Source organism: Candidatus Solirubrobacter pratensis (genome assembly GCF_000425945.1).
GTDB classification, from domain to species: domain Bacteria; phylum Actinomycetota; class Thermoleophilia; order Solirubrobacterales; family Solirubrobacteraceae; genus Solirubrobacter; species Solirubrobacter pratensis.
In genome coordinates this window covers 443045-499120 of record NZ_AUEK01000007.1, presented here as the reverse complement: position 1 = coordinate 499120, position 56076 = coordinate 443045, and the positions used below count along the sequence as shown (strand labels likewise).

Annotated in this window: 62 protein-coding genes (2 of these 62 only partly in view); 37 read left to right on the top strand and 25 right to left on the bottom strand. The window is 73.3% G+C overall.

Annotated features, from left to right (window positions below):
* Positions 1-526 carry the 3' end of a methyl-accepting chemotaxis protein gene (locus tag H958_RS0109805; RefSeq protein ID WP_028058545.1) on the top strand. It extends 1295 nt beyond the left edge of the window, so the window shows 526 of its 1821 coding nt (coding positions 1296-1821); its start codon lies off the left edge, out of view; it ends in the stop codon at positions 524-526.
* 198 nt (positions 527-724) lie between these two features.
* On the opposite strand, the gene H958_RS0109800 is transcribed toward H958_RS0109805, so the two are convergent.
* Entirely contained in the window at positions 725-1501 is a 777-nt protein-coding gene (locus tag H958_RS0109800) for a putative RNA methyltransferase (protein WP_028058544.1), read from the bottom strand.
* A 46-nt stretch (positions 1502-1547) separates the two neighbouring features.
* Here H958_RS0109800 and H958_RS36135 point away from each other — a divergent pair, with 46 nt between their 5' ends.
* Positions 1548-2582: a radical SAM protein gene (locus tag H958_RS36135; protein WP_051324030.1), complete on the top strand. Its 1035-nt coding sequence runs from the start codon at positions 1548-1550 to the stop codon at positions 2580-2582.
* A 121-nt stretch (positions 2583-2703) separates the two neighbouring features.
* Positions 2704-3558 carry a mechanosensitive ion channel family protein gene (locus H958_RS43075; protein ID WP_051324029.1) on the top strand — a complete coding sequence of 285 codons (855 nt, stop codon included), beginning with the start codon at positions 2704-2706 and terminating at the stop codon, positions 3556-3558.
* Between the two features lie 21 nt (positions 3559-3579).
* Here the strand turns inward: H958_RS43075 and H958_RS0109785 are convergent, their stop codons facing one another.
* Both H958_RS0109785 and H958_RS0109780 read right to left on the bottom strand, forming a co-directional pair.
* Positions 3580-4371, bottom strand: a complete 792-nt coding sequence (locus tag H958_RS0109785; protein ID WP_028058543.1) for an SDR family NAD(P)-dependent oxidoreductase — start codon at positions 4369-4371, stop codon at positions 3580-3582.
* A gap of 82 nt (positions 4372-4453) precedes the next feature.
* Positions 4454-5614, bottom strand: a complete 1161-nt coding sequence (locus H958_RS0109780) for an FIST signal transduction protein (protein ID WP_037409853.1) — start codon at positions 5612-5614, stop codon at positions 4454-4456.
* A 216-nt stretch (positions 5615-5830) separates the two neighbouring features.
* On the opposite strand from H958_RS0109780, the gene miaA reads away from it, so the two are divergent.
* From miaA to dapD, 4 genes are read left to right on the top strand one after another with little or no spacing between them, the layout of a single operon-like run.
* Positions 5831-6715: a tRNA (adenosine(37)-N6)-dimethylallyltransferase MiaA gene (miaA, locus tag H958_RS0109775; RefSeq protein ID WP_028058541.1), complete on the top strand. Its 885-nt coding sequence runs from the start codon at positions 5831-5833 to the stop codon at positions 6713-6715.
* 5 nt (positions 6716-6720) lie between these two features.
* A complete protein-coding gene (gene dapF, locus H958_RS0109770; RefSeq protein ID WP_028058540.1) occupies positions 6721-7554 on the top strand; it encodes a diaminopimelate epimerase in 834 nt (277 codons plus the stop codon).
* Positions 7555-8409 (top strand): SDR family oxidoreductase, encoded by an 855-nt coding sequence (locus H958_RS0109765; protein ID WP_028058539.1) that lies wholly within the window; start codon positions 7555-7557, stop codon positions 8407-8409.
* Entirely contained in the window at positions 8406-9335 is a 930-nt protein-coding gene (dapD, locus tag H958_RS0109760; RefSeq protein WP_028058538.1) for a 2,3,4,5-tetrahydropyridine-2,6-dicarboxylate N-succinyltransferase, read from the top strand. Before H958_RS0109765 ends, dapD begins: the two co-directional genes overlap by 4 nt.
* Here the strand turns inward: dapD and H958_RS36125 are convergent.
* Positions 9288-10412, bottom strand: coding sequence for a pyridoxal phosphate-dependent aminotransferase (locus H958_RS36125; RefSeq protein ID WP_051324027.1), 1125 nt, complete (start codon positions 10410-10412; stop codon positions 9288-9290). The genes dapD and H958_RS36125 overlap by 48 nt on opposite strands.
* Positions 10409-11467 (bottom strand): succinyl-diaminopimelate desuccinylase, encoded by a 1059-nt coding sequence (gene dapE / locus H958_RS0109750; RefSeq protein WP_028058537.1) that lies wholly within the window; start codon positions 11465-11467, stop codon positions 10409-10411. The genes H958_RS36125 and dapE overlap by 4 nt, the downstream gene beginning before the upstream one ends.
* 174 nt (positions 11468-11641) lie before the next feature.
* Between dapE and hflX the strand changes: the two genes are divergently transcribed.
* Positions 11642-12850 (top strand): GTPase HflX, encoded by a 1209-nt coding sequence (gene hflX, locus H958_RS0109745; protein WP_231379204.1) that lies wholly within the window; start codon positions 11642-11644, stop codon positions 12848-12850.
* Positions 12851-12856: 6 nt separating this feature from the next.
* Here the strand turns inward: hflX and dut are convergent, their stop codons facing one another.
* From dut to H958_RS0109695, 10 genes are all read right to left on the bottom strand, one after another.
* Positions 12857-13306, bottom strand: a complete 450-nt coding sequence (gene dut, locus H958_RS0109740) for a dUTP diphosphatase (protein WP_028058535.1) — start codon at positions 13304-13306, stop codon at positions 12857-12859.
* 110 nt (positions 13307-13416) lie between these two features.
* Positions 13417-14058: a PAQR family membrane homeostasis protein TrhA gene (gene trhA / locus H958_RS0109735; RefSeq protein ID WP_196807297.1), complete on the bottom strand. Its 642-nt coding sequence runs from the start codon at positions 14056-14058 to the stop codon at positions 13417-13419.
* Between the two features lie 82 nt (positions 14059-14140).
* Positions 14141-15118 carry a glycine betaine ABC transporter substrate-binding protein gene (locus H958_RS36120; protein ID WP_051324026.1) on the bottom strand — a complete coding sequence of 326 codons (978 nt, stop codon included), beginning with the start codon at positions 15116-15118 and terminating at the stop codon, positions 14141-14143.
* A complete protein-coding gene (locus tag H958_RS36115) occupies positions 15115-15888 on the bottom strand; it encodes an ABC transporter permease (RefSeq protein WP_196807296.1) in 774 nt (257 codons plus the stop codon). Before H958_RS36115 ends, H958_RS36120 begins: the two co-directional genes overlap by 4 nt.
* A complete protein-coding gene (locus H958_RS0109720) occupies positions 15864-16565 on the bottom strand; it encodes an ABC transporter permease (RefSeq protein ID WP_028058533.1) in 702 nt (233 codons plus the stop codon). Before H958_RS0109720 ends, H958_RS36115 begins: the two co-directional genes overlap by 25 nt.
* Positions 16562-17725 carry an ABC transporter ATP-binding protein gene (locus H958_RS36110; RefSeq protein ID WP_037409750.1) on the bottom strand — a complete coding sequence of 388 codons (1164 nt, stop codon included), beginning with the start codon at positions 17723-17725 and terminating at the stop codon, positions 16562-16564. The genes H958_RS0109720 and H958_RS36110 overlap by 4 nt, the downstream gene beginning before the upstream one ends.
* A 50-nt stretch (positions 17726-17775) precedes the next feature.
* Positions 17776-18501, bottom strand: a complete 726-nt coding sequence (locus H958_RS0109710) for a type 1 glutamine amidotransferase (protein ID WP_028058532.1) — start codon at positions 18499-18501, stop codon at positions 17776-17778.
* A complete protein-coding gene (locus tag H958_RS43070; protein ID WP_051324025.1) occupies positions 18494-19204 on the bottom strand; it encodes a class I SAM-dependent methyltransferase in 711 nt (236 codons plus the stop codon). Before H958_RS43070 ends, H958_RS0109710 begins: the two co-directional genes overlap by 8 nt.
* Positions 19201-20664, bottom strand: a complete 1464-nt coding sequence (locus tag H958_RS0109700; RefSeq protein WP_051324024.1) for a MurT ligase domain-containing protein — start codon at positions 20662-20664, stop codon at positions 19201-19203. Before H958_RS0109700 ends, H958_RS43070 begins: the two co-directional genes overlap by 4 nt.
* Positions 20661-21536, bottom strand: a complete 876-nt coding sequence (locus tag H958_RS0109695; protein WP_028058530.1) for a diacylglycerol/lipid kinase family protein — start codon at positions 21534-21536, stop codon at positions 20661-20663. Before H958_RS0109695 ends, H958_RS0109700 begins: the two co-directional genes overlap by 4 nt.
* A 78-nt stretch (positions 21537-21614) precedes the next feature.
* On the opposite strand from H958_RS0109695, the gene H958_RS0109690 reads away from it, so the two are divergent.
* Positions 21615-22682: an aminotransferase class V-fold PLP-dependent enzyme gene (locus H958_RS0109690; RefSeq protein WP_028058529.1), complete on the top strand. Its 1068-nt coding sequence runs from the start codon at positions 21615-21617 to the stop codon at positions 22680-22682.
* Between the two features lie 4 nt (positions 22683-22686).
* Here H958_RS0109690 and H958_RS0109685 read toward each other — a convergent pair whose 3' ends face one another.
* The gene (locus H958_RS0109685) at positions 22687-23484 is read right to left on the bottom strand and encodes an HAD-IIA family hydrolase (RefSeq protein WP_028058528.1); all 798 of its coding nucleotides are present in this window, start codon (positions 23482-23484) and stop codon (positions 22687-22689) included.
* A gap of 25 nt (positions 23485-23509) precedes the next feature.
* Here H958_RS0109685 and H958_RS0109680 point away from each other — a divergent pair, with 25 nt between their 5' ends.
* The gene (locus tag H958_RS0109680; RefSeq protein ID WP_028058527.1) at positions 23510-24202 is read left to right on the top strand and encodes a peptidylprolyl isomerase; all 693 of its coding nucleotides are present in this window, start codon (positions 23510-23512) and stop codon (positions 24200-24202) included.
* Here the strand turns inward: H958_RS0109680 and H958_RS0109675 are convergent.
* The 4 genes from H958_RS0109675 to H958_RS0109660 all read right to left on the bottom strand — a co-directional run bounded on the left by H958_RS0109675 (position 24183) and on the right by H958_RS0109660 (position 27050).
* Positions 24183-24773 (bottom strand): methylated-DNA--[protein]-cysteine S-methyltransferase, encoded by a 591-nt coding sequence (locus tag H958_RS0109675; protein ID WP_028058526.1) that lies wholly within the window; start codon positions 24771-24773, stop codon positions 24183-24185. The two genes, H958_RS0109680 and H958_RS0109675, sit on opposite strands and share 20 nt — an antisense overlap.
* The gene (locus H958_RS0109670; protein ID WP_196807295.1) at positions 24770-25225 is read right to left on the bottom strand and encodes an RNA polymerase sigma factor; all 456 of its coding nucleotides are present in this window, start codon (positions 25223-25225) and stop codon (positions 24770-24772) included. The genes H958_RS0109675 and H958_RS0109670 overlap by 4 nt, the downstream gene beginning before the upstream one ends.
* Positions 25226-25350: 125 nt before the next feature.
* A complete protein-coding gene (locus H958_RS0109665) occupies positions 25351-25980 on the bottom strand; it encodes a hypothetical protein (RefSeq protein ID WP_037409748.1) in 630 nt (209 codons plus the stop codon).
* Positions 25981-25988: 8 nt separating this feature from the next.
* Positions 25989-27050, bottom strand: coding sequence for an enolase-like domain-containing protein (locus H958_RS0109660; protein ID WP_028058523.1), 1062 nt, complete (start codon positions 27048-27050; stop codon positions 25989-25991).
* Between the two features lie 64 nt (positions 27051-27114).
* On the opposite strand from H958_RS0109660, the gene H958_RS0109655 reads away from it, so the two are divergent.
* Positions 27115-29328, top strand: coding sequence for a DUF2298 domain-containing protein (locus H958_RS0109655; RefSeq protein ID WP_028058522.1), 2214 nt, complete (start codon positions 27115-27117; stop codon positions 29326-29328).
* A 333-nt stretch (positions 29329-29661) separates the two neighbouring features.
* Here the strand turns inward: H958_RS0109655 and H958_RS0109650 are convergent, their stop codons facing one another.
* Positions 29662-31254 carry a flippase activity-associated protein Agl23 gene (locus H958_RS0109650; RefSeq protein ID WP_028058521.1) on the bottom strand — a complete coding sequence of 531 codons (1593 nt, stop codon included), beginning with the start codon at positions 31252-31254 and terminating at the stop codon, positions 29662-29664.
* Positions 31251-32159 carry a lysylphosphatidylglycerol synthase transmembrane domain-containing protein gene (locus tag H958_RS0109645; RefSeq protein ID WP_028058520.1) on the bottom strand — a complete coding sequence of 303 codons (909 nt, stop codon included), beginning with the start codon at positions 32157-32159 and terminating at the stop codon, positions 31251-31253. The genes H958_RS0109650 and H958_RS0109645 overlap by 4 nt, the downstream gene beginning before the upstream one ends.
* A 182-nt stretch (positions 32160-32341) precedes the next feature.
* On the opposite strand from H958_RS0109645, the gene H958_RS48685 reads away from it, so the two are divergent.
* From H958_RS48685 to H958_RS43065, 20 genes are all read left to right on the top strand, one after another.
* A complete protein-coding gene (locus H958_RS48685) occupies positions 32342-32467 on the top strand; it encodes a hypothetical protein (RefSeq protein ID WP_255325415.1) in 126 nt (41 codons plus the stop codon).
* Positions 32468-32518: 51 nt separating this feature from the next.
* Complete coding sequence (locus H958_RS0109635; protein ID WP_028058519.1) at positions 32519-33550, top strand: hypothetical protein; 1032 nt, start codon at positions 32519-32521, stop codon at positions 33548-33550.
* A 142-nt stretch (positions 33551-33692) separates the two neighbouring features.
* On the top strand, positions 33693-34301 hold the full coding sequence (locus tag H958_RS0109630; protein ID WP_028058518.1) for an NADPH-dependent F420 reductase: 609 nt from the start codon (positions 33693-33695) through the stop codon (positions 34299-34301).
* A complete protein-coding gene (locus tag H958_RS0109625) occupies positions 34298-35203 on the top strand; it encodes a TIGR03620 family F420-dependent LLM class oxidoreductase (RefSeq protein ID WP_028058517.1) in 906 nt (301 codons plus the stop codon). Before H958_RS0109630 ends, H958_RS0109625 begins: the two co-directional genes overlap by 4 nt.
* Positions 35204-35252: 49 nt before the next feature.
* Entirely contained in the window at positions 35253-35852 is a 600-nt protein-coding gene (locus H958_RS0109620; protein WP_081685737.1) for a PilZ domain-containing protein, read from the top strand.
* A gap of 75 nt (positions 35853-35927) precedes the next feature.
* Positions 35928-36482: a (2Fe-2S)-binding protein gene (locus tag H958_RS0109615; protein ID WP_028058515.1), complete on the top strand. Its 555-nt coding sequence runs from the start codon at positions 35928-35930 to the stop codon at positions 36480-36482.
* The gene (locus tag H958_RS0109610; protein ID WP_028058514.1) at positions 36479-38848 is read left to right on the top strand and encodes a xanthine dehydrogenase family protein molybdopterin-binding subunit; all 2370 of its coding nucleotides are present in this window, start codon (positions 36479-36481) and stop codon (positions 38846-38848) included. The genes H958_RS0109615 and H958_RS0109610 overlap by 4 nt, the downstream gene beginning before the upstream one ends.
* On the top strand, positions 38845-39684 hold the full coding sequence (locus H958_RS0109605) for an FAD binding domain-containing protein (RefSeq protein ID WP_028058513.1): 840 nt from the start codon (positions 38845-38847) through the stop codon (positions 39682-39684). The genes H958_RS0109610 and H958_RS0109605 overlap by 4 nt, the downstream gene beginning before the upstream one ends.
* 30 nt (positions 39685-39714) lie before the next feature.
* The gene (locus H958_RS0109600) at positions 39715-40530 is read left to right on the top strand and encodes an AAA family ATPase (protein WP_231379203.1); all 816 of its coding nucleotides are present in this window, start codon (positions 39715-39717) and stop codon (positions 40528-40530) included.
* Positions 40523-41770: a vWA domain-containing protein gene (locus tag H958_RS0109595; protein WP_051324022.1), complete on the top strand. Its 1248-nt coding sequence runs from the start codon at positions 40523-40525 to the stop codon at positions 41768-41770. Before H958_RS0109600 ends, H958_RS0109595 begins: the two co-directional genes overlap by 8 nt.
* Entirely contained in the window at positions 41767-42081 is a 315-nt protein-coding gene (locus H958_RS0109590) for an XdhC family protein (protein ID WP_028058510.1), read from the top strand. The genes H958_RS0109595 and H958_RS0109590 overlap by 4 nt, the downstream gene beginning before the upstream one ends.
* Positions 42078-42842 (top strand): XdhC family protein, encoded by a 765-nt coding sequence (locus H958_RS0109585; RefSeq protein WP_028058509.1) that lies wholly within the window; start codon positions 42078-42080, stop codon positions 42840-42842. Before H958_RS0109590 ends, H958_RS0109585 begins: the two co-directional genes overlap by 4 nt.
* Positions 42839-43417, top strand: a complete 579-nt coding sequence (locus H958_RS0109580; protein WP_028058508.1) for a nucleotidyltransferase family protein — start codon at positions 42839-42841, stop codon at positions 43415-43417. Before H958_RS0109585 ends, H958_RS0109580 begins: the two co-directional genes overlap by 4 nt.
* The gene (locus H958_RS36100) at positions 43414-44328 is read left to right on the top strand and encodes an SRPBCC family protein (RefSeq protein WP_051324020.1); all 915 of its coding nucleotides are present in this window, start codon (positions 43414-43416) and stop codon (positions 44326-44328) included. The genes H958_RS0109580 and H958_RS36100 overlap by 4 nt, the downstream gene beginning before the upstream one ends.
* Positions 44325-44501 carry a hypothetical protein gene (locus H958_RS46140; protein ID WP_156027853.1) on the top strand — a complete coding sequence of 59 codons (177 nt, stop codon included), beginning with the start codon at positions 44325-44327 and terminating at the stop codon, positions 44499-44501. The genes H958_RS36100 and H958_RS46140 overlap by 4 nt, the downstream gene beginning before the upstream one ends.
* Before the next feature lie 108 nt (positions 44502-44609).
* Entirely contained in the window at positions 44610-46040 is a 1431-nt protein-coding gene (locus tag H958_RS0109565; RefSeq protein WP_028058507.1) for a purine-cytosine permease family protein, read from the top strand.
* Positions 46037-47071: an alcohol dehydrogenase catalytic domain-containing protein gene (locus H958_RS0109560; RefSeq protein ID WP_028058506.1), complete on the top strand. Its 1035-nt coding sequence runs from the start codon at positions 46037-46039 to the stop codon at positions 47069-47071. The genes H958_RS0109565 and H958_RS0109560 overlap by 4 nt, the downstream gene beginning before the upstream one ends.
* Positions 47064-47633 (top strand): helix-turn-helix domain-containing protein, encoded by a 570-nt coding sequence (locus H958_RS0109555; RefSeq protein WP_028058505.1) that lies wholly within the window; start codon positions 47064-47066, stop codon positions 47631-47633. The genes H958_RS0109560 and H958_RS0109555 overlap by 8 nt, the downstream gene beginning before the upstream one ends.
* Positions 47630-48577 carry an agmatinase gene (gene speB, locus H958_RS0109550; RefSeq protein WP_028058504.1) on the top strand — a complete coding sequence of 316 codons (948 nt, stop codon included), beginning with the start codon at positions 47630-47632 and terminating at the stop codon, positions 48575-48577. Before H958_RS0109555 ends, speB begins: the two co-directional genes overlap by 4 nt.
* 399 nt (positions 48578-48976) lie before the next feature.
* Positions 48977-49546: a TetR/AcrR family transcriptional regulator gene (locus H958_RS43065; protein ID WP_051324019.1), complete on the top strand. Its 570-nt coding sequence runs from the start codon at positions 48977-48979 to the stop codon at positions 49544-49546.
* On the opposite strand, the gene H958_RS0109535 is transcribed toward H958_RS43065, so the two are convergent.
* Genes H958_RS0109535 through moaC form a run of 3 tightly spaced genes read right to left on the bottom strand, consistent with a single transcriptional unit; the run spans position 49532 to position 52193 of the window.
* On the bottom strand, positions 49532-50728 hold the full coding sequence (locus tag H958_RS0109535) for a molybdopterin molybdotransferase MoeA (RefSeq protein ID WP_028058502.1): 1197 nt from the start codon (positions 50726-50728) through the stop codon (positions 49532-49534). The genes H958_RS43065 and H958_RS0109535 overlap by 15 nt on opposite strands.
* Positions 50725-51720: a GTP 3',8-cyclase MoaA gene (gene moaA / locus H958_RS0109530; RefSeq protein WP_028058501.1), complete on the bottom strand. Its 996-nt coding sequence runs from the start codon at positions 51718-51720 to the stop codon at positions 50725-50727. Before moaA ends, H958_RS0109535 begins: the two co-directional genes overlap by 4 nt.
* Entirely contained in the window at positions 51717-52193 is a 477-nt protein-coding gene (gene moaC, locus H958_RS0109525; RefSeq protein ID WP_081685733.1) for a cyclic pyranopterin monophosphate synthase MoaC, read from the bottom strand. Before moaC ends, moaA begins: the two co-directional genes overlap by 4 nt.
* A gap of 128 nt (positions 52194-52321) precedes the next feature.
* Here moaC and H958_RS0109520 point away from each other — a divergent pair, with 128 nt between their 5' ends.
* From H958_RS0109520 to H958_RS0109495, 6 genes are all read left to right on the top strand, one after another.
* Complete coding sequence (locus H958_RS0109520) at positions 52322-52999, top strand: molybdenum cofactor biosynthesis protein (RefSeq protein ID WP_028058499.1); 678 nt, start codon at positions 52322-52324, stop codon at positions 52997-52999.
* Entirely contained in the window at positions 52987-53376 is a 390-nt protein-coding gene (locus tag H958_RS0109515) for a TOBE domain-containing protein (RefSeq protein ID WP_028058498.1), read from the top strand. The genes H958_RS0109520 and H958_RS0109515 overlap by 13 nt, the downstream gene beginning before the upstream one ends.
* Before the next feature lie 36 nt (positions 53377-53412).
* Positions 53413-54309 carry an amidohydrolase family protein gene (locus tag H958_RS36090; protein ID WP_051324018.1) on the top strand — a complete coding sequence of 299 codons (897 nt, stop codon included), beginning with the start codon at positions 53413-53415 and terminating at the stop codon, positions 54307-54309.
* The gene (locus tag H958_RS36085) at positions 54297-54797 is read left to right on the top strand and encodes a cupin domain-containing protein (RefSeq protein WP_037409746.1); all 501 of its coding nucleotides are present in this window, start codon (positions 54297-54299) and stop codon (positions 54795-54797) included. The genes H958_RS36090 and H958_RS36085 overlap by 13 nt, the downstream gene beginning before the upstream one ends.
* A 208-nt stretch (positions 54798-55005) precedes the next feature.
* Positions 55006-55479, top strand: a complete 474-nt coding sequence (locus H958_RS0109500) for a sugar transferase (RefSeq protein ID WP_028058497.1) — start codon at positions 55006-55008, stop codon at positions 55477-55479.
* Positions 55476-56076 carry the 5' portion of a hypothetical protein gene (locus tag H958_RS0109495; RefSeq protein WP_028058496.1) on the top strand. The gene runs 338 nt beyond the window's last position, so 601 of the gene's 939 nt are visible here — the first part of the coding sequence; the start codon lies at positions 55476-55478; its stop codon lies beyond the right edge, outside the window. Before H958_RS0109500 ends, H958_RS0109495 begins: the two co-directional genes overlap by 4 nt.

Sequence of the window (56076 nt, the reverse complement as noted above, 5' to 3'; positions counted from 1 at the left end):
GCAGACGAACCTGCTCGCGCTCAACGCGGCGATCGAGGCGGCGCGGGCCGGCGAGCAGGGCCGCGGGTTCGCGGTCGTGGCCGAGGAGGTCCGCAAGCTGGCCGAGGAGTCCCAGACCGCGGCGGCCGAGATCGCCGGGCTGATCGGCGAGATCCAGTCCGAGACCGGCCGCGTCGTCACCGTGGTCGACGACAGCGCCCGCCGCACGCACGACGGCGTCGGGACGGTCGAGCAGACCCGCGCGGCGTTCGAGGCGATCGACGCGGCCGTCGCCGACATCGCGGAGCGGATCTCCGGCATCGCCGGCGCGGCACAGGGCATCGCCCAGGAGGCGGGCCAGATGCAGTCGCACATCGTCGAGGTCGCCTCGGTCGCCGAGCAGTCCTCCGCCTCCGCCCAGCAGGTCTCGGCCTCGACGGAGCAGACCAGCGCCTCCACGCAGGAGATCGCGTCCAGCGCCTCCGACCTGGCGCGCACGGCCGAGCAGCTCGAGCAGCTCGTCGGCCGCTTCAGGATCACGGTCTGATCGCGGGAACCCAGGCCGGCCGGTGACCATCCGGGCGGCGGCACCCGCCGGCGTGGGCCTCGCCGGCGGGGTGCGTCCCGCGGTCGTCGCCGCCCAGCGCCGTGCCCGGTCACACCCGAGGCGCCGTCAGCCGCCGCGCTCGGTCACGCCCCGGCCCCGCCCGCCGCCGGTGCGCGGTCACCGCCGCGCGCGACGCTCTCAGCGGCCGTACACGGCGACGCGCACCGAGAGCGTCGTCTCCGCCGCGCGCGCGACGGCGTCCGCGTCCACATGCCGCGCGCTGGGACCCATCGCGATCAGCGCGCGCACGTCCTCCCGCGACAGCTCCAGCCGCTCCTCCACGAGCTGCTCCCGGTCCGGCTCCCCGAGTGCCCGCGCCAGGCGCTGCGGCTTGCGGGCATCGACCGTCACGAGCTCGAGCGAGCTCACCAGCTCCGCCAGGTGACGCGGCGTCGGCGTCACGACGACGAGCCGGCCGCCGGGCGCCAGGATCCGCCGCAGCTCGTCCGCGTGGCGCGGCGCGAACACGCACAGCACCGCGCTCGCCACACCGTCCCGCACGGGCAGCGCCCGCCACGCGTCGCAGCCGACCGCCGCCAGACCGGCCCTCGCCGCTCGCCGCAGCGCGTAGCGCGAGGTGTCCAGCGCGATCGCCACCCGGCCCGCGGCGGCGCGCTCCACGTAGTGGCCCGTCCCGGCGCCGACCTCCACGACGCACCCGTCGCCGCCGGCCGCCTCCGCGGCCACGGCCTCCGCGATCGCCTCGTAGTGTCCGGCGCCGAGGAACGCCGCGCGGGCCGCCACCATCTCCGCCGTATCGCCCGCAGGCCGCCGCCCGGGCGGCATCAGGTCGACGTAGCCCTGACGCGCGACGTCGAAGCTGTGGCCCGCCTCGCACCGGATCGCGGAACCCGCGGCGTGCAGCGCCGCCCCGCAGTGCGGGCAGCGCAGATAGGGAAGCGCACCGGCGAGCACGGCGGCGATGCTAGTCCGTCCGCTCTGTATGCGAACATGCGTTCGTATGCGGTGGTCGACACAGGAGGTCAAGCACCAGGACGAGGCCCGGCTCCCGGGAGTGGGGGACGCGGTCATCCGCCGCTTCGATGCGCCCGAGGCGCTTGACATCCGCTTCCACGAGGTTCGCACCAAGTCCGCGCTCAACCGCGTCCCAGGCGCCGCCCGCCTTCCGTTCTCCTGGACCGTCAACCCGTACCGGGGCTGCACCCATGCCTGCGTCTACTGCTTCGCACGGCCCACGCACGAGTACCTCGACATGAACGCGGGGCGGGACTTCGAGCGCGAGATCATCGTCAAGGTCAACGTGCCGGAGGTCCTGCGTGCGGAGCTGGCGCGGCCGTCGTGGAAGGGGGAGAGCGTCGCCCTCGGCACGAACACCGACCCGTACCAATGGGTCGAAGGCCGCTACAAGCTGATGCGCGGCATCTGGGAAGCGCTGCGCGACTTCGCGAACCCGTGCTCGATCCTGACCAAGTCGCCGCTCGTCCTGCGCGATATCGACCTGCTGAAGGAGATCGCCGAGGTCACCGAGGTGAGCGCGTGCCTGTCGGTCCCGACGCTCGAGGAGAAGGCCTGGCGGGCGACCGAGCCGCACACGCCGCACCCGCAGGCGCGGCTGGAGGCGGTCGCGGAGCTCAACCGCCAGGGCATCCCGACCGGGGTGCTGATCGCGCCGCTGATGCCGGGCGTCAACGACGCGCCTGAGGACGTCGCGAAGATCACCGAGGCTGCGACCGAGGCGGGGGCGACGTACATCGGCGGCAACACGCTGTTCCTGCGCGGCTCGGTGCGCGACCAGATGTTCGAATGGCTGCGCGAGCACCGGCCCGACCTGATCGGGCGCTACGAGCAGCTGTACGCCAGGGGCGCGTACGTCCCGCCCGCGGAGAAGCGGCGGATCGAGGCCGCCGCGGGCGCGCCCTGGGCGAGCCGGCGCTATCCGGCCGACCGGTTCCGCCACCGCGGCTCGCGCACGCCCCCGCCCGCGCCGCCGGCCGCGGCGCCCGCCCGGACGCCGAAGCAGGAGCGGCTCTTCTAAGCCTGGATACAGGCTGAAGCTGTGAGCGCGCGCACACAACGGAAACCGAGCGAGCGCGGCCGTGTTGCCTACTGAGATGCCACGCATACACCGGCCGCATGTCGCGTCCAGCGCGCGCACCTTGACCCTGCAGACCGCCCAGGCCGCCCGCCGGGCGAAGTGGGAGCTCGTCGCCATCGTCCCCATGATGCTGGCGACGATCGTCGCCTACGTCGAGCGCGAGCGGATCTTCGGCGTCGACACGCCGATCCGGATCAGCGCGGCCATCGTCATGGTCGCGCTCGGCTGGGCCCTGGCGCGAGATCTCGGGCGCTTCTCCGCGCCGGCGCTGTTCCGCCGCATGGACCCCGCGACGGCGGGCACGATGGGGTTCCTGATCCGTCTCGCCTTCCTGGTCGTGGCCGCGATCGCGGCGCTGCGCGTCGCCGGGCTCGACCCGCGCACGCTGGCCGTCGGCGGTGCCATCACGGCGGTCGTCATCGGCCTCGCAGCCCAGCAGACGCTCGGGAACCTGATCGCCGGCGTGGTGTTGATCTCGGTGCGCCCGTTCAAGGTCGGCGACCGCGTGCGCCTGCAGGCCGGCGGTCTCGCGGGGCAGATCGAGGGCGTCGTGGCGTCGCTGGGCCTGCTGTACACCACGTTCGCGGCGGGGCAGGACTCGATCATGGTGCCGAACAACGTCGTCCTCTCGGCGGCCGTCGTCCCGCTCCGCGAGCCGGCGTCGGTCGACCTGCGCGCGCGTGTGCGGCCGGATGTGAAGACGAGCGACGTGCAGGCCCTGCTCGAGGAGGCGATCGCCACACCGGTGCGCGGCGAGCCGACGATCGCGCTCGAGGAGATCCAGGCCGACGAGGTCGTCCTGCGCATCCGGGCGACGCCGCTGGCGGACTCCGACGGGCCCAAGCTCGCCGACGAGGTCCTCGCCGCCGTCGCCGCGGTCACGCACGAGGCCGAGGCCGAGCGCCAAGCGGCCTGAGCCGTGGCGCCGCCGCGGCCACTAGCGCTTGTGGCGCTGGCCCGCTCCGATCTGCGACGCCGTCCCCGCGGCGCCGAGGCGGCGCTGGATCGCGCCGATCGGGCCGGGGGCGAGCGCGGCCAGCGTGGCGCCGGCGCGCAGCACGACCGGCGCGACCTCGATCTCGGCGCGGTCGTGCTCGATCGCCTTCACGACCGCGCGCGCGACGTCCTCCGGGCGCTTGGTCCCGACGTACGGCGGCAGCTTGGCGCCCGACTCGGCGAACATCCCCGCCTCTGAGATGAAGCCCGGCAGGATCACGGAGACGCCGACGCCCTTGGGCGCGAGGTCCTCGCGCAGCGCGAGCGCGAATCCGCGCAGGCCGAACTTCGTCGCCGCATAGACCGAGTTCCCGGGTGCGCCCGCCTTGCCCGCGAGTGACGACATGAAGAGCAGGTGCCCACCGCCGCGCTCGACCATCCGGTCGGCGAGGGTCTTCGCGAGCAGCATCGGCGCGCGCAGGTTGACCGCGAGCGCGCGATCGAGCTCCTCGTCGGTGAACGAGCCGAGACGCCCCGAGCCGGGAAGCCCGGCATTCGCGACCAGCACGTCCACGTCGCCCGCCTCCTCGAGCAGCCGCGCGGGCGCGTCCGGGGCGGAGAGATCGGAGGCGAGCGCCCGTCCCGCGACCTCGGCGGCCAGCGGCTCGAGCACATCGACACGTCGCCCCGTGAGCGTCAGCGACGCCCCGCGCGCCGCGAGTGCGCGCGCGATCGCCTGCCCGAGGCCCCCGGTCGCGCCGGTGAGGAGGACGCTTGCGCCAGCGAGATTCATGCCCCGCACCCTACGGCGGACGCCCCGGAGACGCGGCGGTCACCCGGGTGGGCGCAGTGAAAGCCGGCGCCCGCGGCCGCGCTCAAGCGAAGACGGCGACCGTGGCGGTGAACGAGTGCACGAAGTAGCCGCCGCCGACAGGCCCGATCTCGCCCGCCGCGAAGAACCCCGCGGCCGGTACCCCCAGCGCGTCGGCGAGCGCCTCGGCGTCGTGGTCCGCGCGCCCGAACATCCCGCGCCCGCGGCCGTTGCAGGCGAACACCAGCGCCCCCGCCGGAGGGCGGTTGCCGAGCGCGGCCATCCGCACCGACAGCGCCTCGCGGAGGTCCCGGTCGGCGCTCTCGGCGTCGCGCGCGTGCAGGCGCACGACCTGGCCCGGATGCACGTCGGCGGCGACCGCGACCTGGCCGGTGGCAGGATCGGCGCCGACGAGCCCGCGCACGAGGAAGTCGCCCTGCACGTAGTCGGGCTTGTTCGTGTCGACCACGATCCCCATCAGCAGCCCGCCCTGCACCAGCCGGAGATCCTCGGGCGTGAGCCCCTCGATCGTCTCGCGCAGCTTCTCGAGCGCCGGCTTGCCCGCCAGCTCGCCGATCACGTGCCCCTCCGCCGCGGTGATCGTCAGCTCCGGGCCGATCGGCGACGCGCCCTGCGAGACCATCGGGAGGATCTCGACGCCGTCGAGCCGCACGCCTACGGCGCCGTCGGAGACCACTTCCTCGCCGGCGAAGAGCACCGCGTCGTCATGGATCGTCCGCCCCGAGGCCAGTCCCCCGAGCAGCGGCATCAGCGGCGCCGCCTCCGACAGGAACCGCAGGACGGCGTCGGTCGGGAACGAGACGGGATCGGTGAGCAGGAGCACGCCGTCCGCGCCCGACAGCTCCGGCATGCCGGTCAGCGCGCCGGTGCCCTCCTCGAGCTCCTCGACCTGCGCGTGGAACGTCGTCGCCGAGCCCTCGCCGAGGCTCGCGGCCCAGATCGAGACCGCGGTGCCCGCCTCGATCTCCCGGCCGCGGCCGATGACACCACCGGCGCCGCAGCCGATCAGGCCCTCGGGAGCGAGGCCCTCGTGGATCGCGGCGAGCGTCGCCTCGGGGGTGGACAGATGCGCGCCGGACGCGAAGACGATCGCGAGATCGCAAGGCGCGCCGTCCAGCAGGTTGGCCGCCGCCTTGGCCGCCTCGAGCGCGCCGGTGCGAGGGTCGGGGACCAGCGAGAGCCCGGTACCGATCCGGACGGGCATGATGGACTTGACGATACTGCGCAGCCGGAGCCGGACCGCCACCACGGACGCGCACGCGCCGAATGACGCCCGCACGGGCGGCGGCGTAACCCGCGCGGTGGGGGCGGCAGAGAGCCGCGCGCGGCGGCGGCGCAGACCCGCGCGCGGCGGCGGCGGGAACGCGCCGTGAGGCGGGGCGGTGGCGGACAGGCCCGCCCACCCCGCGATACTGGCCGCGTGCGCGTCATCGCAGTGTTCGGGCCGACCGGCATCGGCAAGACGGCGGTCGCGATCGCGCTCGCCGAGCGCCTGCGCGCACGCGGCGAGGACCCCGTGGCGGTCTCGGCCGACGCGATCCAGGTCTACCGGGGCCTCGAGATCCTCAGCGGCGCAGCGACCGCCGAGGAGCAGACCCGCCTCGAACACCGCCTGATCGGCTTCCTGCCCGTCACCGAGACGTCCTCGGCCGGCGCCTACGCCACCCTCGCGCACAGCGAGATCGACGCCCTGATCGAGCAGGGCCGCCGCCCGATCGTCGTCGGCGGCACCGGCCTCTACCTGCGCGCCGCGCTCGCCGAGCTGGACCTCCGCCCGCCCGTCGACCCGGAGATCCGCAGCCACTGGCAGCGCGAGCTCGAGCGCCACGGCCTGGCGGCGCTCCACGCCCGGCTTCCCTCGGGCACCGGCATCGCACCGACCGATACCCAGCGCATCCTCCGCGCGCTCGAGCTCCAGGACGCCGGCCATGCGCCCCCGCCCGCCCCCGGCGACCCCTCGCAGCTGTGGACGAGCGACACCCGTCACCCGACCCTGCTCGCCGCGCTCGTGATGGACCGTGACGCCCTCTATGAGCGGATCGAGCGCCGCATCGACGCGATGCTCGAGGCCGGAGCACAGCGCGAGGCAGAGCAGGCCGCGGCACGCGGAGCCTCCCGGACCGCACGCGCCGCGCTCGGCTTCGAGGAGATCCTGCACGGCGACGTGCAGGCCATGCGCACGCGCACCCGCCGCTACGCCAAGCGCCAGCTCACATGGCTGCGCAAGCTGCCCGGCGCGCACCTGATCGACACCACCGGACGCACGCCTGAGGACGTCGCAGCCGACATCCACGGCATGATCTGACCCTCGTGCGCTTCGAGAAATGGCAGGCCCTCGGCAACGACTACCTCATCTTCGAGGGGTCCGAGCTGACCCCGAACCAGGTCCGCCGCCTGTGCGACCCGCACTTCGGCCCCGGCGGCGACGGCGTGCTCCTGCTCGCCCCGCCCGACGAGCCCGGGTACGTCGCGCGGCTGCGGATCTTCAACCCCGACGGCTCCGAGGCGGAGCTGTCGGGCAACGGCGCCCGCGAGGCGATCCTGTACCTCCGCCGCGCGGGCTGGACGGACAGCGACACGTTCAGCATCCAGACGCTGGCGGGCGAGATCCGGCCGACGATCACGGGTCCGACCACCTGCCGCGTCGACATGGGCCGCGCCCTGCTTCAGAGCGAGCACTTCCCGGGCGGACCGCCGGACGGCAGGGGCGAGATCGGTCCCTGGCGCTTCCAGCACGTCGCGATCGGCAACCCGCAGTGCTCGATCCGGATCGACGACCTCGAGCTGCTCGAGACGCTCGACCTGCCCGCGATCGCCCCCCAGATCGAGAGCGCGCCGATCTTCCCCAACCGCACGAACGTGAGCTTCTGGACGGAGCTCGACGCCCGCACGATCCGCGCCCGCATCTTCGAGCGCGGCGTGGGCGAGACGCTCTCGTCGGGTACGGGAGCCTCGGGCGCGGCCGTCGCCCACGTCGTGCGCGGCGGGGACTCGCCGGTCACGGTCAAGCTCGACGGCGGCGAGCTGGAGGTCGAGGTCGACGAATCCCTGCACGTGGATCTCACCGGCTGGGCCGTGCCGATCTACCGCGGAGAGCTGAGCGAGGAGCTGGTGAGCGAGCTGAACGAATACGGAGGCGTCTGAATGCTGCTGGTGACCGGAGCGACGGGCACGACCGGGATGGAGGTCCTGCGCGCACTCAAGGCCCGCGGCGCGGAGGCCCGCGCGCTGGTGCGCGACGAGACCAAGGCCCATCACCTGCGCGACCTCGGCTTCACCCCGGTGACCGGCGATCTGGGCGACCCGCGCACGCTCGGGCCCGCGCTGGAGGGCGTCGAGCGCGCATACCTGGTGGCGCCCGCCAGCCCGATGCAGTCCGAGCTCGAGCAGGCGTTCCTGGAGACCGCCAGGACGGCGGGCGTCAAGCACATCGTCAAGCTGTCGGTGATCGGCGCGTCCGAGGAGGCGCCCGGCCGCTTCGCGCGCTCGCACGGCAAGGTCGAGCGCGCGCTGAAGGAGTCCGGCATGGCGTGGACGCTGCTGCGCGCGGCCGGATTCATGCAGAACACGCTCGGGTGGGGCGAGCGAGTCCAGGACGGGACGTTCTACACGCCGGTCCCCGACGCGGCGTTCAGCATCGTCGACGCGCGCGACGTCGCGGAGGTCGCGGCGCTCGCGCTCACCGACGAGGGTCACCAGGGCAAGGCGTACGGCCTGTCCGGACCGGAGGCGATCTCCTACCGCGATCAGGCGAAACGGCTGTTCGCGGCCGCGGGGCGCGAGGTCGAGGTCGCAGAAGTGCCGGTCGAGGCCGTCAAGCGCGAGCTGGTCCGCGCCGGCGTGCCACCCTGGAACGCGGAGGGCCTGTGCGAGCTGTTCGAGGTCTATGCCGCCGGCGGCGCGACGATGGTCACCTCCGGGGTGCAGGACGCGCTCGGCCGGCCGCCGCGCGACCTGGACACGTTCGCGAAGGATCACGTGGAGGCGTTCAAAGGATGAGCTTCATCGAGGGCGGCGCGTGGGGCGCCGGGCTGGCCACGCTGTCGGGCGACCGCGTGCTCGAGGTCTTCTATTTCCAGCCGCGGCTGGGCGATCCGGGCGCCGCCGCGCCCAATGCCGTCCCGCCGGAGTTCGAGGACCCGCGCCGCGGGGTCCGTCAGGCGTCGCTGTTGACCGTGATCGCCGATCTCTCCCAGCCGCCCGCCGACACCGCGGACGCCTACCTGCGCCTGCACCTGCTCAGCCACCGGCTCGTCAAGCCGCGCGAAGTCAACATGGAGGGCATCTTCGCCGTGCTGCCGAACGTCGCCTGGACGAACTACGGCCCGGTCGATCCCGCGAGCATCCCCGCCGTCCAACTCGCGTTCCGCACGGAGAACCTCCACCTGGAGGTCCACTCGCTGGACAAGTTCCCGCGCATGACGGACTACGTCGCGCCCTCCGGCGTGCGCGTCGCCGACGGCGACCGGGTACGGCTCGGGGCGTACCTCGCCGAGGGCACGACGGTGATGCACGAGGGCTTCGTGAACTACAACGCCGGCACGCTCGGGCACTCGATGATCGAGGGGCGGATCAGCGCGGGGGTCGTCGTCGGCGACGGCTCGGACGTCGGCGGCGGCGCGAGCATCATGGGCACGCTCTCGGGCGGCGGCACCGAGGTGATCTCGATCGGCGAGCGCTGCCTGCTCGGCGCCAACGCCGGCATCGGGATCTCGCTCGGGGACGACTGCACGGTCGAGGCGGGGCTCTACGTCACGGCCGGCACGCTCGTCACGCTGCCCGACGGCGAGGTCGTCAAGGCGCGCGCGCTGAGCGGCGCGAACGGGCTCCTGTTCCGGCGCAACTCGCGCACCGGGGCGGTCGAGGCGCTGCCGCGCTCAGGCAGCTGGGCCGGCCTGAACGCCGCCCTGCACGCCAATGAGTGACGCCGCCTTGGCGCAGCTCTCGAGCGTCGGTACGAGCGCGAGCCTGACGTAGCCCGGGGCGCCGAAGAACGAGCCGGGCGCGACGACGACGCCCTGCTCGAGCCAGCGCGCCGCCAGCTCGTCGTCGCCTTCGAGCCAGAGGAAGAACGACGCGTCGCCGCCGGCGTTGCGCAGCGGCAGGGCCTCGAGCAGCAGCTCGCGCTTGGCGCGGTAGCGCTCGCGCACGTCGTCCACGTGGCGCTCGTCGCTCCAGGCCGCGACGGCGGCGCGCTGGATGAACTCCTGCGGCGCGACCCCGACGTTCGGCCGGAAGCGCTTGAGCGCGGCGATCAGCTGCGGGTCGCCGGCGACGAAGCCGGAGCGGTAGCCCGGCATGGACGAGCGCTTGGAGAGCGTGTTGAAGGCGAGCACGTTCGTGCGGTCGGCGAGCTGGAGCGCGGACTGCGGGGGCGCGCCGAAGTAGATCTCCGAGTAGGCCTCGTCGGAGGCGAGCACGAACCCGTGGTGGCGAGCCAGCTCGGCCGCGGCCTCGTAGAACTCGAGCGGCGCGGTCGCGCCGGTCGGGTTGTTGGGGTAATTGAGCCAGAGCAGCGCGACGCGGTCCCAATCGACGCCCGTGAGATCGGGCAGCCAGCCGTTGGACTCGGTCAGCGGCAGCTCGATGATCTTCTTGCCGGCGAACAGGCCGCCGCGCTCATAGACGGGATACGACGGCACGGGAACGGCGACGTACTCGCGCTCCAGGACGCTCGCGAGGCTGTAGATCGCCTCCTTGGACCCGAGCGTGGGGATGACCTCGGTGTCGGGGTCCAGCGCGGCGCCGAACCTCGTCGAGACCCAGGCCGCGACGGCGGCGCGCAGCTCGGGCAGCCCGACGGCGGCGGGATAGGTGGAGAGCGGGGTCACCGCCGCCGTGAGCGCCCGGCGGATGAACGCGGGCGTCTCCTCGCGCGGCTCGCCCATCCCGAAGTCGAGGATCTCGACGCCGCGGGCGGCGATACGGCGGCGCGCCTCCTCGAGCCGCACGAACGGATATGTCGCGAGGCCCTCGAGGACGGGGGAGACGCGCACGGTCACGTGGCGAGCGCCTCCAGCACCCGATGGGCGTGCAGGAGCCGGGCGATCTCGACCGACTCGTCGCGGCGATGGGCCTGCGCCGGCGCTCCGGGGCCGAAGTTCACGGCCGGATAGCCGAACTGGGCGAACTCGGCGACCGGCGTCCAGGCCTGCTTGGGCGCGACGGCCAGCTCCCCGGCGTCGATCAGTCGCTGCGCGAGCGGGTGCTCGAGCGCGACCGGCGCGGACGCCGCGTTGCCGGTGATCTCGAGCTCGCCGAGGCCGCCGCACAGCTCGCGCAGGCGCGCCTCCGCCGCATCGGGCGTGCGGCCGGGGGCGTAGCGGAAGTTGACCTGGGCGGTGCAGGTCTCCGGGATCACGTTGGCCGCGATCCCGCCGTTGATGCGGGTGACGGACGCCACCTCGTGGAACGTGAGGCCGTGGAACTGGACGGGGAGCACCGGGGCGCTCGCGAGCGTGGCGATGCCGAGGGCGGCCCGCGTGATCGCGTTCTCGGCCGCCCACGGGCGCGCGGAGTGGCCCGAGCGGCCGCGGAACGTCCACGTCGCGTTGATGTTGCCGACGCAGCCCGCATGGAGCTCGCCGTCGGTCGGCTCCATCACGATGACGAGCTCCGCCTCGACCGGCGAGCGCTGCAGCAGCGGCACCAGCGCGCTCTCGGTCGACGGCAGCTCCTCGCGTGGGAAGAACAGCGCCGAGTACGGCGCGCCGGCCAGCACGAGCTCGATCATCACGGCCAGGGCGCCCTTCATGTCGCTCGCCCCGAGGCCGCGCACGCGCTCCGCGTCGATCGAGCCGGGGATGTTGTCCTGCGCCGGGACGGTGTCGAGATGGCCGGCGAGCATGACGCCGGGCGACGTTCCGGGCGGCCTGGCGAGGATGCAGGAGTCCCCGAGCTCGGTCACCTCCGCGCCGCCGTCGCGCAGCACGCGCGCGACGTGCGCCGCAAGTCGGGCCTCCGAGCGCGACTCCGAGGCGACGTCCACGAGCTCCAGCGTGCGCCCGGCGAGGCGCGCCGCGACGTCGGTGTCGCTGGGGGCGGGGCTGACCGGCACGAGCGGGACGATAGCCAGAGCGGCGCGCCGCGGTGTCGCGTCGTGAGATTCCCGGCCGGTCGCCGGGTAGAATCCTCATTCTTGGAGCGCTCTCGCAACGGCCGTACATCCCAGTCCCGCTACTCCGCACCGCCGCAGCCCGGCCGGGCCAGGCAGCGGGCGTACACCATCGCGGTGACGCCGGATGAGCCGGATCTCGCCGAGCTGAAGGAGCTCCTGCGGACCGCCGGTGTCGCGGTCGTCGGCGAGATGACGCAGAAGCGCGAGCGGCCGCATCCGAACACGTATCTCGGTCCCGGCAAGGTCGACGAGCTCGTGCCGCTGCTCAAGCAGGCGGACGCGAACCTTGTCGTCACCGACGATGAGCTGACACCGCGTCAGCAGCGGAGCCTCGAAGGCCAGCTGGGGATGCCGGTCCTGGATCGGACCGCCGTGATCCTCGACATCTTCGCCGGCCACGCCCACACCGCGGAGGGCAAGCTGCAGGTCGAGCTGGCGCAGCTCGAGTACAACATGGCCCGCATGCGGGGCCTGTGGACGCATCTCGAGCGTCTCGGCGGCGGCATCGGTACGCGCGGCCCGGGCGAGTCGCAGATCGAGACGGACCGCCGCCTCGCGCGCGATCGCATCTCCGCGCTCAAGCGGCGCCTCCAGCACGTGAGCTCGACGCGCGCCGTGATGCGGCAGGAGCGCGAGCGCGCCCATCTGCCGAACATCGCGCTCGCGGGCTACACGAACGCCGGCAAGTCCTCGCTGCTCAACGCGCTGTCAGGGTCCGACGTCGGCGTCCGCGACCGGCTCTTCCACACGCTCGACCCGACGACGCGGACGTTGCGCCTGGACGGCCGCGCCTACCTGGTGACCGACACGGTCGGCTTCATCCGCAAGCTGCCGCATCAGCTGGTCGACGCGTTCGCGGCGACGCTCGAGGAGACCAAGCTCGCCGACCTGGTCCTGCACGTGGTCGATGCCAGCGCGCCGGAGGAGGAGCTGGTCGAGATGACGCGCGCCGTCGAGGACGTGCTCGAGGAGATCGACGCGGGCGACTCACCGCGGCTGCTCGTGCTCAACAAGGCGGATCTGCTCGACGACGAGCGCCGCCGCGAGCTCGACTTCCGCCACCCGGACGCGGTCCTCGTCTCCGCCGTCACGCAGGAGGGGCTGGACGAGCTCGGCGAGCGGATCGCCACCGAGTTCGAGCGCACGCTCCGCGACGTCGAACTGCTCGTCCCGTTCTCCGAAGGCGGGACGCTGTCGGAGCTCCATGACGTCGCGGGCGCTCTGGAGCGCAAGGACACCCCGGAGGGCGTCCGCGTCAGCGCACGGCTGCCGGCCGTCGTGGCGGAGCGCTTCGACCGCTACGCGGTCAACGGCAGCGCCTGAGCCGCCCTACCTCCCCGAGGAGCCGAACCCGTGCTCGCCGCGCTCGCTCTCGGGCAGCTCGTCGACGACGCGGAGCTCCGGGGCCCAGTACGGGACCAGGACGAGCTGGGCGATCCGGTCCCCGGCGTGCGCGCGGTAGGTCTCCTCGCCATGATTGACGAGGATCACGCGCAGCTCGCCGCGGTAGTTGGGATCGATGAGCCCTGGGCTGTTGACGCACGAGATCCCGTATCGGTGGGCGAGTCCGGAGCGCGGCGTGACGAGGCCCGCGACGCCCGGAGGGAGCGCGATCGCGACGCCTGTGGGCACCATCCGGCGCTCGCCCGGGCGCAGTACGAACGACTCCACGCAGCTGAGGTCGTACCCCGCGTCCCCTTCACGCCCGCGCAGCGGAGGCCGCGCGTCCGGGTGCAGCAGCTTGACCTCGAGCTGATCGACCGCAAGTTCGAAAGCCATCGCGCGAAGGTAGCGGGGCGCCCGGAGGGCATCGCGGCGCACGACGCAAATTACGCAGATCCGCGCGCATTTCGGTACGAACGCGGCCCGCTTCGCAACGGGTGGCGCCCTCAGCTCGCCGGCAGCACGACCCAGCCCGCGAGCGCGACGAAGTGCGCGACCGCCGCCAGGATCACGAACGCGTGGAAGATCTCATGGAACCCGAACACCCGCGGCCACGGGTTCGGGCGCTGCGCGGCGAAGACGATCGCGCCGGCGGTGTAGAGCACGCCTCCGCCCCCGATCAGCACGAGCGGCGTGAGCGGGAGCGCGCTGGAGAGCTGCGGGTACGCGATCACCGCGACCCACCCGAGCGCGATGTAGCACGCGCACGTCAGCGCGCGCGGCGCCGAGATCCAGGCCACGCTCAGCGCCACGCCGCCCAGCGCGCCGAGCCACACGGTCGCGAGCACGATCCACCGGACCGGGCCCGTCAGCACCAGCAGGCACACCGGCGTGTAGGACGCGGCGATGAAGACGAAGATCGTCGAGTGGTCGATCCGGCGCAGGACCGGCCGCCAGCGCGAGTCCCAGCGCCAGCGGTGATAGAGGGCGCTGCCGCCGAACAGCGCGCACAGGCCGGCGCCGTAGACGGCACCCGCCGCCCGCGACATCCCGCCGGGCGCAGCCGCCACGAGGCACGCCGCGGCGACGGTCGCGCAATAGAACGCGTAGAGGTGCGACACGCCGCGCAAGCTGGGGATCTCGGGCACCACGGAAGCCAAATATGCCCGAGATCCCCTGCGACCGCGAATCGAACCGAAGATCGATCGGCGCTGGTCGCCGCTCACTCGATCACTTGACGAGTCCCGTCTCCGAGAGGTACTCCTTCGCGACCTCGGCCGGCTCCTTCTTGTCGAGGTCGACGCGCGCGTCGAGCTCCTGCATCGCGTCGTCGGTCAGCGGCTTCTGGATCAGATCCAGGACCTTCGGCAGGTCCGCGCCCGCCTTCTCGGCCGTCGCCTGCTTCATCACGAGCGTCGAGTTGTAGGGCGGGAACATGCCCTTGTCGTCCTCGAGCAGGACTTCCTTGTTGCGCTTGATCTGCGGATCGGTCGTGAAGACGATCGAGACGTCGGCGCGGCCTGACTGCAGCACCTCGTGGCGCTGATCCGGCGCGACGGGCACGAACTTCTTGAACTTCAGGCCGTAGATCTTCTCGAGGCCGAGCAGGCAGTCCATCCGCTGCCGGCACTCGGGCGTGCCGTAGAGCGTCAGGGTCTTCGCCTTGGCAGACAGGTCCGAGATGTTCTTCAGACCGAGCTTCTGGGCCGTCGCCTGCGTGACCGCGACCTCGTTCGAATCGGTGAAGGGCGTCGGCGGGAACGCCGTCAGGCCCTCCTTCTCGAAGTCCGCCTTGGCCTTCTCATACGCGGCCTGCGGGTCCTTCGGCAGCTCCGACGCCGGCGTCTTGAAGAACGACAGCAGCGCCGTGCCGGTGTACTCCGGGTAGGCGTCGATCTGGCCGCCCTTGAGCGCCTTCAACGCCGTCTGCTCGTCGCCGAGGTTCAGGTCCGTCGTCGTCTTGTAGCCCGCGGCCGCGAGCCCTTGGGCGTAGATCTCGCCGAGCACCTTCTGCTCGGTGAAGTTCTTCGAGCCGATCTTCAGCGAGACCGACGCGTTGGCCGCGTTCTTCTTGATCTGGCCGGTGGCCGGAGTCGACTGGGCGGGCGTCGAGGTCGGCGTCGACGAAGACGACGACGAGTCGCTCCCGCAGGCGACCACGGCGACCGCGACCAGGAGTGCGGCGAATACGTGGGTGAGCGATCTCATGGGGCGGTCTGGATCCTCCTCTTGGCGAAGCCGAACCGAGCGCGGGGGGTGCGCTCGAGCCGGATGCCCTTAGGTGTGACGGCACGTTGCACGGCCGAGAGGCCGACTTCGGCGGCGATCGCCAGGGCGGCGACGATGATCGAGACGCCGATCTGCCCCTCGCGCCCGTAGACGGCGAACGAGACGAGCGGATCGCCGAGCGTCACGACGCCGGCGAGCGGCGCGATCGTCGCCGTGGCGATCACGTTGACGGTCGACGTCTTGATCCCGCCGAAGATCAGTGGCAGCGCCAGCGGCAGCTCGACCTGGCGCAGCACCTGCCCGCCGGACAGCCCCATGCCGCGCGCCGCGTCGACCGTCTCGCGATCGACCTGCCGGATCCCCACGTAGGCGTTGGTGAGGATCGGCGGGATCGCGAGCAGCGCGAGCGCCAGCGTGACCGACAGGAACTCCGGGGTCTGCGGGAAGAAGGCGACGAAGAACGCGATCAGCGCGATGCTCGGCACCGCGCGGCCGACGTTCGACGTCGAGATCGCCAGGAACGACCAGCGCCCGAGGTGCCCGAGCACCAGTCCCACGGGCAGCGCGATCAGGATCGCGAGCCCGAGCGAGGCCGCGCACAGCTCCAGGTGCGTCCACAGCAGCGAGAGGTTGTGCGCGCCGCCGATCTCCGCGCCGCCGCGCGACTGGCGCGACGTGAAGATGAACGAGACCGCATCGCCGAAGTCGCCGAGGAACGCGAAGGTCACGCCGGCACCGTCCGGGTCCACGGGGTCAGGACCTTCTGCAGCCCCAGTACGAGCAGGTCGAGCACGACGGCGAGCAGCACGCACAGCCCGCCGGCGACGAGCACGTTGGAGCGGAAGAAGCGGTCGTCGAAGATCGTCTCGCCCAGCCCGCCGGCGCCGGCCAGGAAGGCGAGCGACGCCAGGCCGACCGTCGTCGTCATCGCGATCCGCAGCCCGGCCATGATCTCCGGCAGCGCCAGCGGCAGCTCGACGCGCCACAGCAGCTGCGGCTGCGTCAAGCCCATCCCGCGGCCGGCGTCGCGTGCCTCCTCGGGCACGCCCTCGAGCCCGGTGATCACGTTGCGGAAGATGATCAGCAGCGTGTAGGCGACGAGCGCGATCAGGGCCGTGTCGAACCCGCGCCCCGTGACCGGCAGCAGCAGGAAGAAGACCGCGACGCTCGGGAGCGTGTAGAGGATGCCGGTGATCTGCGTGATCGGGGCGATCAGCGCGCGCCGGCGGTGCGCGAGCAGGGCGAGCGCGAACGCGATCACGAACCCGATCGCGACGGCGGCGAGCACGAGCTCGATCTGCTTGAGCAGCGGATGGGTGTAGCGGTCGAGGTTGTCGGCGATCCAGCTCGGGCAGATGCCGTTGCGCTCGACGCAGTCGGGCGTGCCCCCGCGCTCGTGGATCTTCAGCTGGGCCAGGAGGATCACGCGGAGTCCTCGGCCTTGAGCATGTGGCTGAGCAGCTCGATCGAGAGCACGCCGACGACCCTTCCGCTCCCGTCCACCACGGGCCCGTACTGGGACTCGTGCGCGAGCAGGTCCGAGAGCGCGTCGCGCAGCACGTCCGCGCGGTCGACGACCGGCTCGGGACCCGAGCGCAGCTGCTCGCCGACGGTGTCGCCGGCGAGCGCACGCTCGGACAGCCAGCCGCGCGGCGCGCCGCGCTCGTCGATCAGCAGCGGGATCTTCACGTCGGCGGTCTCGAGCGCGCGGCGGACCTCGGCCACGGAGTCCCCGGCGCGGACCAGCGGCGCCTGCCACAGGTCGACGTCGCTCACACGCTGGAGCGAGAGCCGCTTGAGCGCCCGGTCGGCGCCCACGAAGTCCTCCACGAACGGGCTCGCGGGGCTCATCAGCAGCTCCGCGGGCGGCGCGTACTGCTCAAGATGCCCGCCCTCGCGCAGGATCGCGATCCGGTCGCCCATCTTGATCGCCTCGTCGATGTCGTGCGTGACGAAGACGACGGTCTTGCGGATCTCGGCCTGCAGGCGCAGGAACTCGTTCTGGAGCCGCTCGCGGTTGATCGGGTCGATCGCGCCGAAGGGCTCGTCCATCAGCATCAGCGGCGGATCCGCGGCCAAGGCGCGGGCGACCCCGACGCGCTGGCGCTGGCCGCCGGACAGCTGCGCGGGATAGCGGCGGCCCATCTCCTGCGGCAGCGAGATCAGGTCGAGCAGCTCCTGGACGCGCTCCGCCACGCGCTTCTTATCCCATCCGAGCAGCCGCGGGACGGTCGCGATGTTGTCGCCGATCGTGCGGTGCGGGAACAGGCCGACCTGCTGGATCACGTAGCCGATCTCGCGCCGCAGGTCATCGACGTCGCGCTCGCGCACGCTGCGCCCGCCGACGCGGATGTCGCCGCCGGTGATGTCGATCATCCGGTTGACCATCCGCATCGCGGTCGTCTTGCCGCAGCCGGACGGGCCGACCAGCACGCAGATCTCGCCCGCCGGAACGGTCACTGAGAGCGAGTCGACGGCGGGACTCTCGGCGCCGGGATAGCGCTTCGTCGCCTCGTCGAACTCCAGCTCTACGGCCTCGCGGTAGCCGGACGGCCCCTCGGATTGGGCGATGTCGGTTGACGTCAAGAGGAAAGCCCCGGGGAGGGAAGCCGGGACTCTACCGAACGCCGGTTCGCCTACAGACCAGCAGCGCGCCGGGCCGCCGCGTGCGCGGCATCCTCGAGCGCGTCGTCGAGCGGCGTGAGGCCACCCGGATCCTGCCCGAGCGCGCTCGCCGTCAACCAGTCGGCGAACCATGCGTTCTTCGGCAGCAGCGGGCCGTGCAGGTAGGTCCCGACGACGTTCCCGCGCGGGCCGCCCCTGACGCCTTCGAAGCCCGAGCGCCCGTCGTTGCCATGGCCCTTGAGCACCCTCCCAAGGGGCGTCGCCGAAGTGCCCAGCCGCGTACGTCCGCCGTGGTTCTCGAAGCCTGCGAGCACGCGCCCGTCCAGCTCGATCGCGACGTTGCCGATCAGGCGCGGCCCGTCCTCGCGGACGGTCTCCAGGTCGACGAGGCCGACGCCCGGCAGCCGCTCGCCGCCGACCTCGTAGCCGTGCCCGAGCAGCTGATAGCCGCCGCAGACGGCGAAGATCACGGCGCCGCGGACGGCCGCCGCGTGCAGCGCGTCGCGCTTGACGGTCGCGAGGTCCTCGGCGCACAGCGCCTGGTCGCGATCCTGACCTCCGCCGATGTAGTAGAGGTCGTGCGCGTCCGGGTCGAGCGGCTCGCCGAGGCCCGATCCGCGCAGCGTGAAGCCGATCCCGCGCCACTCGCAGCGGCGCTGCAGCAACTGCAGGTTCCCGCGGTCGGCGTAGATGTTCATGAGGTCGGGGTACAGCGCGCAGACCCGCAGCTCAGCCACGGAGGATCACCACCTCGGAGCCGACGTGCTCCGGCGTCTCGGGGATGTGGCGCAGCTCCTCGGCCTCGAGCCCGTGCCCGGCGGCCTCCTCGACCAGCTCGCCGGGGGAGACGGTCGCCAGGTGCACGGCGTCCTCGGTGTTCTCGCGCGTGCCGTCAGGGGAGACGAGCTGGCGCACGCGCTCGATCCGCACGCCGTCGTCGAGCAGGCGGATCGCGACCGGCTGGGAGATGAAGCGGTAGCCGCCGGCCTCGCCGAGGTCCGGATACGGGAGCGCCGCGCCGCCGTCGAAGGCCTCGAGCCCCGTGGCGATGGCGATCGCGACGCGGCCGCCGGGGACCAGCGCTCGGCGCGCGGACGCGAAGAACCCGCCGCGCTCGGGCAGCAGCTGGATCGTCTGCATCGGCACGATGATGAGCGAGACCGGCGTGTCCAGCCGGAAGTCCGCCGCATCGGCGACGACCGCAGGAATGCGCAGGCCCTCCGCCTCCGCGCGCGAGGAGAGCTCCGCGAGCAGGCCGGCGTCGAGGTCGAGCGCCGTCACGGCGTGCCCCGCGCGTGCCAGCGGAAGCGCCACGCGCCCGGTGCCGGCGCCGACGTCGAGCACGCCCTCCGGCGCGGAGCGTGCCAGCTCCTCCCACAGCGGCAGGTCGGCCTCGTAGCGCCCGCATTCGACGTCATGCCAGATCACCTGCGGGTTCACCGCCAGTACGCCTCCGCCTGGCCGCGCCGGGTCAGCAGCTCGCGCAGCTCCAGCAGCGCGGTGTAGGTCGGAACGACGTAGAGCGGGTCACTGCCTCGCGCTGCGCGCTCATCACCGCTTCGCTCGCCGTCGGCGAGTGCCGCGTCCAGCGCGGGCTCGAGCGCCTCGACGACGCGGATCCGCTCCGCCGGCAGCCCCGCGTACTTCATCCGCAGCGCAAGCTCGGCGGCGCGCGTGCCCGCGCACGTCATCCGCCGCACGTGCGGCACGAGCAGCTCCCAGTCGGCGTCCCACACCCACGAGACGTCGCGCCCGTCGGCGGTGCGGTCGTTGAGCACGCCGAGGATGTCGAGCTGACCGGCCTCGAGCGCCAGCGTGCGCAGCACCTCGTTGGCGCCCGCGGGGTTCTTCACCAGCAGCAGCGACGTGGGGCGGCCGAGATCGAGCGTCTCCGCGCGGCCGAACGCCGGCGCGACGCCCTCCAGGCCCGCGACGACGTCGTCGAGCGACACGCCCAGCGAGAGCGTGAGCGCCGCCGCGCCGAGCGCGTTGTAGACGTTGTACAGGCCCGGCAGCGGGAGCTCGACGCGCCGCCCGCGCAGGGTGAACGCCGCACTGCGGATCCCGCGCAGCTCGACGCCCGTCGCGACGACCGCGGGCTCCGGGCGCTCCTGCCCGCAGTTCGGGCACCGGTAGTGCCCGAGGTGGGCGAGGTAGACCGCCGTGTAGACGTAGGCGTGCCCGCAGCGGCGGCAGTGCTTGGAGTCCGACGCGTGCTGGAGCTCGGGCAGCGCGAGCGAGTCGTCGTCGACGCCGAAATAGACGCATTCGCCGGCGCGAATGCTTTGGGGACCGCCGTGGGCTGGCGAAGGCGGGCCGGGTCGATGCGATGCGGTCCCGGCCGGCGAGGAGGCGCGGCCGAGGTCCGCGATCAGCGGGTCGTCGGCGTTGAGCACCAGCGCGGCGCTGCTCGCGGCCACGACGGCGGCCCAGCGGTCGGCGATCGTCTCCAGCTCGCCGTAGCGGTCCAGCTGGTCGCGGAACAGGTTCCCGAGCAGCATCGCGCGCGGCTCGAGCTCCTCGACGAGCGCGCCGAGCCAGAACTCGTCGACCTCGAAGAGGCCGAAGTCGCCGGTCAGCGCGCGCCCGCCGCGGCGCGAGGCGGCCGCGAGCGCGCTCGCGATCCCGCCCGCCATGTTCGCCCCGGCCCGGTTGTGGACCAGCCGCGCGCCGCCGCGCTCGAGGATCGAGGCGACCATCGCCGCGGTGGTGGTCTTGCCGTTGGTGGCGGAGATCACGACGCTGCCGCGCTCCAGCCGCCGCGCCAGCTGCCCGATCGCGTGCGGCTCGACGCGCGTCAGGACCTTCCCCGGCAGCGACGTCCCGCCGCCGCGGCCGGCCGTGCGCGCCAGCGTCCCGACCGCCTTGGCGGCGGCCACCCCGGCGGCCAGCCGCATCATCGCGGCGCCACCACCCGCAGCGCGCCCGGCAGCGCGCGGACCGTCAGCGGCAGCGGCGCGACGGGGTCCCCGTCGGCGTAGGCGGTGAACGGCCGGTCGGCGCGGAAGGTGATCTCGCGGCCGCGCAGGAGCTTGAGCGCGGGATCGTCGAGGTGCGTGCCCTTGAACACGCGCTGCAGACCGCGCAGGTAGTTCACTTTGCCGTGGGCGGCGATCAGCACGACGTCGAGCAGCCCGTCGTCGAGCGAGGCGTCCGGTACGAGGTACATGCCGCCGCCGAACACGCCCGAGTTCGACACGGCGACCGAGTACCCGCTGAACTCGATCTCCTCGCCGTCGACCGTGACCGCCCAGCCGGCGTGCTTCCACACCGCCAGCGCGCGCAGCGCGCCGTAGACGTACACGTTGGTCCCGAGCGGCAGGCGTGTCTCGTTGGCGATCCGGTTGACATCGGAGTCCAGGCCGGCCGAGAGGATGCCCAGGAACGCGACGTCTCCCGCGTCGGCGAGGTCGACGCGCCGCTCGCGCCCGTGCTCGAGCAGCTCGCACGCCGCGACGGGGTCGTGCGGGATCCCGAGCTTGCGCGCGAAGTCGTTCCCGCGGCCGCCGGGCAGGACGGCCAGCAGGCCGCCGCCGTCACGCAGCTCGCCCGCGACGGCGCCGGTGATGCCGTCGCCGCCCATCGCGGCGACGATCTCGCCCGCGTCGCGCGCCCCACGCGCCAGCTCGCGGGCGTGCTCCATCGACGCCGTCGGCTCGACCCGGAACGAGCGCCCCATCGAGCGCAGCGCGGACTCGACGCCCGGCAGGAGCCGCATCGCGCGGCCGCCGCCGGCGTGCGGGTTCACGATCAGGCAGACCGGGCCGTCCATGCGGCGCCTGAGGCTAGAACACGCGCAGGTCGCCGGGCGCGTTGTGTTTGGAACCGGGGTGCGCGATGGTGCGACGCCATGGCCCACCCCGAGGTGTTCGAGCTTCCCGACGACGTCGCGTACTTCAACACCGCGAGCCTCGCGCCGCAACTGAAGGCGGTGCGGACGGCGGCCGAAACGGCGCTGGACCGCCGCGCGCGGCCGTGGGCGATCGGGTCCGCCGACTGGTTCTCAGACGTCGAGCGGCTGCGCGAGCTGTTCGCGGCCATCGTCGGCGCCGATGCCGGCGAGATCGCGCTCGTGCCCGCGACCAGCTACGGCTTCGCGACGGCGGCGCGCAACCTGCCGTGCGGACGCGTCGTCGTGCTCGCGGAGGAGTACCCGTCGGGCATCTACACGTGGCGCGCCGCCGGCGCCGAGCTGATCACCGTGTCGCGTGAGCCCGGCCAGTCCTGGGCCGGCGCGGTGGAGGCGGCGGTCGACGAGCGCGTCGATGTCGTCAGCGTGCCGAACGTGCACTGGACCGACGGGTCGCTCGTGGATCTCCCGCGCGTCGCCGCGGCCGCGCGGGCGGCCGACGCGGCGCTGGTGATCGACGCCAGCCAGTCGGCCGGCGTCATGCCGCTCGACGTCGCCGCCCTGAAACCGGACTTCCTGATCGCGGTCGGCTACAAGTGGCTGCTCGGCCCACTCGGCCTCGGCTACCTCTACGCCGACCCCCGCCATCACGATGGCGCGCCGATCGAGCAGAACTGGATCAACCGGGCCGGCTCGGAGGACTTCGCGCGGCTCGTCGACTACCGCGACGAGTACCAGCCGGGCGCGCGCCGGTTCGACATGGGGCAGCGCACGAGCTTCGTGCTCACGCCGATGGCGATCGCCGCGCTGACGCAGGTCCTCGCGTGGGGCGTCGAGCGGATCGGGGCCGAGCTGGCGGGCGTGACGGAGCGGATCGCCGCCGGCTTCGGCGTCAGCGCCGATCGCGGGCCGCACATCCTCGGCATCGCTCCCGCGCCGTCCGCGGCCGCGCTCGCCGCCGAGGGCTGCATCGCCGCCATGCGCGGCGACTCGCTGCGGATCTCGCCGCACCTGCACATCACCGAGGATGACGTCGCGCGGCTGCGCGCCGCGCTGGAGCGGGCATGACCGCTCAGCCGAGGACGAGCGAGGCCAGAGAGTCCGCGACGTAGGTCGGGCGCGGCTCGAGCGCGTCGGCGCCGGCGCGGGTGCTGACGCCGGTGAGGACGAGCGCGGTGTGCATCCCGGCGCGCCGCGCACCCTCGATGTCGGACTCGATCCGGTCGCCCACGGCCAGCACGCGGCCGGGGCCGAGACGGTCGCGCGCCGCCTCGTACATCGAGGACTCCGGCTTGCCGACCACCTGCAGGGCCCTGCGGCCGGTGGCGGTCTCGACCGCCGCCAGGATCGCGCCCGAGCCCGGCCACAGGCCATCCGGCATCGGGAAGGTCGCGTCGCGCGTCGCGCCGACGAGGTCCGCGCCGCGCAGGACGGCCTGCGTGGCGATCTTGAGCTCCTCGAACACGAACTGGTCGTGGCCGCCGACAACCACCACGTCGGCGCGCGGGGCGAAGGTGGTGCCGTTGACGATCCGTAGTCCCGCCTCCGCCACGTGGTCCACGAGCGCCTGGGACCCGACGACGTACGCCGACCGCCTCGGCTCACCCTGCGCGAGCCAGAACTGCAAGGCGGCGCCCACGCTGAGCACTTCGCCGAGGGAGGCCTGGAACCCGAGCCGCCACAGCTTGCGCACGAACGCCTCCGGTGCGAGGCGGACGTCGTTGGTGAGAAACAGGACCGCCTTGCCCGCTTCGCGCAGCGCGGCGACGGCCTCCGTCGCGCCGGGCAGCGCGCGGTCGCCGATCCAGATGGTGCCGTCCAGGTCCAGCAGCAGCTGGTCGTACGGGCGGACGGCGGGGGAGAGGGGCACGCGGCGGCCATTATGCTTGCCCGCCGTGTCACGCCACCTCGCGGTCCTGATCGCCTCCGTCGCGCTGGTCGCCGCCGGGTGCGGCAGCTCGTCCGACGACGAATCGAGCGCCACGCCCGCCGCCACCGCCTCGGCCACGCCGACCGTCGACCTCTCCAACGGCTGCCGGCCGGCGGACAAGCCCGCGCCGAAGGCTCCCGGCAAGATCAAGAAGCCGGCCGAGAAGCTCGACAAGGGCAAGACCTACGTCGCGACGGTCTCGACCAACTGCGGCGACTTCGAGATCACGCTCGACGCCAAGCGTGCCCCGAAGACCGGCGGGTCGTTCAAGTACCTGGCCGACCGGAAGTTCTTCGACGGCACGACCTTCCATCGGATCGTGAAGGACTTCGTGATCCAGGGCGGCGACCCCGCCGGCACCGGCGAGGGCGGCCCGGGATACACGGTCGTCGAGGCGGCGCCGAGCAGCCTGCGCTACACGAAGGGCGTCGTCGCGATGGCCAAGACGGGAACCGACCCGCAGGGTGCCTCCGGCTCGCAGTTCTTCGTCGTCACCGGCGCCGGCGCCGCGCAGCTGCCGCCCGACTACGCGCTGCTCGGCAAGGTCACGTCCGGGATGGACGTCGTGGAGAAGATCAACGGCATCCAGGCCGATCCGAGCACGGGCCAGCCGGCGGTCACGGTCCTGATCGAGTCGATCACGGTGAAAGCGTCCTAGGGATCGCTCCCTCGAGCTCCAGCAGGACGCGCTTGCGGGCGGGCCCGCCGCCGTAGTTGCCGATGCCGCCGCTGCCGGGAAGCACGCGGTGGCAGGGGACGACGATCGGGACCGGGTTGCGGGCGCAGGCGCTGCCGACGGCGCGCGACGCCTTCGGGTTGCCGGCGCGCGCCGCGAGCTCGCCGTAGGTGACGGTCTCGCCCCGGTGGACGGAGCGGTGCAGCTCCTCGAGCACGCGGTGGCGGAACGGCGCCGCCATCAGGCGCAGGTCGACGGCGATGTCGTCGAGCGTCGTGCGGCCGCCCTCCAGGTACTCGGACAGCGCGTCGCGCTCGCTCGCCAGCTCGCGGTCGGAGGCGACGATGCGCGGGCCGAGCGCGGCGGCCACCTCGGCCAGCGCGCGGTCCTCCGCCTCCTCCTCGAAGCCGACGCGGACGATGCCGTCCGGGCCGTTGACGACGAGCAGCTTGCCGATGGGGCTCTTCAGGCGGGTGAAGACGGCATCGGCGAGCCCTTCGCGCACCGCGGCGGCGGCGACGGACTCGAGCAGGGATTCGGGCAACGGGGTCATGCGAAGGTCTCCCGGAGGGTGCGGACGGCGGTGGACACCCGCTGGCGGGCGGCCACCGTGGAGCAGCCGAGGCGGTCGGCGATCCCCTCGTAGTCGAGGTCGTCGACGAAGCGCAGCCGCAGGGCGGAGCGCGCCGTCTCCGGCAGCGGCGCGATCAGCGCCTCGAAGGCGCCGTCGTCGTAGGTGTCGTAGGTGGCGGCCGCGGGCGGCTCGTCGGTCACCGTCTCGCGCCGGCGGGAGCGGTGGAAGTCCATCGCCGCCGACGTCGTGACGCGGTACATCCACGCGCGCAGGTGGTCGGCGTGCCGCAGCTTCGGATAGGCCCGCAGCGCGCGCAGCAGCGCGTCCTGGAGCACGTCCTCGGCGTTGTCGGCCCCCGCCAGCCGGCGGGCGTGCGCGAGCAGCTCGTCGCCGTGGGCCTCGACGAGCGACCAGAACGGGGGAAGCGGCACGCCCATGGAACGCGCGGCACGCCTAAAGCGTGAGCGCGGGCTGCCAGGCGACGGACGGATCGCGCGGCACCGTGACGCCGGCGACGACGACCGCAGCAGGCGTATCGGAATTCTTCAACGGGCCCCTAGCGGCGGCCGCCGAGCGCGGCCGCGCGTTGCTCGGACGCTCTCGCCCTGGCCGCCTTCTGCCGGCGCCTACCGTAGATGCCGAGGACGGCGAGGACGACGGCGATCAGCAGGACGCCCCAGAACCAGGCGACGGCGCCGATGCCGCCGAACGGCAGGGCGATCAGGTTCACGATGCCGAAGCCGAGCAGCACGAGCGCGACGATCGCGAGGATGATCAGCAGGACGCCGCCGACCCGGCGTGCGATGCCCGCGCTCGGCGGGGGCATGACGACGCCCATGATGCGCAGCGTCCACAGCTGGCGGTTGGTGATCGGGGCGCCTCCGAGCTTCTCGGTCGCCGCCTTCAGATCGCCCGCACGGCGCTCGGCGAGCGCGAGCGAGGCCTCCGCCATGCGGCGCAGCTGCAGCCGCTCCTGCGGGCGCGCGGCGGCGATCGCGACGCGGAAGTGCTCGCGCGACTTCTTGGCGTCCATCCGCTCGGCGGCGCGGGCGCCGAGGATGGCCTGCGCGGCGGCCTTGAAGCGCGTCTCGGCCTCGAGCTCCTCGTCGGAGCGCGACTCGAGCTTGCTCATCGCGGCGAGCGCGGACTTCGATTCGATCTTGACCTGGCGGGGCTTGGGCGGCATCTCGCCTCTCAGTCTAGATTCCGCCGGAAGCCGGTGGGAGCGGGGTGAGCATCGAGCGGGCTGGCCGGCAGGCCGGGCTCCGGGTCGAGCGCGTCGTACCCGCCGGGGGCGATGTCGTTCGGCGCGTCGGGATGGAAGATCGCGGCGAGCAGCTGGATGTGGTCGCGCCCGACGCCGAGCTCGTACTGGCCGCCGCCGTAGGCGCCCATCCCGCGCTGCTCGCAGAACTCGTAGGCCTCGAAGAGCGCCTTCAACGAGCCGAAGCGCGAGGGCTTGAGGTTGACGGTACGCGGCATCACCGGCGCGGCGAGGATGTCGGCGACGCTGTGGATCGGCGCGTCCCAGGTGATCCGGTCCTGGTGGGCGAGCAGCGCGCGGCGGGCCTCGTCGGTCTGGAGGTCCGGATCCTCCAGCCAGGCGGTGGGGAACGCGTCGGCGATGCGGCGGTAGAGCTCGGGGTCGGTCGGGTTGTCGACGAGCGTGCCCTTGTAGGCGCCCTTGAAGTCGATCGAGTCGACGGCGCCGGTCTCGACCAGCTGCTCGACCAGCTCTTCGCTCCAGTCCGGCGTCGCGTCGAGCTTGAAGCGCAGCGTCGGGTAGCGGGCGAGCCGGCGCTTGACCGGATCGATCGTCGGGGGCTCGCCCATTCGCGAGGAGACGACGAACGTGACCGGCTGCGGCTCACGGCCGAGCAGCGAGTGCAGCGACATGCCGGCCTGGCGCAGAGCGAGGTCCAGCGCCGCGGACTCGAGCCCCCAGCGGCGGTAGCTGCGGTACACGGGGAACGCGGGGTCGTAGCCCGGGAACGTGTCGAGCGAGGCGAGGTGCTCGGAGAAGCTGCCGAACGTCCAGTCGCCGGCAAGGTCGAGCACCGGGCCCTGCTGCTGCTGAGCCGTGTGCGCCTCGGGCTCGTAGGTCACGTCCTCGCCGGCGCCCTGCTGGCCGCCGCCCTGCAGCAGGAACACGGTGGATAGCCGCTCGAAGCCGGACGAGACGGTGCGCGACAGCGGCTGCAACGCATATCCCTCGATGCGCAGCGGGAGATCGGCGACGAGGTCGAAGAGCGGCATGTCCGCAGCCTAGATGGTCGATTTCAGCCGTGGGATCGATCATCCGGTTAGGGTGGCGCCCCGCATGCTCCCGGCGCTCGGACTCTTCGTGCTGGTCGAGATCGTCGGGCTCCTCGCCGCGCCGGTCACCGGCCTGCTGCTCGGACGCCTCCCCGGAGCCGGGCTCGGGCTGTCCAAGGTCGTCGGCCTGCTGCTCGTGACGTGGGTGATCTGGATGGCCGCGTCCTTGCACGTCGTCGCCTACGGCGTGCCGCTGATCGTGGGCGTCCTGGTCCTGCTGGCGGTCGTGGGCGTGCTCGCGGCGCTGCGGCTGCGGGCGCTGGCGGGCGAGCTCGCGCAGGCGCGCGGGCGGCGCATGCGGAGGTTGGCGCGGCTCGCGCTGCCGCCCGGCGACCACGTCCGCCGGCGGCTGTTCCTCGGCGGCGAGGCCGTGTTCGCGGTCACCTACGCGCTGGGCGTGCTGCTCGCCTCCTTCGCGCCCGACGTGTGGAACACCGAGAAGCCGATGGACATGGGCTTCATCAACGCGATCAACGCGTCGTCGCACTTCCCGCCGCACGACCCGTGGATGAGCGGCGAGACGATCAACTACTACTACTTCGGCCACGTCGTCCTCGCCTGGCCGATCAAGCTGCTCGCGATCCGGCCGGACTCCGGCTACCTGCTCGCGTGGGGGCTGCTGTTCGCGCTGACCGCCTCCGCGGTCTACACGTTCGCCGGGACCCTGTGGGCGGCGGCGCGGGCGACGCTGCCGCGCCTCCCGCGCGGCGGGCCGGTCCTGGCCGGCGTGCTCGCGGTGCTGCTCGTCGTCGTGCTCGGGAACCTCGCCGGCGTCCGGACGTGGCTGCGCGCCGACAACCCGCCGCACGACTACGCGTGGTTCGACCCGTCGCGGGTGATCCCGAACTCGATCAACGAGTTCCCGAGCTTCTCCTTCGTGCTCGGCGATCTGCACGCGCACGTTCTGGCACTCCCGTTCACGGTGCTCGCGCTCGCCTTCGCGCTGCAGGTGGCGCTGTCCGGGCCGCGCGGGGACGTCGTCTGGCGCGCGGCGGGGGAGGCGCTCGCGGCGGCGCTGGCGGTCGGGTCGCTCTACGCGATCAACTCGTGGTCGTACCCGGTCGCGGCGGGCCTGCTGGCGGCGGGGGTCGCGATCTGGATGCGCGGTCCGGGAAGCGAGGGCCGGCGCGCCTTCGGCGCGACCTGGCTCGTGCTCGTGCTGCTCGCGAGCGTCGTCCTGGTCCTGCCGTTCGTCCTGAACTTCAACCCGGAGGGCCACGGCGTCGGGATCGTCCGCGACCGGCGCCCGTTCACGAAGTGGCTCGGCGACATGGCGCTGATCTACGGGATCCTGCTGTGGCCGGTGCTCGCCGCATACGTGAGCCGGATCCGGGCCGTGCAGAAGCCGTGGCGAGCGCTCGGCTGGAGCCTCGTCATCGCGCTCGTCGCCGGCTCGCTGCTGGCCGCCGGCCACCTGACGGGCGCGATGCTCCTGGCCGCCGGGCTCACGGTGGGCGTCGCGGCGGCCCTGTCGCCGGCCCTGGGCGCGCCGGAGCGGTTCCTCTGGGTCCTGATCTCCGGCGGCGTCGCGCTGCTGCTGATCCCCGAGGTGCTCTATCTGCGCGACGCGTTCGACAACAGCGCGCTGCTGCGCATGAACACGGTCTTCAAGGCCGGCTACCAGGCGTACCTGCTGCTCGGCCTGGCAGCCGCGTGCGCGATCCCCTGGGCCGCCGTCTGGCTCGGCCGCCGCGTCTGGCAGCCGTGGGCGCTCGGCGCCGCCATCCTGCTCCTGCTCGGCTTCGTCTTCCCGTACGCCGGCAGCTACGCCAGGACCAACGGGTTCTCGAGCCCGCCGTCGCTGGACGGCCTGCGCTGGCTGCGCGCCAACAACCCGGGCGATCCGGCGGCGATCGCGTGGATCCGGTCGCACACGCCGGGCGACGCCGTGGTGCTGGAGGCCTTCGGCGACGACTACTCCGCGTTCGGCCACGGCCGCATCTCGACGTTCACGGGGCGCGCGACCGTGATCGGATGGGCCGGCCACGAGCTCCAGTGGGACCACCCGCCGGGGAACCGCGGCAACGACGTCAAGACCCTGTACACGACGACGGATGCTGCCGTCGCGAGGGAGCTGGCGTCACGGTACGGCGTGCGCTACGTCGTCGTCGGGCCGCTCGAGCACACGACATACGGCGACGCGGGGGACGCGAAGTGGGACCAGCTGGGAAGGCGAGCGTTCTCACGCGCCGGTACGGCGGTCTGGGAGCTCCGCTAGGGCGCGGCGATCGCCGGCCGGCCCGCGGATCGCCGCACCGCCCCGCGATCGCCGGCCGGCCCCGGATCGCCGCACCGCGTCGCGATCGCCGCGTCGCACCGCGGATCGCCGTGCCGTCCTAGGGATCGCCGCGCCGCCCGCGATTCGCCGGCCGGGCGGCGAACGGCGGGCATCGAGGCCGCCCGCAGCGACCGCGCGACCTGGGCGCCCGTCCAGGCAGACCGCGCGACCGCGGCACCGAAGCCGTCAGCGCGAAAAGCGGCCCAAACGCCGACGCGGTGAAGAAGCGCCGCGAACAACGAACCACCCACCGGCACGCGGGCGCGGTCGGATCTACGCGCCCTTGCGCACGTAGAGCCACTCCTTCATCCCACCGGTCGGGTTCCACACCTTGCGCGCCGTGATCCAGCGCCACCAGCGCTCCGGATCGGTGCCGTAGAACCCGCGGTAGTCGCGCACCCACCAGACCCGGAAGTCGAACTGGCGCGAGTCATAGCCCGGGAGCGCGTTGAGCAGCCGCGCCCGCGCCGTCTCGGTCATCACGATCACATCGGAGGTCGGGGGCGCCGCGTTGGCCTGCTGGAGGTCGATGTAGCCGGTCTGGAGGTGGCGGAAGTACCAGGCGTAGGGGAACGTCGCGCCTTCGGCCGCGTCCACCGTGACGGTGAGGCTCGGGCGCTTGCGCGCCTTCGCCAAGACCTCCTCGGCGACCTGCTTGACCTGCGTCGAGGACTGGGTCGAGACGAGCAGCTCGCGCGGGTCCGCGCCGTGCTTGACGTTGACCAGATACGAGCTGTAGGCCGCGTAGAAGAGCGCGACCGCCGCCGCCGCGATCCCGACGACGCGCCAGAGCGAATGCCGTGAGGTCCAGATCGTCTGCAGCCCGATCCCCGCGAGCCCGAGCAGCGGCAGCAGCGGGTGCATGACCAGCCACGCGAACTTCTCGCTCGCCCACGAATAGACGGCGAGGGAGAGCAGGAAGTCCCAGATCAGGAACGCGCCGAGCAGCGTGGGCCGCTTGATCACCGCCGCGACGCCGATCGCGCCGAGCAGCAGCGCCGGCCACTCCTCGCCGAAGAGGACGTCGACGTAGAAGAACCACGGCTCGCCGCCGCGGCCGACACCCTGCTGGTTGAGCCAGTACTTCAAGCCCGTGTAGATGCCGTCCCAGAGCCCGCCGGGGTGGGTGAGGAAGGTCGTGAACAACAGCGTGAAGACGCCCGCGAACGCCGCCAGCGCCCAGCCCCAGGATTCCATCCCGACGCCGCGGACCGGTCCCCAGACGAGCGGCCGCGACCGCTGCCAGGCGAGCGCGGCGAGGAAGAACGTGCCCATCACGAAGACCGTGATGAAGGTCGATTCCTTGGTCGCGAACGAGACCGCGAGCAGCGCGCCGATCAGCGCCGGGTGGTACTTCCGCGGCCGGTCGAGGAAGCGGAAGACGACGACGATCAGGCCGAGCGTGATGCAGGCGATGTAGATGTCCTCTCGCGCGAAGCGCGAGAAGTACAGGTAGGTCGGCTCGAAGGCCAGCATCGCCGCCATCGCGAACGCCGCGCCGCGGCCGATCAGCCGCCGGAACCCGAAGCAGAGCGGAATCATCAGCGTGCCCATCAGCGCGGGCGCGAGCCGCGCCGTGAAGTCGCTGTCGCCGAAGAGGACGTACATCAGGGCCGTCAGGTAGAAGCGGAACGGCCCATGCAGCAGCGGGTTGTACTGGTAGTCCCCGGTCTGCCGGAAGAGGTACGAGAAGTACGCGTCCTGGCTCTCGTCGTGGTGGAACGGGCGGTCGGCGAGCCCGATCAGCCGCACCGCCAGCGCGGCGGCGACGAGCACGGCCCAGACCGCGAGCTCGCGGCCGTCCTGGCGCGCGACCCACGCGCGTACGCGGCCGGATTCGGCCGGGGCGGATGCGGCGACGGTCAAGTGGTTCTCAGCTTCGCGCGAAGACGTGAAAGCCCGCCATAGCGGGCGACGAGGAGGATGAAGCCTGCCAGCGTTATCGGCACGACGATCACGAAACGCAACATCAGCAGATAGCCGACTGCGGTGCCGCCCGTCCCGCCGAGCGCCTTGATCCCGATCGCGACGGCGGTGTCCTGCGTGCCGGCGTAGGCGGGACCGGACGGGATCATCGAGAACACGCTCGCCAAAGCGACCAGGTAGAGGCCCTCGATCGGGTCCATGCCGAAGCCGACGGCCGCGCCGACCGCCATCCAGACGCCCGCCTCGATCGCCCAGATCACGAGCGTGTAGCCCAGTAGCCGCAGCCCGTGGTGCGCCCGCCGCAGGCCGAGCGTCGCCGAGGCCAGCGGCGCGACGAACGCGTGGATGCGCTCGTTGCGGCGCACGAAGCGCCACCCGATCGCCGCGCTGACCGCGACCACCGCGACGACCCCGACGATGATCTCGACCTTGCCGCCGCCGACCTCGCCGAGCAGGCCGTAGCCGACCACGACGAACAGGACGACGAGGACCGCGACGTCGAGGATCCGCTCGGCCACCAGCGTGCCGGTGACCGTCAGCCGCGACGTCTTCGCGGGCGGCCCCATGAGCACGATGCGGATCGCGTCCCCCGCGCGTGCAGGAAGCACGTTGTTGCCCATGTAGCCGATGACCGTCAGCGCGTAGGTGTCGGCGCGCGGCGGCGTCGCGCCCTCGTCCTCGAGCAGCCGCTGCCAGCGCTCGGAGCGCACGACGGTCGCGAGGCCGTAGAGCGCGATCGCCCCGATCAGCGCGAGGATCTCGCCCGTCGTGTGGGGCAGCTGCGGCGCCTGCTGCTTGGACGCCCACCAGACCACGGCGCCGAGCGCCACGATCGACACGACCACGCCGAGGACCGACAGGGGCGAGCGGCGCCGGCGGGTGGGCGCGGGCGCGATCGGTCGCTCCGAGGTGGTGGACTCCGTGCTCAGAGGGCTTCAGGATGGCATGAAGGACCGGGTTCGAACCCTGTTCGCCTCCGAACCCGATTGGACGCAGGGCGCGCCGCCATGTACCTTGCCGGGTGCAGATGGCGCTCTTCACCCTCCGCATCTCCCACGACCTCAAGCCCGCGATGACGGGTTGGCAGGCGTTCGTGGCCGCGGAGCGGATCGTGCTGAGCACGGCCAACGACCAGCAGCCGCGCGGCTACTAGCGGACGGAGCTTCACATGCACCCGTCCGCGAGCTCCGCGGGCGGGCGTCGAGTGACGCGCTGGTCCCGCGAGTCCATCATCGAGAAGATCCGCGAGTGGAACCAGTCCTACGGCGAGCCGCCGTGCTCGGCCGACTGGAACCCTTCGCTGGCGCGCTGGCGCGCGCAGGAGTGGCGCGCCGCCCGCTATCGCGAAGGGATCTGGCCGTCCACGAACGCCGCCAAGCGCCCGTTCGGCGGGTCGTTCGACGCCGCCGTGCGCGCGGCCGGCCTGGCGCCTCACCGCTCCGGTCCGCGTCGCCGCCCGGCGGGCGCCGCACGCCCTGACGTCGAGCAGCGCGCGCCGATGGCGCCCCGCAGCGTCGACGAGGCGCTGGTGGAGGCGTCCGAGCGCGTGCGCGACGCCGAGCGCCGCGCCGCTGCCCTCGAGCGCAAGGTCGAGGCGGCGGAGCGCCGTGCCGAGCGCACCGAGGACCAGCTGGACGACGCGCGCCGCCGCGCGCGCCGGGCCGGTGAGCGCGAGCGTCGTGCTCGCGGCGCGCATGAGCGCGTCGCGGTCGCCTCGCGTGAGTCGAGCCTGGCGGCGACGGAGACCGTGGAGCTCGTGTCCGCCGACGCGGACGCGCGCGTCCGCGCGGCGTACGACCAGGCGCAGGCCGCCGCCCGCGACACGCACGAGGCGCGTCGCGCGGCGCGGGCCGCCGAGGCCCGTGCCGCCGATGCCGAGGCGCGCGCGGAGTCGGCCGAGCGGCTGGCCGAGGCGACCCGGGCCGAGCTGGCGAGCGGCGCGGCGGAGTCCGCGGCGGTCGGCGCGGCCTGGCAGGCGGCGCGCGAGTCCGAGGCACGCGCGGCCGCGGCCGAGCGGCGCTCGCGCGAGCTGGCTGCGCTGGTCTGCGGCGAGTCGCGGCAGCTGACGGCGAACGAGCTCGCGGACCTGCGCGCGTCCGGCCCGTCCGGCCCCGCGGTCCTCGCGCTCGCGCTGCGCGGCCTGCACGGCGCCCGCTCGGCCGGTGACCGCCGTGCGCTCACCGAGGCGCTCGGCGAAGTGGCGAGCGCCGCGGTGCGCTGGCGCGACCAACTCTGATCCTCCCCTTCGAAGAGCCCCGGCCCGGTTCTCCCCACCGGGCCGGGGCTGCCGCCCGTTTCTCGCGCGATCGAGATCCTCAGCCGAACCGGCACCTCTACCTCCGGCGAGGGCGAGGTCCCCCGCTTGAGACGATGTCCCGATGAAGATCGGGATCATCGGCTCGGGCCACATAGGCGGGACGCTGACGCGCCGCCTGACGGCCCTCGGACATGACGTGTCGGTCGCCAACTCGCGCGGGCCTGAGAGCCTGACCGACCTGGCGCGCGAGACCGGCGCGACCGCGGCGACCGCCGAGGACGCGGTGCGGGACGCGGACCTGGTGGCGATCGCGATTCCCGTCAAGGCGGTGCCGGACCTGCCGGACCTCAGCAGCAAGGTCGTGATCGACGCGAACAACTACTACCCGTCGCGCGACGGCCGGATCGAGGCGATCGAGAACGGGGCGACGTCGGCGCGCTGGACCGCCGATCAGACGGGTGCGGTCGTCGTGAAGGCGTTCAACACGATCGAGTCCGGCCACCTGCTCGCGCTCGGCCGTCCCGCCGGCGACCCCGCGCGGATCGCCGTCCCGGTCGCGGCCGACGACGCCCAGGCAAAGCAGATCGTGATGCGGCTCGTGGAGCAGCTCGGCTTCGATGCCGTCGATGCCGGCGGCCTCGACGAGAGCTGGCGCCAGCAGCCCGGCACGCCCGTCTACGGGACCGACCTCGATGCCGCGCGCGCCCGCGCCGGCCTGGCCGCGGCATGACCGACCTCGGGAGGCTCGGCGTCTGGTGGGCTCTGCTCGGGAGCCAGGACGCCGCGACCGAGCGCGACGCCGCGCGCGAGATCGAGCGGCTCGGCTACAGCACGCTCTGGTACGGCGAGAGCATGCGCAACAAGGACGCGCTGGCGCACGCGGCGATCCTGCTCGACGCGACCGAGCGGATCAACGTCGCGTCGGGCATCGCGAGCATCTACGTGCGCGATCCGGCGGCGACCAAGTCGGGCGCGTACTTCCTCGCCGACGCCTCCGGCGGGCGCTTCGTCCTCGGACTCGGCGTCAGCCACGCGCCCGCCGTCAAGGATCGCGGCCACGACTACGGCAAGCCGGTGAGCACGATGCGCGCCTACCTCGACGAGATGGACGAGGCCGAGTACCAGCCGCCCGCGCCCGCGGACCCGCCGCCCGTCCTGCTCGCCGCGCTGCGCCCGCGCATGCTGCGCCTCGCCGCCGAGCGCACGGCCGGCGCGCATCCCTACCTCACGACGCCCAAGCACACCGCGCGCGCCCGCGAGGTCCTGGGCGAGCGAAGCGGTGATGAGCGCGCAGCGCGAGGCAGGAGCCCGCTGCTCGCGCCCGAGCAGGGGTTCGTGATCGAGCCCGAGCCCGAGAAGGCGCGCGCGATCGCGCGCGAGCACCTCAAGTACTACCTCGTGCTGCCCAACTACGTGAACGCCTGGCGCGAGGACGGGTTCGAGGACGCCGACTTCGCCGACGGCGGCAGCGACCGTCTCGTCGACGCGCTCGTCGCCTGGGGCGACGCGGACGCCGTCAAGGCCCGCATCCGCGAGCACCACGACGCCGGCGCCGACCACGTGTGCATCCAGCCGGTCACGACGGACCTGGAGCGCGGCCTGGCGGAACTGGCCGAATTGTCGAACGGGTGACGCTCAACCGTTGGGCCGCTCCGGCCGATACACGCGTCAGGTACGCACCATGGCAACAGGATTCGGCAGCGCGCTCTCAGAAGGCCAGCCCGCCCAGCTCGACATGGGCGAGGCGGCCGTTCCCTGCCTCGTCGTGGGATTCGACGGCGCCGACATCGTGCTCGCGTTCCGGGCGCTGCCGGAGGAAGTCCTGCCCGCCAACGGCATCTCGTTCCTGCTGATCGAGGCCGCGGGCCGGCTGCACGCGCTGAAGGCGAACGTCCGCCCCGGCATCACGGACGGCGAGTTCGTCGCCACGCTGCTGGACCCGTTCCGGCTAGGCCAGCGGCGCAACTTCTCCCGCGCGCCGCTCGTCCTGCCCGCGCACCTGCGCCCCGACGGCGACGACGACAAGCCGTGGACCAGCTTCACGCGCGACATCTCGGCGGGAGGGCTGCGCGTCGCGCGTCAGTCCTCCTACCGCGAGGCCGGCGTGCATGAGGTCGTGATCGGCCTCGTCCAGGCCGACTGCGAGATCCGCGCGAAGGCCGTCCCAGTGCGGATCACGGACAGCGACATCTCGCTCAGCTTCTCGCAGATCGAGGCCGAGGACCGCCTGCTTCTCGGCCAGCTCACGTTCGCGTATCATCGGCGTCGGGCCGGAGCCTGACGCGCCGTCGAAAACCGGTCTCTCGCTGCGATAGGGTCCGGCTCTGTTCGCGTTCGCGACTCGGAGGAGCTGATTGTGGCCGGATCTGTTCAGGTCTCTGTGACCGTCAACGGTGCTCAGAAGAGCGCCGAGGTCGAACCCCGCCTTCTCCTGGTCCACTTCCTTCGAGAGACGCTCGGGCTCACCGGAACGCACGTCGGTTGCGACACGTCCAACTGCGGGGCGTGCACCGTGCACCTCAACGGCGAGGCCGTGAAGTCCTGCACGCTGCTCGCGGTGCAGGCCGACGGCGCCGAGGTCACGACCATCGAGGGGATGGGCTCGGAGAGCCGGCTGCACCCGCTCCAGGAGGCATTCTGGGAGCACCACGGCCTGCAGTGCGGCTATTGCACGCCCGGCATGATCATGGCCGCGGCGGACCTGCTGCAGCGCAACTCGGACCCGTCCGAGCACGAGGTGCGCGAAGCGCTGGCCGGGAACCTGTGCCGCTGCACGGGCTACCACAACATCGTGAAGGCGGTGCAGGCCGCCGCCAAGCACCCGAACGGCTCCAGCGCGGCGCCGCAGGCGCCGGATGCCGCCGGCCGTGAGGCCGGTGAGAGCGTCGCGAGCCAGGGGCTGGGCGCATGACCGCCGTCGAAGAGTCGCCCGCCGCTTCCGCGAAGTGGGTCGGGCAAGCGCTCAAGCGCAAGGAAGACCCGCGGCTGATCATGGGCCGCGCCCGCTACGTCGACGACATCAATGTCACCGGCCAGCTGTGGGCCGCGTTCGTCCGCTCGCCTGAGGCGCACGCCAGGATCGTCTCGATCGACACCTCCGCGGCGAAGGAGTATCCCGGCGTCCACGCCGTCTTCACCGGCAAGGAGGTCGACCTCGAGTCGCCGCTGCCGATGGCCTGGGTCCCGCCGGGCGTCGAGGTCAACAACCCGCCGCACTGGGCCCTCGCCAAGGACGAGGTCAACCACGTCGGCGACCCGGTCGCGATCGTCATCGGCGACGACCGCTACGGCGTCGTGGACGCGGCTGAGCAGGTCGTCGTGGAGTACGAGCCGCTGCCGGCGGTCACCGACATGGAGGAGGCCCTCAAAGAGGGCGCCGACCTGGTCCATGCGGACCTCGGGACGAACAAGTGCCACGAGTGGTCGCTCGGCGGCGGGGACCTCGAGGACGGCTTCGCCAAGGCCGACGTGATCGTCGAGCGGCGCGTCGTCAACCACCGCACGGCGGGCGCGGCGATCGAGCCGCGCGGCGTCTTGGCCGATTACCGCGCCGGGGCGCTGACGCTGTACTCCTCGACGCAGGTGCCGCACTTCCTGCGGCTGTTCCTCGCGCTCCAGCTCGGCATCAGCGAGGACCGGGTCCGCGCCATCGCCCCGGAGGTCGGCGGCGGCTTCGGCTCCAAGCTGCAGATCTACGGCGAGGAGATCCTGCTGGCGTGGGCGTCGCGCAGGCTCGAGCGCCCGATCAAGTGGATCATCACGCGCTCGGAGGACATGCAGGTCACGCACCACGGGCGCGACCAGATCGCCTATGTGAAGGTCGGCGCCACGCGTGACGGCAAGATCACCGCCTTCCACACGCACATCTTCGCCGACTTCGGCGCCTACCTGATGCTGCTGACGCCGACGATCCCGTCCCTGGGCGCGTTCGTGATGAGCGGCTGCTACGACATCCCGGCCGTCCAGACCGACATCACCGGCGTCTTCACCAACAAGTTCCCGACGGACGCCATCCGCGGCGCGGGCCGGCCCGAGGCGACGCAGATGATCGAGGTCACGCTCGACCAGCTCGCGCACGAGCTCGAGATGGACCCGCTGGAGCTGCGGCGGCGCAACTTCATCGCCGCCGACTCCTTCCCGCACGAGGTCGCGCTCGGCGTCGTCTACGACTCCGGCAACTACGAGGGCACGCTGTCGAAGCTGCTCGAGCACATCGACGTCGAGCAGGTCAGGCGCGAGGCGCAGGAGCTGCGGCCGAAAGGCATCTACCGCGGCATCGGCTTCTGCACATGGACGGAGATCTGCGGGCTGGCGCCGTCGCGCGTCACCGGCCCGTCCGGGTTCGGCCTGCAGACCGGCCTGTGGGAGTCCGCGCTCGTGCGCGTGCACATCACCGGCGCGGTGACCGTCTACACCGGCACCTCGCCGCACGGGCAGGGACTCGAGACGGCGTTCGCGCAGATCGCGGCCGACCGGCTGGGGACCGACCCCGCTCAGGTCGAGGTCATCCACGGCGACACCGGCACCGGGCCGCAGGGGCTCGACACCTACGGCTCGCGCTCGCTCGCGGTCGGAGGCGAGTCGATCGCCAAGGCGGCGGCCAAGATCGCCGACAAGGCGCGCCGGATCGTCGCCCATCAGCTCGAGGCGGCGCCTGAGGACATCGAGCTGACCGGCGGCAAGTTCGCCGTCAAGGGATCGCCCGACCGCGGCATGACGCTCGCCGAGGTCGCGGGCGCCGCGTACATCCCGGAGAACCTGCCGGAGGGGATGGAGCCGGGGCTCGAGGAGCTCTCGTTCTACGACCCGTCGAACTTCGTCTTCCCGTTCGGCGCGCATGCGTGCGTCGTCGACGTGGACGCCGAGACCGGCAAGGTCGACGTCGTGCGCTACGTCGGCGTCGACGACTGCGGCCCCGCGATCAACCCGAACCTGATCGAGGGCCAGATCCACGGCGGCGTCGTGCACGGGATCGGGCAGGCGCTGTTCGAGCGCATCCACTACGACGAGACCGGCCAGCTGATCACCGGCTCGTTCGTCGACTACGCGCTGCCGAGCGCCGCCGACGTGCCGTCGTTCGAGACCGACCGTACGGAGACCCCGTCGCCGGTCAACTCGCTGGGCGTCAAGGGCGTCGGCGAGGCCGGCACGATCGCGGCCTCGGCGACCGTCACCAACGCCGTCATCGACGCCCTGCGCCCGCTCGGCGTCACATACCTGAACATGCCGCTGAATCCGCAGCGGATCTGGGAAGCGATCCAGGAGGCCAAGCAGTGATCCCCGCTGAGTTCGACTACGTCGCGCCGCAGTCGCTCGACGAGGCGTTGCAGGCGCTGCGCGAGGGCGGTGAGGACGCCAAGCTCCTCGCCGGCGGCCACTCGCTGATCCCGCTGATGAAGCTCCGGCTGGCGGCGCCCGCGCTGCTGGTCGACCTCCGGCGCGTGCCGGGGCTGAGCGACATCTCGCGCGACAACGGGACCATCCGCCTCGGCGCGATGGTCCGCCATCACGCCGTCGCGACCGCCGGCCTCGGGCTGCCCAGCCTCGCGGCGTCGACGATCGCCGACCAGCAGGTCCGCAACGCCGGCACGATCGGCGGGACGCTGGCGCACGGCGACCCGGCGTCGGACATGCCGGCGATCCTGCTCGTGCACGAGGGCTCCGTGGTCGTCCGCGGGCAGAACGGCGAGCGCGAGATCGCGGCCGCCGACCTGTTCGAGGACTACCTGACGACCTCGATCGCCGAGGACGAGATCGTCACCGAGGTCCGGCTGCCCGCGCTCGAGGGCTACGGCTTCGGCTACCACAAGTTCAACCGCCGCCAGGAGGACTGGGCGATGGTCGCGGTCTCGGCCGCGGTCAAGAAGGGCGCCGACGGCAGCGCCGAGGACGTGCGGATCGGCCTCACCCACATGAGCTCGGTGCCGCTGCGGGCGACGGCGTCCGAGGACGCGCTGCGCGGCAAGCCGCTGACCGAGGAGAACATCGCCGCGGCCGCCGAGCTGGCCTCGGAGGGCACCGAGCCGCCGGCGGACCTGAACGCCTCGGCGGACTACAAGCGCCACCTCGCGCGCGTGCTCACCCGGCGCGCGCTTGCGGACGCGTCACAATGAGAGGTAGTGCACTTCGCAACGACTGACGATGTGACCAGGGCGCTGGCCGGCGAGGGGTATCTCGCCGACCAGGCCCTGGCGACCTCCGCCTACCTCGCCGCGACGCTCGAGCAGCCGTTGCTGCTCGAGGGCGAGGCCGGCGTGGGCAAGACCGAGGTCGCCCGCGCGCTGGCGCAGGCCACGGGCGCCGCGTTGATCCGCCTGCAGTGCCACGAGGGGATCGACATCCATCACGCGGTCTACGACTGGGACTACCAGCGGCAGCTGCTCGCGATCCGCGCGGCGGAGGCGGGCGCGCCGGCGCGCGAGCTCTACGGGCCCGAGTTCCTGCTGCGCCGCCCGCTGCTGGAGGCGCTCGAGCACGACGGGCCGGCCGTCCTGCTGATCGACGAGATCGACCGCGCCGACGACGAGTTCGAGGCGTTCCTGCTCGAGTTCCTGTCGGACTTCCAGATCACCATCCCGGAGCTGGGGACCGTCGCGGGGAGCCACCGCCCGCTGGTGATCCTGACGTCCAACCGCACGCGTGAGCTCCACGACGCGCTCAAGCGCCGCTGCCTCTACCACTGGATCGACTACCCGACGCCCGAGCGCGAGGTGGAGATCGTGCGCACGCGGCTTCCCGGCGTGCCGGAGGAGATCGCCGCGCGCGTCTGCAACGCCGTGGCGCTGCTGCGCGAGCGCGAGCTCTACAAGCTGCCCGGCGTGGGGGAGACGATCACCTGGGCGCGGGCGCTGCTGGCGCTCGAGGGCGACGGCGACCTCGAGGCGACGCTGGGGGTGGCGCTGAAGGTGCGCGAGGACATCGACCGCGTGCGGCGGGAGAGGGTGCTCGAGGGTGCCTGACCGCCCGGAGGCGACCCGCCACGGCGAGATCGCCGAGCGCGCGATGGCGGCCGCGGCGACGCGGCGGTCCGAGGCCGCGGCCAACGAGGCCGCCGTGTTCGCGGCGGCGGAGGCCGATCCCGCCGAGCAGGGCGTCGTCGTCTCGGCCCGGCTCAGCATGCTCGCCGCCGACCTGCGCGCCCGCGGCGTCCGCGTCGGGCTCGGCGACGTCCTGCGCGCGCACCGCGCGCTCGCCGCCGTCGACGCCTCCTCGCGCACCGAGGCGTTCTTCGCCCTGCGCACCGCGCTGTGCTCCTCACGCGCCGACCTGCCGCACTTCGCCGCCTCCTTCGTCGCGGTGTTCGGCGACGCCTCGCTCGCCGATCCGCTCGACGAGTTGGGCGAGATCGAGAAGGCGGCGCTTCCGCGCGTCTCCGCTCCGCCCTCCGGGGACGAGGCGCCGGCGACCGACCTCACGCCGGTGCCCGCCGCCTGGAGCGAGGAGGAGCTGCTGCGCGAGAAGGACTTCGCGGCCTACACGGAGGCCGAGCGCGCCGTCGCGCGCCGGCTGCTCGCGCGGCTTGCACTGAAGGCGCCGCTGCGCCGCTCGCGCCGCACGCTCCCCACGCGCCGCCGGCGCGAGGAGCACGACCTGCGCGCGACCGTGCGCGCCTCGCTGCGCCACGGCGGCGAGCTGTTCGAGCGCCGCTACCGCGAGCAGGGCGAGCGTCCGCGCCGCGTGGTGCTGATCTGCGACGTCAGCGGCTCGATGGCTCCCTACTCGCGCGTGCTGCTGCAGTACATGCAGGCGTGCGTGGCCGCCCGCGCGCGCGTCGAGGCCTTCGCCTTCGGAACCCGTTTGACGCGTGTCACACGCGAGCTGCGGGGCCGCGATCCCGACCTGGCGCTCGCCCGAGCCTCGGCCGCGGTGGACGACTGGTCCGGCGGCACGCGCATCGGCGCCGCGATCGCCGAGCTCAACCGCACGCACGGCCGCCGCATCGGGCGCGGCGCGGTCGTGATCCTGCTCTCCGACGGCTGGGACCGCGGGGAGCCCGAAGAGCTGCACGAGGAGATGGCGCGGCTCGGGCGGACGGCGCACCGGGTCGTGTGGCTGAACCCGCTCGCCGCGGACCCGCGCTACGAACCACTCACGCGCGGGATGCGCGCCGCGCTCCCGCATGTCGACCGGCTGCTGCCGGGCAACTCGATCGCCTCGCTGGAGGCGCTCGCCGAGCTGATGGAGGAAGGCATCTCATGAAGGACGTACTCGAGGAGGTCGACACCTGGACCGCGCGCGGCGACAACGTCGCGCTCGCCACGGTGATCGGGGTCAAGCGCTCCGCTCCGCGCCCGCCCGGCGCCAAGATGGCGATCAACGCCAACGGCGAGATCGCCGGCGCCGTCTCGGGCGGCTGTGTCGAGGGCGCGGTCGTGGAGGTCGCCGAGCAGGTGCTGCAGAGCGGCGAGCCGCAGCTGCTGCACTTCGGCATCGCCGACGAGGAGGCGTGGGACGTCGGCCTGCCCTGCGGCGGCGAGATCGACGTCTGGGTCGAGCGTTACGAGCCGTGAGCGAGCAGGCCGCCTTCACCGACCTGGCCCGCTCCGGCGGGCGCGGCGCGCTGGTCACCGTCCTGCAGGGCGCCAGGCCCGGCGCCAAGATGCTCGTGCTCGCCGACGGCACGCGCACGGGCACGCTCGGCTCGGACGCGCTCGACAACGTCGCGGCGGGCCACGCCGACGAGCTGATGTGGAGCGAGCGCTCCGAGCGCGTGATGGAGGACGACACGATGCTGTTCGTCGACGTCACGTTCCCGCCGCCGCGGCTGATCGTGTTCGGAGCCGTCGACTTCGCCGCCGCGCTGTGCCGCCTGGCGGCCGCCGCTGGCTGGCGGCCATTCGTGGTCGACCCGCGGGCGCGCTTCGCGCAGCCGGCGCGCTTCCCCGACGCCGAGGACGTCGTCGCGGCGTGGCCGGAGGAGGCCTTCCAGCGCCTCGGCGGCATCGACCGCGCGACGGCGATCGCCGTGCTCACGCACGATCCGAAGCTCGATGACGCCGCGCTGGTGCTCGCGCTGCGCTCCAACGCGGCCTACATCGGCGCGATGGGCTCGCGCCGGGCGCAGGAGAAGCGGCGCGAGCGGCTGGTCGCCAAGGGGATCGACGAGGCCGAGCTGGCGCGCATCGCGGCGCCGATCGGGCTCGACCTGGGCGCGCTGACGGCCGAGGAGACCGCGCTCTCGATCATGGGCGAGATCGTGGCGCTGCGCAACAACCGCACCGGCGGCCGGCTGGCGGACGCCAAGGGGCGCATCCACGAGGTGGGCGTCTGACGCGCACGCCGGCATCGGCCCCCGCCGGGATCGTCCTCGCGGCGGGTGCGAGCCGGCGGTTCGCCGGCGGCGTCAAGCAGCTCGCGGACCTGCGGGGACGCCCGCTGCTCTCGTACGCCGTCGAGGCGATGAGCGCCGCCGTCGGCGACGTCATCGTCGTCCTCGGCCACGCGGCCGGCGAGATCTCGGCCGCGGTCGACCTCGGGGGCGCGCGGATCGTGATCGCCCCCGACTGGGACGACGGGCAGTCGGCGTCGCTCAAGCGCGGCGTCGCCGCGGCGGCGGACGCGGACGCCGTCGCCGTCACGCTCGGCGACCAGCCGTTCATCACGCCCGCGGTCATCGCAGGCGCGCTCGGGCAGCTCGAGGGATTCGACGCCGTCCGGGCGACCTACGACGGCGTCCCCGGCCATCCGGTCGTGCTGTCGCGGCCGGTCATGGACGCGGTGGCCGGGCTGTCGGGCGATACCGGCGCCCGCGATCTGCTGGCGCGCTTCCGGGTACGCAAATGGGAAGCCGGGCACCTGTGCAGCGCGGCCGACATCGACACGCGAGAGGAGCTGGCGCAACTATGAAGCTCGAGCAGTCCTTTGAGGTGCAGGCGCCGATCGACGTGGTATGGGCCGCGCTCAACGACCTCGAGCGCGTCGCCCCGTGCCTCCCTGGCGCGGCGATCACCGGCCACGACGAGGACGGCACCTACCACGGCGAGTTCAAGGTCAAGCTCGGCCCCACGACCGCGGCGTACAGGGGCACGATCAAGATCGAGAGCGCGGACGAGTCGACTCACACCGCGACGCTGGCCGCGAAGGGTTCCGACAAGCGCGGCCAGGGCGGCGCGAACGCGACGATCGTCAACACGCTGGCGGCGATCGACGGCGGCACGCGGGTCGATGCGGTGACCGACTTCGCCATCACCGGCCGCCTCGCGCGCTTCGGGCGCGGCGGGATGATCCAGGACATCTCGAACCGCCTGCTGCGCGACTTCGCGACCTGCCTCGCGACGCGGCTGGGCGAGGGCGCGCCGGCCGCGCCGACGGGCGCGGAGGTGACCGCCGGCGACGCGCCGCCGGAGGCGGTCGCCGCTGCGGCTCCGGAGGCCGCCACGGCGCCGGCCGCAGGCGCGGCGGCCGCGAGCGCCGGCGGCCCGACGGCAGGCGGGCCGGCCGCGACACCGGTCGGCGACGCCGACGCGACCGACGTTCCCGCGGGCGAGCATCCGCAGGGCGCCGGGTCCGCGACGGGCAACGTCGCCTCGCCGCCGCCGGGCAGCCCCGCGGTCGCGGGGGAGAGCCCGGCCGCCGGACCGTCCGACGCGCCGCCCGGGCCCGTCCAGGGCGGCCCGCCGCCGGCGACCGCCGCTGCCGGCGGTCCCCCGCGCACGTTCACCCCGCCGCCGCCGAGCGAGCCGCTGAAGGCCGGCTCGCTGTTCTGGGCGGCGCTTTGGGACCGGATCAAGCGCATCTTCAGCAGAGGGAAGCGGTGAGCTGCGAGTCCGGCGTCTGCGGCGGCGACGTGCCGCCGCTGATCGGGCAGGTCCTGACCGGGACGGGCCTGACGCTCGCCCAGGCGGCGCGCAAGCTCGCGCACGGCGACCCGCTGCCCGGCCTCACGCCGGTGCAGCGGCGGATCGTCGAGGCCTACGCGCTGGCGCCGTAGGCGCGACGATCGCGCCCGATCCGCACCCCGACATCGCCGGCGTTTGACTTCGGCGCAACGGTCGTCTACTAATACGCACCGCAGGAGGTCACCGGAGAGAGAGGTCACATGGCGACGCAGGCCGTGCAGCCGCGGGGCATCGAGACCCGTTCCATCGACTGGGTCCCCGAGACCGAGCGCCACGGGAAGATCTGGCATCAGGCGCCGCTCTGGTTCCTGGGCAACTTCCAGTACTTCTCGATCCCGATCGGCTTCGTCGGCCCGTCGCTGGGCCTGAGCCTCGGCTGGTCGATCGTCGGCGGCGTGCTGGGCATCCTCACCGGCACCGTCTTCATGGCCTTCCACGCCGCGCAGGGGCCGACGCTCGGCCTGCCGCAGATGATCCAGTCGCGCGCGCAGTTCGGCTACCGCGGCGTCGTCGTGCCGCTGTTCGCGACGCTGTTCACCTACCTCGCCTTCAACGTCGCCGACCAGGTGCTGCTCGCCGAGGGCCTCAACGGGACGTTCGGCTGGAGCAAGGACCTGATCGAGATCGTGTCGGCGGTCGGTGCCGGGCTGCTGGCGATCTACGGCCACGACTGGGTGCACCGCGTCTTCCGCGTGCTGCTCCTGATCAGCCTGCCGCTGATGAGCATCGTCACGCTCGGCGTGATCTTCGGCGCCGCGGGCGGCCACCCGCCCAAGGACGCCGGCGGCTTCACCTTCGCCGCCTTCATGGCCCAGTTCTCCGCGGCGGCCGCGTACAACATCACCTACGCGCCGTACGTCAGCGACTACTCGCGCTACCTCCCGCGCAACACGACCAACCGCAGCATCATCGCGAGCGTCTTCCTGGGCGCCTCGGGCAGCGCGATCTGGCTGATCGCGCTCGGCGCCTGGCTGGCCGTCCGCCTCGGCGCGACCGACGGCCTCGTCGGCCTGCAGACGGCCGGCAACAACGTGATCGACCACCTCGGCGGCCTCGCCGCGTTCTTCTCCGCCGCCGCGCTCGCGGCGACGATGGGCATGAACGCCTACGGCGGGATGCTCACGGTCCTGACCGGAATCGACAGCGTCAAGTCGATCAACCCGACCCGCCGTGCCCGCGTGGTCACGATCATCGCGCTGACCGTCGTGTGGTTCCTGATCGGCAAGAGCATCTCGTCCAACGCCGTCAGCACCGTGTTCACGAGCCTGACGCTGATGCTCTACCTGCTCGTGCCGTGGACGGCGACCAACCTCGTCGACTTCTTCTTCGTGCGCCGCGGCCACTACAAGATCCGCGACCTGTTCGTCCCCAACGGCATCTACGGCGCGTGGGCGTGGCGGGGGCTGACGGCGTACGCGGCCGGCTTCGCCGCGGAGATCCCGTTCATGGTCCTGCCCGACCTCGGCGGCTGGAGCTACACCGGCCCGCTGGCGAAGCAGATCGACTCCGTCGACATCTCCTGGATCGTCGGCCTGATCGTCTCCGGCGGCGTCTACCTGTGGCTGAGCCGCTCGCTCGACGTCAAGGCCGAGGAGCGCGCGGCGCAGGAGCCGGTCCAGGTGCCGGCTTGACGCGGGCGCGCGTCCTCGAGCGTCCCGGCGCGCCGCTGGCCGACGCCGAGTTGCATCTCCCCGAGCCCACGGGCGACCAGGTCAGGGTGCGACTGCTCGCGAGCGGCGTCTGCCACTCCGACCTGCACGCCGCCGACGGCGAGTGGACGGTCCCGCTGCCGCTCGTGCTGGGGCACGAGGGCGCGGGCGTCGTGGAGGCGGTCGGCCCGCAGGTGCGCGACGTGCGGCCCGGCGACCGCGTCGTCCTCTCCTGGTACGCGCCGTGCCGGCGCTGCGCGCAGTGTGCGGCCGGCCGTGCCTGGCTGTGCACGGGGACGCACGCGCTCGAGCACCCGGCGGTCGCGGGCGTGCACGCCTACCTCGGCCTGGGGACGTTCGCCGAGGCCGCGCTGGTGCCGGAGTCGGCGGCCATCCCGATCGACCCCGCGGTCCCGGCGGCCGTCGCCGCCCTGATCGGCTGCGCGGTCGCGACCGGGGTCGGCGCCGTCACCAACACCGCGGACGTCAGGCCGGGGGAGAGCGCGATCGTCGTCGGCTGCGGCGGCGTCGGGCAGGCGATCGTCCTCGGCCTCGCGCTCGCCGGCGCGCACCCGATCGTCGCCGTCGACCTGAGCCCCGAGCGGCGCGAGCAGGCGCTCGCGCTCGGCGCGACCGAAGCGCTCGAGGCGCCGGAGGGCCAGTACGATCACGCGTTCGAGGCGATCGGACGCGCGGAGACCATCGAGCAGCTCCCCGGCCTGATCGCCCGCGGCGGCCAGGCGGTGCTCGTCGGGATGCCGGCGGAGGGCGTCACGGTCCGGCTCGACCCGTTCGACCTCGCCGACCAGGGCAAGCGCCTGCTCGGCTGCAACTACGGCTCGACGGTGCCGTCCGTCGACTTCCCGCGCCTCGCGCGCCTCTACCTCGCGGGACGCCTCCCGCTCGACCGCCTCGTCGGCCGCCGCCGCGGCCTCGACGGCGCCGACGCCGGGCTGCAGGACCTGCGCGACGCCGTCGGCCTGCGCACCGTGCTCGAGATCGCCGATGCCTGACGGCGTGCGGATCGGCGCGCGCCTGCGCCACGCGCGGGAGGGGTCGCGGATGTCGCTCGCCGACGTCTCGACGCGCTCGGGCGTGACCAAGGGCTTCCTCTCGCGCGTCGAGCGCGACGAGGCGAGCCCGTCCGTCGCCAGCCTCGTGAGCATCTGCGACGCCGTCGGCCTCTCGATGGCCGACCTGTTCGCGGTGCCGCGGACGACGCTCGTCCGCGCGGCCGAGCGCCCGTCGCTCGACGGCCTGCCCAAGGCCGCGAGCGTGCGCGACACGCTGATCACGCCCGAGGCGGAGCGCCACGTGACCGTGCTCGAGAGCGTCGTCCCGCCCGGCGGCTCCGGCGGCGACGCCCTCTATACGCTCGCGAGCGAGTGCGAGGTCTGCTTCGTGCTGGAGGGCGAGCTGCAGCTCGACGTCGACGGCGAGCGCTTCGAGCTCGGCTCCGGCGACGCGCTCACCTTCGGCGCGGCCGTGCCGCACACGTTCCGCTCCCCCGCCGGCGCGCGGGTCCTGTGGATCCTCGCCCCGGCGCTCCCCGATCCCCGGAAGGAAGCCTCATGACTCCCCGCTACCAGCCGCCGGAGGCGAGCCAGGCCCCGCGCTACACCGGCATCCGCACGTTCGCGCGCGCCCCGCACGTGCCGGACGACCTCGACGGCGTCGACGTCGCCGTCGTCGGCGTCCCGTTCGACACCGCCACATCGATGCGTCCCGGCGCCCGCTTCGGCCCCGCGGGCATCCGCGACGCGTCGCTGCTGCTGCGGCCGTGGAACCCAGCCCAGGAGGTCGACGTCTTCGGCAGCATCTCGGTCGCCGACCGCGGCGACCTGGAGGTGACGCCCGGCAACGCCGAGCGCACCGCGACACAGATCGCCGAGCAGCTCGAGCCGGTCGTGCAGGCCGGCATCACCACGCTCACGCTGGGCGGCGACCACTCGATCGTGCTCGGCGAGCTGCGCGCGCACGCCGCCGTCCACGGCCCGCTGGCGGTCGTCCTGCTCGACGCCCATGCCGACACCTGGGAGCACTACTACGGCGAGCGCTACTTCCACGGCACGCCGTTCAAGCGCGCGCTGGAGGAGGGCCTGATCGACCCGCACCGCAGCCTGCTGGCCGGGATGCGGGGCAGCCTGTACGCGGCGTCGGACCTCGACGAGCCGCGCTCATGGGGCTTCGAGATCGTCCCGTGCGAGGAGCTGCGGACGTGGACGCCGGCGCACTACGCCCAGCGGGTGAGCGCGCGCGCCGGCGACGGCCCCGCGTTCCTGAGCTTCGACATCGACGTGCTCGACCCGGCGTTCGCGCCCGCCACCGGGACGCCCGAGGTCTGCGGCCTGCTCCCGCACGAGGCGATCGCCTTCCTGCGCGCGCTGCGCGGGCGGCGCTTCACCGGCTTCGACCTCGTCGAGGTCGCGCCGCCGTACGACACGCAGGCGCAGGTGACCGCGCTCAACGCCGCCAACGTCGCCTACGAGATGCTGACGCTGCGCGCGCTCGCGCCCTGAAACGCGAGCAGCCGCTCGCCCTCGTGCGTGACGGCTCCGGCGTCCCGCTTGGAGACCGATCTCCGCGCGCCGCCGCGATCTCCGCGCGCCGCCGGCTCCGCGCGCCGCCGCGATCTCCGCGCGCTGCCGGCCTCCTCGCGCCGCGCCGATCTTCGCGCGCCGCCGGTCGCCGTCGGCTCCGCGCGCCGCCGCGACCTCCGCCGCGCCGCCGGGACTCCGTCCGGCGGCTCTGTAGGGACCGGCGAACTGCGCTCCTCGGCCGGCGTCGCGCTCCAGCGCCGCAGGAGCCCCTGCCGCTCGAGCAGCGCGCGGTTGAGTGCACGCCGCCCGGGCATCGTTCCGGAGTCTGAGCCGGTCGCGACCCGCGGTTCCGTCATTGACACGTGACAACATTCGCGCGTGACCACCACCGAACTGTCGGCCGAGACGCGCTCTCAGATCCTCGACGCCGCGCTCCGGCGCGTGCGCGAGCACGGGGCGGCGGCGATCTCGGTCCGCGCGATCGCGACGGACGCCGGCGTCTCCCGCCAGCTCGTGTACTTCCACTACGGCAACCGCGCCGGTCTGCTGACCGCGCTCGCCGCGCACCTCGACGGCACGAGCGCACTGACCGAGCTCGCCGAAGCGCCGCAGCCGGTGCTCGCGCTGGAGCAGCTGATGCGCGCGTGGTGCGCGCACCTGCCGCGGATCCTGCCGGTCGCCCGTGCGCTCGAGGCCGCCTCGATCACCGGCGACGAGGGCGCCTCCGCCTGGCAGGAGCGCATGCGCGAGCTGCACGCGCGCTTCGGCGAGGCGCTCGCCCGCGTCGAGCTCTCGCCCGGCTGGACGACCGGGACGGCGACCGACTGGGTGTGGTCGCACCTGCACCCGTCCGCGTACGCGCACCTGGTCGAGGAGCGCGGCTGGACGCACGCCCACTTCACGGAGTGGAGCGTGGGCGCGCTGCTCAGCGAGCTAATAGAGCCTTAGGAGGTCGACCTCCGCGCCCGCCGGCAGCGGGCCCGAGCCGTGCGGGGCGATCGCGAAGCCGTCGCTCTCGCCCAGCGCGCCGGTCATATGCGAGCCCTGGCGCTCGGTCGGGAACGCCTCGAGCACGCCGTCGGCGGCGGGGATGAGCTTCGAGGTGAGCAGCGTCGTGCGGCCGTCCGACGGTCCGGCCGCCTCGCCGAGCCGCCCGCGCTCGAACCGCGGTCGCGCGCCCGCCTCTCCCGCCAGCCGCCTGAGCGCCGGCACGACGAACAGCGCCATCCCGACGATCGAGGACAGCGGGTTGCCCGGCAGCCCGAACACGAGCGTGCTCCCACGCCGCCCGAACCACAGCGGCTTGCCCGGCTTGATACGCACGCGCCAGAACACCTCGTCGACGCCCTCGGCCTCGAACGCGGGCTTGACGTGATCGTGCGGCCCGACCGAGACGCCGCCGGAGACGACCAGCACATCGCCCTCGAGCCCGGCACGGACCGCGTCCCGCGTCGCCGCCGCGTCATCGCCGATCACGCCGTGGTCGAAGACCTCCCCGCCCGCGCGCGCGGCCATCAGCCGCACCATCAGCCCGTTGGACTCGTGGATCTTCCCCGGCTCGGGCGGCGCGCCCGTGGGCAGCAACTCGGAGCCCGTGACGATCAGGTGCAGCCGCGGGCGCCGGTGGACCGGCACCTCGCCGACGCCCGCGGAGGCGAGCGAGCTCAGCCGCGGCAGCGTCAGCACATCGCCGGCCCGGGCGAGCACGTCGCCCTCGTGGACGTCCTCGCCGCGCCGGCGCACGTGCAGGCCGGGGGAGACGCCCGCGGTGGCCACGACCGTCCCGTTGCTCGCGTCGGCGTCCTCGACGCGCAGGATCGCGTCGGCGCCCGGCGGGATCGCGGCGCCGGTGGAGATGCGCACCGCGGTGCCCGCGACGACGGTCGCGCCTTCCTCGCCGCCGGCGGCGGCGTCGCCGAGCACGCGCAGCGATGCGCCGGCCGCCGCCACGTCGGCGGCGCGCACGGCGAAGCCGTCCATCGCCGAGCGGTCGAACGGCGGCAGGTCCACCACGGCGCCGACGGCGTCCGTCAAGACGCGCCCGGCCGCCGCCTCCAGCGTCGCGCGCTCCCCGGGCAGCGGCCGGATCTCGTCCAGGACCGCCGCGAGCGCCTCGTCGAGGTCCTTCATCCGCCGATCTGGGACATCGTGCGCGCCGGCTGCACGAAGCCCTCGTCGTTGACGTGGTGCTTGAGCTCCTTCGCCCACACCGCCTCGCGCACGATCGCCTCGAGCTCCTCGTCGGACGCCCCCGAGCGCATCGGCGCGCGCAGGTCGGTCTCGGTCATCGAGAACAGGCACGTGCGCAGCTTGCCCTCGGCCGTCACGCGGATGCGGTTGCAGTCGCCGCAGAACGGCTCGCTGACGGGGGAGATGAAGCCGATCTCGCCCTGCCCGTCGGCGAACCGCCAGCGCCGCGCGGTGCCGTGGCGCTCGCGCCCGAGCGGCTCGAGCGGGTACGCGGCGTCGATCAGCCGCCGGACCTCCGCGTTGGGCAGCACGCGGTCGCGCGACCATGTGCGGTCGGCGTCGAGCGGCATGAACTCGATGAAGCGGACCTCGTACGGGTGCTTGCGCGCGAACTCCGCGAAGCGCACGACCTCGTCCTCGGTGAAGTCCTTCAGCGCGACGACGTTGACCTTGATCGGCCGCAGCTCCGGGTGGCGCTCGGCGGCCGCCAGCCCCTCGAGCACCTGGCGCAGCGAATTGCGGCGCGTGAGCTGGAAGAAGCGGTCCGGCGCGAGCGCGTCGAGCGAGACGTTCACGCGCCGCAGCCCCGCGCGCACGAGCTTCTCCACCTGGCGCTCGAGCAGGTAGCCGTTGGTCGTGAGCGAGAGGTCATGGACGTTCTCGTCGGCCGACAGCAGCTCCACCAGGCGCCACAGCTCGCGCCGGGCCAGCGGCTCGCCGCCCGTCAGGCGCACGTCGTGCACGCCCATCGACGCCAGCAGCCCGACGAGGCGCGCGATCTCCTCGTAGGTCAGGAGGTCGTCGCGGTCCAGCCACGGCAGCCCTTCGGCGGGCATGCAGTACTGGCAGCGGAAGTTGCAGCGGTCGGTGACCGAGATGCGGACGTCGCCGATCTCGCGGCCATGGCCGTCGTAGAGCCGGGGGCGGGTCATGCGCGGTGGAAGTCCGATTTCCCGCCGGTCTTGTCCAGGAGCTCGACGCGCTCGATCACGACGCCGGGCTCGATGCCCTTGACCATGTCGTACACGGCCAGCGCGCCGACGCTGCACGCCACCATCGCCTCCATCTCCACGCCCGTGCGCGCGCTCGTGCGCGCCTCGGCCACGAGCGTGACGGTCCCCGCCTCGGCGTCGACGGTCACGGCCGGCTCCACGTGGGTGAGCGGGAGCGAGTGCGCGAGCGGGATCAGCTCGTCGGTGCGCTTGGCGGCCTGGATCGCGGCAAGGCGCGCGACGGTGGCGACGTCGCCCTTCGGCGCGTCCCCGGCGGCGACGCGCGCGGCGGCCTGCGGTGACATCCGGACGACCGCGCGGGCGCGCGCCCAGCGGACCGTCTCGGTCTTCTCGCTGACGTCGACCATTCGCGCGTTGCCCGCGGCGTCGAGATGGGTCAGCGCGGTTTCCATCGATCGCATGCTATCTGCCGCTCGACTTCCGCTCCCGTGCGACTTCGTACAGCGCTACCACCTGGGCCGCCCGCAGCCCGCGAACGAGCTCGCGCCCCGGCTGCGCGGCGGCCACTAGCATCCGTTGGGTGAGGATCTCCGTACGCCTGTTCGCCGGCCTGCGCGAGCGGGCGGGTGCCGACCGCGTCGAGGTCGAGCTCCCCGACGGCGCGTCGGTGGCGGACCTGCTCGAGGCCATGGGATCGACGCCCGTGGGCGAGCTCGCGCCGCGCTCGTGCATCGTCGCGCTCAACCGCGAGTACGCCGCCGCGGACGCGATCGTGGGGGAGAGCGACGAGGTCGCGCTGGTGCCGCCGGTGAGCGGCGGCGCGCTCGACGCCGCGCCCGCCGTCGTGCGCCTGGTCGCCGTGGTCGGCGCTCCGCTCGACCTCGCCGCCGTCTCCGCCGCGGTGCGCGATCCGCGCGCCGGTGCGGTCGTCACCTTCGAGGGCGTCACGCGCGAGCTCGAGGCGCTCGACTACGAGGCCTACGCCGAGATGGCCGAGGCCAAGCTGCGCGCGATCGGTGAGGAGGAGGCCGAGCGTCACGGGCTGTGCGCCGTCGCGCTCGTGCACCGCAGCGGGCGCGTGCCGCTGTCCGAGCCGTCGGTCATCGTCGCCGCGTCAGCGCCGCACCGCGGCGAGGCGTTCGCCGGAGCGCGCGCATTGATCGATCGCGTCAAGGCGGAGGCGCCGATCTGGAAGGTCGAGCTCACCGAGGCCGGTCCGCGCCGCGTCGAGGGAACGCTCCCCGAATGGCCGAGCTGACGCTCGGAGAGGCGGCGCGCGCGCTCGGCGTGAGCGCCGACACGCTGCGCCGCTGGGACCGCGCCGGCAAGCTGCGCACGGTGCGCGACTCGCGCAACCGCCGGCTCGTGCCGGAGGACGAGATCGAGCGCCTGTCCGCGACGCCGCGCCGGCACCCGACGGGCGACACGCTGTCGGCCCGCAACCGGTTCCCGGGCATCGTCACGTCCGTCGAGGTCGACGGCGTGATGGCGCTGGTCGAGATCGAGGCCGGCCCGTTCCGCGTCACCGCGGCGATCACGCGCGACTCCGTGGAGGAGCTCGGGCTGGCGCCCGGCGTGCCCGCCACGGCGGCCGTCAAGGCGACTTCCGTCATGGTCGAGCGGACAAACTCTTGAATCCCTATCGGATTAGTGGATATAGTCTGGCGTACCGTGCGGCGCGCCGACATTCATCAGCACTTCTGGCCTGAAGCGCTGCTCTCCTCCCTGGCGCGCCGCACGGCGCTCCCCCGCATCCGTCACGGGCTGCTCGAGCTGGCGGGCGAGCCGCCCTCGCCCGTGGACCCGCGCGACCAAGATCCGGGCGAGCGCGACGCGCTCGCGGCGGCCGACGGCCTGCAGCGCGTCCTGATCGCGCCGTCGAGCCCGCTCGGGCTCGAGTCGCTGCCGGACGCCGAGGCCCTGCTGGACGCCTTCCACGCCGGCGTGCGCGAGCTCGGGCCGCCCTTCGAGCTGTGGGCGGGCCTCGTGCTCGCCGACCCATCGCCCGAGCGCGTCGACGCGCTGCTCGACGACGGCGCCGCCGGTCTCTGCCTGCCGGCCGGCGCGCTGTCCACCGCGGCGGGCCTGCACGCGCTCGGGCCCGCGCTGGAGCGCCTCGCCGCGCGCGGCGCTCCGCTGCTCATCCATCCCGGGCCGGCGGCGGCCGCGGACGTGCCGGCGTGGTGGCCGGCGCTCAACGGCTACGTCGCCGAGATGGCCGCCGCCTGGCACGCGTGGGCGGCGTGGGGGAGGCCGCAGCAGCCCGCGCTGCGCGTCGTGTTCGCCATGCTCGCCGGCCTCGCGCCGCTGCACGCCGAGCGCCTCGCCGCGCGTGGCGGGCCGGCCGGCGCGGTGCACGACGCGCTGACGGCGTTCGACACGTCGTCGTACGGCCCGCACGCGGTCGACGCGATGCTGCGCGCCGTCGGCGTGGACCGGCTGCTGTACGGCTCCGACCGTCCCGTCGTCGCCCCGCAGTCACTCGCCTCGCTCGGCCGAGCCGCCGAGCACGCGATCACCACCGTCAACCACGAGGCGTTCATCCCGGCGGCGGCATGGGCGAGCTGAGCGGACCCGAGCTCGTCGCCGTCGTGCAGCGCCTCGCCGCGGCGCCCGAGCGCTGGGCGCACCTCGTGCGCCACGACCCTCAGCAGCGCGTCTACGAGGAGCTCCGGCGCGACGCGGACCTGGCGATCTGGCTCATCTGCTGGATGGACGACCACGACACCGGCTTCCATGATCACGACCTGTCCTCCGGCGCCGTGGCGGTGGTCGGGGGCGCCGTGGCGGAGGACCGGCTCCTGCTCGGCGCCCCGCCCGTCACGCGGGAGTTCGCGGCCGGCGAGGCGTTCCACTTCAGCGCCGCGGACATCCACCGCGTGCGGCACACCGGCGCGGCGCCGGCCGTGACGATCCACGCCTACTCGCCGCCGCTGTGGCGGATGGGTTCCTACGAGATCCTTCCCGGCGGCGAGCTGCGCCGTCACGCGCTCTCCTACGCGGAGGAGCTGCGGCCGCTCGAGGGTGACGAGGTCCTTCGCCCATTCGGCGGATAGTCCGGTCGGACGTAGGCCGTATCGGACATATGTCGGTTATTGCGATGTAGGCCTTTTGCAACCGGCCTTCATCTGGAACCCTGCAGCGCGAGGTCTACCCGCATGGAGGCGGCGGGTTCCAAGGTCGGCGATGGAACGCGCACAGATACGTCCGCCGGACGTCCGGAGCGCCGCAGAGCGGCTCCACCGTCCGCCTGCCCGCGTCCGCTTGGGCGCCAAGCGGGTCTTCGACCTCGTGCTGGCGCTCGCGATGCTGGCGGCGCTGCTGCCGTTCCTCGTGCTCGCGTGGCTGCTGCTGCTGACCGACGAGCACGGCTGGCTCGAGCGCCGCGTGCGCCTCGGCCGTGACGGCCGCCGACTGCGCCTGTGGCGCTTCCGCCCGCTGCCTGGACCGCTGGGGCCGGCGCTGGAGCGGATCGGCGTGCGCGAGGTGCCGCTGTTGTTCTCCGTGCTGACGGGGCGCCTGAGCTTCGTCGGCCCGCGCGCGCTGCCGCCGGGCGGGCTCTACACCGGCCCGCGGCGGCTGATGGCGCCGGGGTTGATCGGTCCCGCGCAGCGCTGGGCGACCGACCCCGACTCGGCCTGCAAGCTCGACGACGCGTACGTCGAGGCGTGGTCGCTGCTGGGCGATCTGCGGCTGCTGACGTTCCCGCGCCGCCGCCCGGCGACCGCGCGGCGGTGATCTACGAGCACGACGCCGAGGCGGCGCCCGACGCGGACTTCGGCCCCGGGCGGCTCGCGGACCTCGTGCCCGGCAACCGCGGGCGGCTCCTCGACCCGCGCAGGACGCCGGTCACGATCGCCGGGACGGTGCTCGAGACCGGCGTGTTCTCGGTCCGCGTGGACGCGTTCGAAGACGCCGGCGCAGTCTGGGAGGTGCCGTTCGAGGACGTCGCGCGCTTCCAGTTCGCGCGCGGGGGCGCGCTGCGCGACGACGTCGCGCAGCTCGAGGCGGTCGTCGCGCGGCTCGACCGGCCGCTGGTGATCGACGCCCGCTCGCCCGCCTCCAGCTTCGCGCGGCTGCTCGAGGAGCGCGAGGCGGCGCGCGAATGGGTGATCCCGCTGCCGGCGCTCGGCTCCTACGCCGAGGAGCGGATGGGCGAGCCCGCGCTCTTCCGCGCGCTCGGCGCGTTCATGGACGACCGCGGCGTCGGCGAGCTCGAGCGCGCCTTCGCGGAGCGGTTCGTCAGCAACCCGTGGTCCGGCGAGCTGGTGAAGGGGCACGCGATCGTGCTCGCGGAGCTCGGCCTGTGCCCGTTCCGCGGGAAGGTCGTGCGCG

Coding starts and splice junctions, on each gene's coding strand:
- H958_RS36085 (WP_037409746.1), top strand. CDS start 54,297: ATGGGCGAGCTGAGCGGACCCGAGCTCGTCGCCGTCGTGCAGCGCCTC.
- H958_RS0109785 (WP_028058543.1), bottom strand. CDS start 4,371: ATGAATCTCGCTGGCGCAAGCGTCCTCCTCACCGGCGCGACCGGGGGC.
- H958_RS0109515 (WP_028058498.1), top strand. CDS start 52,987: ATGGCCGAGCTGACGCTCGGAGAGGCGGCGCGCGCGCTCGGCGTGAGC.
- dut (WP_028058535.1), bottom strand. CDS start 13,306: ATGGCTTTCGAACTTGCGGTCGATCAGCTCGAGGTCAAGCTGCTGCAC.
- H958_RS0109665 (WP_037409748.1), bottom strand. CDS start 25,980: ATGCCGCCCAAGCCCCGCCAGGTCAAGATCGAATCGAAGTCCGCGCTC.
- dapD (WP_028058538.1), top strand. CDS start 8,406: ATGAGCTTCATCGAGGGCGGCGCGTGGGGCGCCGGGCTGGCCACGCTG.
- H958_RS0109565 (WP_028058507.1), top strand. CDS start 44,610: ATGGCGACGCAGGCCGTGCAGCCGCGGGGCATCGAGACCCGTTCCATC.
- H958_RS0109555 (WP_028058505.1), top strand. CDS start 47,064: ATGCCTGACGGCGTGCGGATCGGCGCGCGCCTGCGCCACGCGCGGGAG.
- moaA (WP_028058501.1), bottom strand. CDS start 51,720: ATGACCCGCCCCCGGCTCTACGACGGCCATGGCCGCGAGATCGGCGAC.
- H958_RS0109765 (WP_028058539.1), top strand. CDS start 7,555: ATGCTGCTGGTGACCGGAGCGACGGGCACGACCGGGATGGAGGTCCTG.
- H958_RS36135 (WP_051324030.1), top strand. CDS start 1,548: ATGCGGTGGTCGACACAGGAGGTCAAGCACCAGGACGAGGCCCGGCTC.
- H958_RS0109695 (WP_028058530.1), bottom strand. CDS start 21,536: ATGGACGGCCCGGTCTGCCTGATCGTGAACCCGCACGCCGGCGGCGGC.
- H958_RS0109675 (WP_028058526.1), bottom strand. CDS start 24,773: ATGACCCCGTTGCCCGAATCCCTGCTCGAGTCCGTCGCCGCCGCCGCG.
- H958_RS0109610 (WP_028058514.1), top strand. CDS start 36,479: ATGACCGCCGTCGAAGAGTCGCCCGCCGCTTCCGCGAAGTGGGTCGGG.
- speB (WP_028058504.1), top strand. CDS start 47,630: ATGACTCCCCGCTACCAGCCGCCGGAGGCGAGCCAGGCCCCGCGCTAC.
- H958_RS0109690 (WP_028058529.1), top strand. CDS start 21,615: ATGGCCCACCCCGAGGTGTTCGAGCTTCCCGACGACGTCGCGTACTTC.
- H958_RS0109700 (WP_051324024.1), bottom strand. CDS start 20,664: ATGATGCGGCTGGCCGCCGGGGTGGCCGCCGCCAAGGCGGTCGGGACG.
- H958_RS36120 (WP_051324026.1), bottom strand. CDS start 15,118: ATGAGATCGCTCACCCACGTATTCGCCGCACTCCTGGTCGCGGTCGCC.
- H958_RS36100 (WP_051324020.1), top strand. CDS start 43,414: ATGAAGCTCGAGCAGTCCTTTGAGGTGCAGGCGCCGATCGACGTGGTA.
- H958_RS0109780 (WP_037409853.1), bottom strand. CDS start 5,614: ATGCCCGTCCGGATCGGTACCGGGCTCTCGCTGGTCCCCGACCCTCGC.
- H958_RS0109620 (WP_081685737.1), top strand. CDS start 35,253: ATGGCAACAGGATTCGGCAGCGCGCTCTCAGAAGGCCAGCCCGCCCAG.
- H958_RS0109625 (WP_028058517.1), top strand. CDS start 34,298: ATGACCGACCTCGGGAGGCTCGGCGTCTGGTGGGCTCTGCTCGGGAGC.
- H958_RS48685 (WP_255325415.1), top strand. CDS start 32,342: ATGGCGCTCTTCACCCTCCGCATCTCCCACGACCTCAAGCCCGCGATG.
- H958_RS0109590 (WP_028058510.1), top strand. CDS start 41,767: ATGAAGGACGTACTCGAGGAGGTCGACACCTGGACCGCGCGCGGCGAC.
- moaC (WP_081685733.1), bottom strand. CDS start 52,193: ATGGAAACCGCGCTGACCCATCTCGACGCCGCGGGCAACGCGCGAATG.
- H958_RS0109660 (WP_028058523.1), bottom strand. CDS start 27,050: ATGCCGCTCTTCGACCTCGTCGCCGATCTCCCGCTGCGCATCGAGGGA.
- H958_RS0109630 (WP_028058518.1), top strand. CDS start 33,693: ATGAAGATCGGGATCATCGGCTCGGGCCACATAGGCGGGACGCTGACG.
- H958_RS0109655 (WP_028058522.1), top strand. CDS start 27,115: ATGCTCCCGGCGCTCGGACTCTTCGTGCTGGTCGAGATCGTCGGGCTC.
- H958_RS0109535 (WP_028058502.1), bottom strand. CDS start 50,728: ATGAAGGACCTCGACGAGGCGCTCGCGGCGGTCCTGGACGAGATCCGG.